The following is a 57,671-nucleotide window of genomic DNA, read 5'->3' on the forward strand; positions in this document are numbered from 1 at the left end:
CCCGAATGACCAGCAACACATTCTGGCCATGCACTTCCGGCATGACGCCAAAACCAAAACACACAAAAGAAAATTCGATCAATTGTCTGCAAATAACGCCGAACACCTCCAACACCCATTCGTCGCCGTTGTTTGAAACGGGCCACTGAGATAACAACTTTTCCATTGCAGGCGTGCGCCCTTCCCCTGTCACCACCGTGAGGGCCGACATGGGAACCAGGCTGACCCGGGGATTTTCGATGAGTTGTTGCGGGTAAGCGCGCACCATGCAGGAAAGATGACCCGGCCGGTCCGCCAGCGGCCCGTCTTCCGGCGTGGAAAGCGACCACCATTTTTCCTCGGAACACAAGTACAGCCTTCCATCCGCGAGAGCCGAACGCGCGATGACCTGCTCCAGCAGTTTCTGTCCCTGCACCCCGTTGTGCAGGTAGCGCGGCGGCAAAATGCGCAAGGCGCCAAGCGAACGAATGCCGATCGGAAGTTTGATGTGGTTCGCTCCCTTATTTGCTGGAGCCAGGCTGCGCACCGATGAAGTGGCTGTGAAGCGGCCGGCATTTCCTGCCAGCGGCACACACACACCACGCTCGAACTCGGAAGCCAGCACTTCAGGCAACACATGTTGCGCATGCCAGGGATGCACCGGCATTACGCAGTATTCATCGAAAGCCAATCCGGCGTGACACAGCATTTCCTTCAGCTTCTCCCGTTCCGCCCCGGTGAGAATCGAATCCCACGGATCGCTTCCTGTTGCAGCGGGACTGGACTCAATGAAGCCGCGTTGAACCGCAACCCATGCGAGTAAAAAGTCGTTTCCATACTCGGCGCTGTAGTGGCGATAATCCTCCGCAGTCCAACCGCTTTTCGCCCGTGCGGTGGGGTGAAAAGGGCGATCCTCCAACGCGGCGAACCGTTCCCAGGCCACGAGGCCGGGAGAGACGGAGGACGCAAGCGCGGATTCAACGGCACCTGCTTTCGCAATCGACAATGAACTTTGTTCGATGGACAAATCCAGGTCTTCCAGGAAGGCAGGCAGATTCGGCCAGGAGGACTCCACCTCACCGGGGGTCTCCGTCGCGGCCAGGGCCAGAACCAACTTCTCAGGAGTCTGCTCCTGCCACACCGTCTCACCGTCACCGGGCGAGAGGTGCAGGACCGGCGGGCGGCTCAACCGGAAGGGTTGCAAAAAGGCATGACGCCGGGCGCGAAATACAATCCGGCCCTCTGCCCCGGGAAGTGGAAGGCTGATATAGGATTCATCCTCGTCCAGCTGGAAACCGGGAACCCTGCCTGCTGCCGTGCTGGAACCCGACAGTTCCATGCGATCCATCACGCCAAACAGGTTTTCCTGCAACAACGCATCGACCAGCCCATGCAGGACGGAGTCGGGCTTCATCAGAAAGGACAACCGAATCATCAGTACAGTTTCAGCCAGGTGCCGGTTCCGGTTGAAAGCGCCTGTTGATACAGCGCGTGCGCGCAGGCCAGGTCGTCGATAGCCATGCCCATGGGATTGAGCAGGATGATTTCATTGTCGGTTTCGCGGCCCGGTCGCCGGCCGTCCACAATCTCGCCCAGCTCGGCGTGCAACTGTTCGCGGGAGAACCGGCCTTCCAGCACCAGCTGGTTGATGACCTTCTTTTCGCGATTGCACTGGTCCCAGTCATCGACCACGACCTTGTCGACCTGCAAAAAGACTTCCTTGTGCACATCCATGATCGAGACATTGCTGACAAAAGACCCGCGGGCCAGCCACTCAAACGGGATGTAAGGTTTATCGGTGACGGTACACGGCGCCACCACCTCCCCGTTGCGCACAGCCGCCTCGGCGGAATCCGCTGCGTGGAATTGAACATGGCTGTATCCCGCCCCGACCTGGTCGATGAGCGCGTGCACCGCGTCCACGTTGAGATCAAACAAATGCACCTCGGTGATCGACGGGAACTGCTCGAGCAAGGTCGTCAACTGCATGCGGCCGATGGGTCCGCAACCGATGATGGCGACGCGGGCAAATCCTTTCCGCGCCAGATAACGCGCCGCCACCGCCGTCACCGCCGCTGTGCGCATGCCGCTGATCAGGCCGCCTTCCATCACCGCCATCGGGTAATTGGTGTCCGGATGGTTGAGGATGGTGAGGGCGCTGGCGCGTTCCAGGCGGTGGCGTCCCGGGTTCTGCTGGCGGCTGCCCACCCACTTGATTCCCGCAACCGGCTCGCCGCCGCCCAGGTAACCGGGCATGGCAATGATCCGGTCCGCAATATGTCCGGCGCCGGGCCAGCGGAGATAGGGCTTCAACGGCTGGACAAACTCCTTTCTCGCGTGAAGGAGCAATCCCTGGGTCAACGCCCGCATATAAATTTCAGAATGGCCGCCACCCAGCGTCATCAGGTCGGAACGGCTCAGGTAAAGAACTTTTGGTGTGGCGTTTTCAACCACGGCTTCATTGACTGCTTGTTGTGTTTGGGTCATGGCACATTTACCTTTAGTGATTGGTTGAGGCCGACAACGTCTCTGGCCGGAAGGGAGTAAGCGAGGTCCGCCACCTCCCGCCCTAAACCCGATACCCAGGATTCGTCATACACCATGTCGAGGTAACGGTCACCGCGATCGGGAAACAGAGTCAAGACGCGGTAGGGACGGGGAAAGGTCGGAAGTAGTTTTTGAATGGCGGCGACCACCGACCCGGAGGAACCGCCGGCAAAGATGCCTTCTTTTGCCAACAGGGCGTGGCACCCCTGGACGGACTCCCAGTCGCTGACATGAATGACTTCGTCGATCTCTTCCGGTTTGAGCAACTCCGGAATGCGACTGGCGCCGATGCCCGGCAGCTGGCGGGGTCGGGGTTCGGTTCCGAAAATGACCGAACCGAACGCATCCACCGCCACCACGCGCAGATTGGGGAACCTGTCTCGAAGGCGCCGGGCCAGCCCCAGGATCGTGCCGCTGGTGCTGACCCCGACTACGAGGCAGTCGATGGGCCCATCCAGTTGCCGGATGATCTCCTCCCCCTCCCCCTGGTAATGGGACTGGAGGTTGTTCTCATTGGCGTACTGGTTGACCCAGATGCTGTTGGGGATTTCCTGCAAAAGGGCTTTGACCCGCTTGATCCGGCTTTTCAGGTAGCCACCCTGGTCGTCCTTTTCCTCGACCATGTCGATGCGCGCTCCCAGCAGTTTGATGATGCGCAGATTGGTCTCGGATATCTTCGGATCGACCACGCAGGTGAAAGCCAGGCCATGGATCTTTGCGTTCATGGCCAGGGCAATGCCGAGATTTCCAGAGGTACTTTCAATCAGGTGGGTGCCCGGACGGATACTCCCGTCACGCAGGCCCTGCTCCACAATAAAACGGGCGGGGCGGTCTTTCACGCTCCCGCCCGGATTGAGCAGCTCCAGCTTGGCGATCACATCCAGTCCCGGATGCGAAAAGAGCCGGGACAGACGAACCAGTGGCGTGTTGCCCACACAACTGACAACGGATTCATGAACCATTCAACATGGCCTCCTTGACCTTAAGAAAAATGCCAACTGCTTATTTACTTCGGTTCCTTTTCTCAAGCGCCGGAGGCCATGTGCTCACCAGGTCACCACTTGATCGAATAAGTGGCGCTGATGGTGCGGCCCATACCGGCTGAATAGCGGTTGTTGAAGTTGTACATCTGGGAAATGGTCGGAAAGTACAGCTCATCCAACAGGTTCCGGATGCCCACCTTCAACGTGCCTACCTTGAACTTGTAAACGCTGAGCAAATCCACCACATAAAAGTCACCCACTGTCCCTTTGCCAAACCCGGTCTGCCCATTGAAACGGTCGCGGTTGCCGGAATACAGCACCTGCAAACGGTTTCGCCAGTTGGGGCGGGTCTGGTTTTCGACATAACCGGTCACCTTGAGCGGGGGAATGCGGTTGCCCAGCATGTAGGAATCAAAATTCCCGTTGTTATCGGAATCCAGTTCGCCTTCCATCAAGGTCAGCGTGCCCCCCATCTCCCACCGGTCAACCGGCTGCGTGTCGAAAGAAGCCTCCACGCCGTAAACGCGCTCGGGGATACGCAAAACCAGAATGGGGTCGCTCGGCAAAGCCGGGCTGGTGAGAGAGGTGCCCAGATCCGATTCGCTGTAGAACAGGCTGATTTCTCCCTGTACCCGGGACCAGTTGCCGCGCACACCCACTTCGTAATTGTCCACGACCTGCGCCTTGGGACGAATGTTCTCCACGGAAGTACCGGCAGGAGCGTTTCGCAGGACCCGGCCGATTTCGGGCACCGTGAAACCCTGGGAGAAGGAAGCGAACACGCTGAGGGTCTGGTCAAAGGCATACGTCACCCCCGCATTGAACACCGCGCGTTCGTAATCCAGGTCGCCGCCCTGAACATTGTTTCCGTAGACGGTGGTGTAATCGCCCACTTCAAACAGGATCTGTTCGAACCGGGCGCCGCCATGCAGCGTCAGAGCTTCATTCACGACCACTTCGGTCTGCAGGAACGGACCGATGGTGATCTGGTCCATTTGGGGAACGAAGAATCGCCCGTCTTCCATGGGTTGCGCCGTTTCTTCATACAGCAAGTCCAATCCCCAAAGCACGCGGCCCATGGAAAAGGGCGTCTCCACATCCAACCGTCCGCCGATTCGTTGAGAGTCCAAAGAGTTCTGGCCGCCGGAACCGAAGGTGGGCGCTGGGAAAAATCCAAAACGGGTGAAGTAATCCCGGTAATAGAGCTGGCCCTTGACCAGGCTTCCCATCACATCCTTGTTCAGGTAGTTGAGGTTGACCTGCAGGTTTTCCGTGCCCATGTCTTTTCCCGGAGTTGAGCCTTCGACGGCCGTGGTCTTTTTCACACCCGTAACCCCGTCTACCAGAATAAAATCCGTATCCTGCTTGATCTTGAACAGGCTCAGGGAGAATTCGAACCGCTGGTTCTCGTCCACATCAAAACCCATTTTGCCGAACAGGTTGTAGGAGTCGGAATCGGCGAGCCCACCCTGGCCGTTGGGATCGGGAGGAATGCGGTCCCCGTCACCATCGTAAAAGCTGCCTGTCTGCTCCGCCGTCACGCTGAAAATGTAATCGAATTTTTTTTCACTGCCCTGCACGCTCTGCATCAGGCGTTTGCGGAGGCTCTGCCCCACACTGACTGGTGCGAAGCCCAGCGTCAGATCCGTGGTGAACTGAGGCTTGCCCTTACCCGGTTTCTTGGTGATGATATTGATGAGACCGCCGGTGCCTCCCAGACCGTAAACACTGGTGGAACCGCGCAGCACTTCAATGCGCTCGATGGCCGACGGATCGATGGTCCTCAGGTTTCTCTGACCGTTGCGGAGAGGAATGGTCTGCGGGACCCCATCGATCAGGACATACATATTCTGCCCGCGAAGGGTCTGACCGACATCGGTCAACCCCTCGGTGCTGGTACCGAGGCCCGGCACCGTCTTGCCAAGCATGTCACCCAGGTCACTGGAGAAAACCAGCTGCTTTTCCACCTCCTCACGGTCGACGATGGTCACTCCCTGGGGCGAATCCATGAGTTCGCCGATACCCCGGGTGGCGGAGACCTCCACTTTTCCCAGAGTGGTCACCCTGGTCACGGTCACCGTACGGCTGTTGGCAAACCGGTAGTCGAGACCCGTGCCCTCCAGCAGGATTTCCATCGCCTCTTTCGGCGAATAGGCGCCCTGCACTCCCCTGGTTTTCAGACCGGTTGCGATTTCCGAGTCATATATGAGCTGGAGATCGGAGGTTTCACCGAAACGGGTCAGGGCAGACCCCAGATCCTGCGGGGGAATATTGAATTGCACCTTCCCGCTTCCTGCAGGTGACACTACTTCCGGGTTGGATCCGGGAGCATTCTGCGAATGGGCCGACGGCGCCATGACCAGCATCGACGCCGCGAGAAAAAGTGAGGACATGAGTTTAATCCAGAATGGCGCGCAATCCAGGGATCGCACCGTGAAACCAGGTTGTTCTTTCATCGTTCAACTCCAATTCGGCAAAATGGAAAATGATTGGCCTTACGTTATTTAAACGATAAAAGAACCCCTCCCCCTGACATCGGGGCGGCATTATTTTGTATTGCGTGCCCGCTGTTATTGCATCTCGTTTATAGAACGATGGAAAGACCCGGACCCCTGACCACGGAAAAGGCAAAAAATTTCGGGAATGTGAACTTTTCTAACTATATGGCGATTTTTCAGGGGTATAAATGGGTGGGAAGCGGTGCAAACCCTAAGTCTTTTGCGGGATTGGTTCGGAAAGGGGATCAGCCGGTTGGGGGCGGGGTTTCGTTCCGGTCCAGGAGGATCAGGTAGTCGGTCACCCTGTGGATACGAATCGGCAGGGTGTCCTTGAGGGCGTGGAGCACCAGTTCCGGGTCGGTGATATCGAAAATACCGCTGACCCTGGAAGCGCGGAGCTTTGGGTCGAGGATGAGGATGGCGCCTTTGCGGTAGCGATTGACCTCTTCGATCACCTCCGCCAGCGTCTGGTTGTTGAACACCAGTTTGCCGCGCCGCCACGAGGCGATCTTCCCGCGGTCCACCATATCAATATCGGAAAGGCCCGCATTCGAATCATAGTGAACCTGCTGTCCGGAGACCAGGTTCGTCTTCGAAGAGTCGCGTACAACCTGCACCCTGCTTTCGAGCACGGTCACCACCACGCGGCCGGACCTCCTGCGCACCTCGAATGCCGTGCCCAAAGCCCTGACCGTACCGCCGTCGGCAACCACCTCGAAAGGCCGCTCCATGTCTTTCGCAACGACAAACAGGGCGCAACCGCGGTCGAGCACGAGCCGCCTGGCTTGAGGGGAAAATTCCACCGACAGGGCGGAGTCGGTATCGAGATAAACCGTCGACCCATCGGCCAGAGCCAGTGTCCTCCGCTCCCCGGTATTCGTGTAGTGGTCGCTCGTGATCCGCACCCAGGCATCCGGCAACCAGAGACTGCCACCCAGCAGGATCACCAGCAGGATGACCAGGGAAGTGCCCCCGCGGAACCCGGCCCGCCTGCCCGTCCGGACGGGAAAAGGCATCGAGGCGGGAACAGGGGATTCTTTTCCAGCCAATTTGGAATCGATACCGGGCTTCAGTCCGTCCAGGTCATTCCAGATGGAGCTGATACGGTCATACTCCACTGCGTGAAGGGGACTGCTCGCGCGCCAGGTTTCAAATTGACGGAGGGTCTCTTCGGTGACATCGCCAGACTGGAGGCGGGTGAACCAGGCGATGGCTTCATCGGACACGGAATGGGGTTCGTCACGCGGATCGCGGGTCATGCAGGTCGCCTCTACGGTTCAGGTCAAAAGTGGTGAGGCCTGTCCTTGCAACCGGGCGGACGACCCGGCTTCGGATGAACCCCTACTACCTAAGACGCAGTGGACCCCATTATACCTTACCCTCGATTATTGAATAGCCTGCTGGAGACGGTCCCGGCAGTGGGCCAGCCCCCGGATAATGTGTTTTTCCACCATGTTGCGGGAGATATCCAGACGTTCCGCAATTTCGGCGTGGGTGCAATCCTCAAACTTGTGCAGCAGAAACACTTCCCGGCAACGCGGGGGCAACTCATCGACCGCCCGGCGCAACACCGCGAGCCGCTGTTGATAATCGATCACCCGGTCGGGCAACGGCATGCCATTGCCAATTTCCTCCGGGACCGATTCCACACAAATATGCCGCTTGCGGGATTTTTCTGAGCGCAGGTGATCGATGGCCAGGTTGGCCGCCATTTTAAACAGGTAAGCCCGTGGATGGGCGACCGAGCGGGGCTCGGCGAGCTGGTTCACCTTCAACCAGGTTTCCTGCACCACATCTTCGGCCAGAAGCCGGCACCCGAACTTGTGGATCAGATATGCTTTCAGGTCCTCATAATTGGAAACAAGGACGGCGTGCAAATTGGAATCATAATATGAGTAGGACATGATATCGGAGAAACCTCCCCGTTAGCGCACTTGGACTGTTGAACTGCATTTGGTTCCTCCAGGTATCTCAAGAAAGCAATGACCCGTTTCCGGAAGACGGCGATGGAGCAAAGCAGTTGAACCATTCACCCCTCCGGTCCAGTTCCGGCTTTCACCTGCCAGACTTGTTTCAAGACCCTGGACCGCCTTGCACGATTTGTGGAGAACGGCAAACACCGCCCCGCCTGTGTGGGGAACGTTCTCAGGGCCGGAAATCCCGGGGGTGCCCCGGAACCTGGGGGCCTCGCTCCAGCCGATCCCGCCCCCGGTGGGGGCGACATCCCTTTATTGAAAGTGGTTATCATAATCATTATTAGTATACAGTCAAGTTTTTTCTCTCACCATCCCCCCTGATTCCCCGGCAGACGAGTCCAACCCGCCGCGGATTTTCACGGAAAAACAACGACAAAAGCCAATCTCTCTTACGCGGATTGATTTCAGAGGGAAAGGAAGATGAAAGAAGGCGAGCGGGCGCGACGGCTCCGATGGGGTGGGGGAGCCGGAAAATGTTTCTGACTTAAGGGAAGGCTGTCAAGGTTTCCACCCGCTCACCACCCCGCGCTGGGCGGTGAGGGGAAGGATGCTGTTGAGATCGTCGGCGATGGTTTGCATGAATTCTTCCGCCTTCTCCTGGTCGTCAAAACATTCGTACACGTCATCCAGGAACCCGCCTCGCAGTAACGGGTGGCCGAGAAATTCCTTGCCCGGTCCGGTCTCGATCTCCAGCGGCCATTCCGCAGTCTCGATTTTTTCCATACCCAGTTCGCACAACCAGGCGCGGGCGTCGTCGGTGGACGGCCGTTCATCGAGGTATTCCTGAAAGCGCTCGAGTTCCACGGTCAGGTTTCTCGACCGCATTTCCCGCTCCACTCTCTGCCACAGGGAATCGAACGTGCCCCTGGTAGGCCAGGTGAGAACGATCTGCCCGCCGGGCTTTAAAAACTGAAGGATGTCTTTGAGTGCGGCGGGCCGGTCCGGCCGGAAAAACATGAAAGCGATGTTGCCGCTGATGCGGTCGAATTTCGGCAGGTTGGGCGGCAGCTGGCGCATGTCGCCCACTTCAAACTGAAGCCAGGGCATGCGCGTGCCCTGCATGCCCCGCGCCCTCAAAACCTGGTTGTGGTGGATGTCCACCGCCAGTACATACCCCTGCGGACCCACCTGGTCCGCGATGTAAAACGCGGGGATGCCCCCGCCCGCGGCGACGTCCAGCACCCGTGCGCCGGGAAACAGGTCCAGATGATGCAACAACGCCTGAGCGAACGGCGTCGACCAGGGATTGCCTTCCGGCAAGGCCCAATGCGATTCCATATATTTTCCCCCCCTTAAATTTTTCAGGACTTGGCAGCGGCCGCACCCCCCTCAGAATGCGTCTGCCCGTTGTATCCCTTTTTTCTCCTGCTTACTTCATGCCTGCCGCATTTGTGCCCGTTGGACTAATTGTCCAGCAGGTACTGCGCGCCCGCGGCGGCGACTTCGTGATCCTTCTCCACCACATCGCCGGACACGCCGATGGCGCCGACCACGTCTCCGTCTTTCGTTTTCAGCGGCACGCCGCCGGGAAAGGTGATGAGTCCGTCGTTGCAGTGTTCGATCTGGTAAAACGGCCCGCCCGGTTGGCTGAGATTGCCGATCTCGCCCGTGGGCAAATTGAAATAGCGCGAGGTTTTGGCCTTGCGGATGGCGATGTCGATGCTTCCCATCCAGGCTTCGTCCATGCGGAAGAAGGCTTTCAGGTGACCGTCCGCGCCGACGACAGCGATGTTCATGTTCGACCCGATTTCGCGGGCCTTGGTCGTGGCGGTGCGCAGGATGTGCCGCGTCGCTTCATCGTCGAGGTCCTTGTACGTCTTGAGTTCTGCCATGAGTGTCCTTTCCTGACAATCCATTTTTCGGGGGGGGAGTGAATTGCCGAATTTCAATCAAGTTCCGTGTAAATTGTATCGGCCCGGAAAGAAACTTCAAGGTTTTTTAAGGCTGATTTAAAGAGATATTCCCGCTGAGAGAATGTAGGAAATAGAACGAATGAAAATAGAGGGGTTTTTACAGCACGACCCGCCGCGTCAGGCTTCCTGCTCGCGAGTGGCCTGTTCCCGTTTTTGCTGGCGGCGTTCGTTGAGAAGCGCAACACGCAATCCATAAATGAGGCCGATCAGAACGATGGCGAAGGGCAGACCGGTGGTGATGGCGGCGGTCTGCAATGCGTTCAACCCGCCTGCAATCAGCAGCACGATGGCGATGACGCCTTCGGTGACCGCCCAGAACAGGCGTTGCAGTTTCGGTGGGTCGGGGTCGCCGCCGGCGGTGATCATGTCGATCACGAAACTGCCGGAGTCGGACGAAGTGACGAAGAAGGTGATGATGACGACGGTGGCGATGGTGGCGGTGATGGCGTCCAGCGGTAGCGATTCCAGCATGAAGAACAGCGCGGTGCTCACGTTCTTGTCCACCGCCTCGGCGATCGCGCCGCCTTCGACCAGGTCGAGGTGGATCGCTGTGCCGCCGAACACGCTGAGCCATGCGAACGTCGCCAGGCACGGCGCGAGAAGGCAACCGAGTATGAACTCCCGGATGGTGCGGCCGCGTGACACGCGGGCGATGAACATGCCGACGAACGGCGACCAGGCAATCCACCACGCCCAGTAAAACGTCGTCCAGCTGGAACGCCATTCCACGTCGTACATGGTTTCGCTGGCGACGCTGAGCACGAGAAAGTTCTGCGCGTAGTTGGCGAGTGTCGTGCCGAACGTGGTCAGTATATAAAGTGTCGGCCCGGCAAGAAACACGAACAAAAGAAAAATCCCCGCCACCCACAAATTGAAATGGCTGAGGCGGCTGATGCCTTTATGCAATCCCAGCATCACCGAAAACGTGGCGATCAGCGTGATGAACGAGATGAGCGCCACCTGCACCCACACCGACTGCGGCACACCGGCGATGAAATGCAGGCCGGAGTTCACCTGCATCGCACCCAGTCCGAGAGACGTTGCCACGCCGAACATCGTGCTGACCACGGAAAAGATGTCGATCACGTGACCGAACGGGCCGTAAATCCGGTCGCCCAGTAAGGGATAAAATGCGGAACGGATGGTCAGCGGCAGTCCCTTGCGAAACGCAAAGTACGCCAGCGCCATGCCGACGACGCAGTAGATCGCCCACGCATGCAGGCCCCAGTGGAAGAACGTCAGCTGCATGGCCTGTTCGGCGGCGCGTTCGGTTTCCGGCACGCTGATCGGCGGGTTCTTGTAATGGCTGATGGGTTCCGCCACGCTCCAGTAAATGAGACCGATGCCCATACCGGCGCTGAACAGCATGGCGAACCACGTGGCAAAGCTGAATTCGGGACGGTCGCTGTCCTTGCCCAGCCGGATTTTCCCGTATGGGCTGAACAGCAGGAACAGCGCGAAGAACAGAAGCAGGCAGGTGGTGATGGTGAACACCCAGCTGAAATGGCCGGTGACGAACGTCTGCACCGCCGTAAAAACATCCTGCGCCGTTTTGGTGAACAGGGTTCCGTACAGGATGAAGAGAAACATGATGGCCGCGGCGGTCACGAACACCGGCGGATTGGTGCGCGTAAAAAACCACAGCGGCCGGGTTGGGATTTCATGTTTCATGACGGGGCCTCACAACCTGCCCCCGGACCACCGGCGCGGGGATGCCGGTTTTTCGGGATGTCCGGGGCCCTTGGAATACAGGAAGGTATTTGAATGAAACCGAACGCTCACGAAGCCGCGGGTTTCTCGAACATAGTGATGCCCCAGGCCAGGCGTCCGCTTTTGCCTGCGTCCACCCAGTGCCCAAGTCCGGTCAGCATGCGGTCAATGTATTCCTGCCCGCACAACTTCACCACCTCATCGTAATGCTTCAGGGTCTCGTCGCGAACGCGGCTGTAATGCATGGTGAGCTGATTCGAGTGGTCCTCCATCCGTTTCAGCCGGAATCCCTGCCTGCTGGCTTCATCGTAATAAAACCGGAACGACCCCAGTGTGGACAAATGAATGCGCGCGAGAATGGGACCGAGCGCGTCTTCCGGGCAATCGTCCTTTTTCATGATGTCGGTGAAGATGAACAGACCGCCCGGTTTCAGCACGCGGTACGCTTCCGAAACCACGCGCGCGCGGTCGGCGCTGTGCAGAAACGAATCCTGAGACCAGATCACGTCGAACGACTTGTCCTCGAACGGAATCTCCTCGAAGCTCCCGTGAGCGACGTCGACCAGCCGGTCGAGCCCGCGTTCCTTGTTGAATTCCCGGTTGCGGTTGTTCTGCGTTTCGCTGAGGTTGAGGCAGGTCACATGACACCCGCGCTGCGTGGCGAGGTAGCGCGCGCCGCCGCCGTAACCTGCGCCGAGATCCAGAACCCGCTTGAATATATTCAGATCCAGGAGGCTCATCATGTGGTTCACGATGCGCTTGCTCGCAATGCCGATCGGCTCTTCTTCGTAATTGTACTGGCCGATGTGGATGTGCTCGCCGCCCCAGATTTTGAAATAAAATTCGTCCGCGTTGGAACTGTCGTAATACTCCTCCGCTTTTTCAACCGCGGTGGACGTATCGTTTTTGGTCAAACTGCTCATATTGGATCCCCCAGATAAATGAACGCTCACACACTATTTCGATTGGGTCGTGTGAAAATCACGATTCACAAAGACATGATGGAGAAGTGTGTGGGACAAAGAATTGTGAAAGAATTTCAATTATATGCATTTGGGAGTGCCTTTTCAAGGCGGCCGGGGTGCCCGCACAGGCGGACCCCGTACCAACCGCTTGGAAAAACGCCGTTAACCCAACCCGTTTTTTCTCCAATCAGGCAAAAACCGGGGCCGTCGCCAACGGGATCGAAAGATTTCGACCCTTTTTTAATCAATTCAAGGATGGAATGGCCCTGCACTTGCACCTATTGTAGAACGTTCGCCGAATTTCGGCAAAGACCCGCTCCCCTCGAAACGGCCCGGCACCGATCGGAGAAAACCATCCAGCCCGCACCAACGCGTTGCAATGGAAAAGGTGGATACGTTCCGCCGAATCCCGACCATCGGCAGGAGCAATCCCTTCAACCTCTTCGAGGTAACTGTTTTTTTGGCGTCTCCGGCGCGTTGTCTGGTAACATTGGACTTCCAAAAGATCCTGCATTGGACCACTTTCAGTCATTTTGAAGGGAAACGCCCCGGTTTTGCCCCGTTTACCGGGACTCAAGGCATTTCAAGGATTCATGTGCTTCCTTTGATAACGGCTGGCAATTTCTGACCGCGGGCACCGGGAAATCCCCGGCCTCGCGACACGGGACCCAGACCATGAAACTGAGCAAATACAACATCAACCTGGAAACCTCGCATTGGTGGATTCCCATCGCCAATATTTTTCTGGGGATTGCCATGCTTGCCATGATGGGCTTCAGCTTCTGGAAGGGACTCGAGATGAATACCGTTTACGCCCCCCTCATCAACGCCGACACGGAAGTCAAACTGAAGGTTGTGGCCGCGCACATGTGGGTGGAGGAAATCCTTGGCGGCGACCAGACCAAGGACACGGAAGGCGTGTGGAGATTCCTGGACCAGGCGGACTGGTACGCCAACGCCATGCTGGAAGGCGGACAGAATGAGGAAGGCACCATCATGCCGCTCAACGATCCGGAAATCCGCGAAGTCATCCGGGAGGTGCGCAACAACATCGCCGAGTTCCGAAAGATCGCCCACACGCGCCTGTCCAACCGTGCCACGTCGGGGACCGGGTCGCCCATGGACAAGTACTACGACGAAGTGTACCTGAGCTTCAACCGCAAGGCCGACCGCATCAAACACCGTTTGCAGGAATTGATGGCCACCGACCTGCAGTACTTCAAAGTCACGCAGATCACGCTGATGGGCGTCATGTTTCTTCTGTCGATGTCGATGGCCCTGGTCGTGTTCCGCTTTGAGCGGTTTCGCGACAAGTGGATTCATGCGCTGCACGAAGCCAACGTGAACCTGGAAAAAGAAGTCGAGGAACGCAAACAGGCGGAGGTCAAGCTCACGGAGTACGGCAACCAGCTACGCCGGCTGACCAACCAGCTTCAATCGATCCGCGAAGAGGAAAAGACCCGCATCGCGCGTGAAGTCCACGACGAACTGGGGCAGACGCTCACCGCGCTCAAAATGGAACTCGCCTGCCTGGTCAACGACGTCAAGCAGGGTTCCGACGGCGTACCCCAGCGCACCCGGTCGATGAGCCAGTTGATCGACAGCACCATTCAATCGGTGCAACGCATCGCGACAGAACTCCGGCCGCAGATCCTCGACGTACTGGGCTTGTCCGAAGCCATCCGCTGGGAAACGGCGGAGTTCGAGAAGCGGACGGGGATGCAATGCCACGTCAAATTCATCCCGGAGAAAGTCATTCTCGAACGCAACCTGTCCACCACCCTGTTTCGCATCTACCAGGAGGCGATGACCAACGTGGCGCGCCATTCCGGAGCGAAAAACGTGACCATCTGCGTGGAAGAAAAGGAAAACGAAGTGATTCTGGAAATCTGCGATGACGGACGCGGAATTCAGAAGCATCTGTTGTACAACTCGCAGTCCCTCGGTCTGCTTGGCATCCAGGAACGCGCCCGCGCGCTGGATGGCGAAACCACGATCGAGGGCCAACCCACATCCGGCACCACCGTTCGCGCCGTAATTCCAGTGAAACAGAAACTATATGAAAACATCCAGTAGCAAGATTCGTATTTTCGTGGTGGACGATCACGCGGTCGTTCGCCAGGGCATCAAGCACATCATCGTCCAGAACGCCGACATGGAAGTGGTGGGCGAAGCCTCCCACGGCAACGAGGTGCTGGATAAAATCAAGGACCTGGAAATCGATGTCATGCTGATGGACATCGAGATGCCGGAGAAAAGCGGGTGGGAGGTGATGTCGCAGTTGAAGTACAGCCACCCCAACCTCGGCGTCATCATTCTCAGTATTTTTCCGGAAGATCATTACGGCGTGCGCCTGATCAAGGCCGGCGCCTCCGGGTACCTCACCAAATCCAGCGCACCGGAACAACTGGTTCAGGCCATCCGCACGGTTTCCGACGGCGGCAAGTTCATCAGCCCGTCCCTCGGGGAAAAACTGATCCAGGAACTAGACAAGAAGGAGGGACAGCCTTTGCACGCGGTTCTTTCCGAACGGGAGTTCCAGGTGTTCTGCATGATCTCTTCGGGCAAGAAGACCAAGGAAATCGCGGACGAGCTGTCGCTCAGCATCACCACCATCAGCACCCACCGTTCAAACATCCTGGAAAAAATGGGGATGAAAAACAACGCCGAGCTCATCCACTACGCGCTCAAGAACGGGCTGGTCCGCTAAAGCGTTTTCCTAACGGCAATACATGCGGCGCCGGAAACACACCTTCTGCGTGCTGACAATTTCAGGAATGAAAGTGGATCGGGAAGGAATCCGGCCGGATCAGCTGGGCGAGGACCACCGCAGCCATTCGGCCCGGCCCTGTTGCGGCCGTTCCTTGGCCTCGGTGTCCGCCACGGAAACGGAAGGCTCCGTCTCTGTCGCTGACGGGGGTGCGTCCTTGGGCACCCGTGCGCGGCGGAACGTGCGGTCCTTCATCTTCACATCTTTCGGAGCCGCTTCCGAGCGTCCGCGTTTCAGGAGCGCGAACACGGCGTTGCCGACGAACGGCGGCAGCATGGAGAACAGCAGGTTGGTGCCCAAGATGAACGCCATGCCGGTGAGCGACGCCACCTCGCGCGGTTTGAAAAACCAGTTCGGCGGCAGGGAAACCCAGCCCACGCCCTTGTCGCGGAGCATGATGGACTTGATGATCTTCCACTGGAAGTAGTACTGCAGGTTGCGCCGGATGATGTCGCGCTTCAGTTCGAACTCCGTCACGCCCTTCGGCACGTAAGCCAGCGGCATGGTGTCGAAGATGCTGCGGGTGATGGACAGGGTGCTGTTGAAGTTGCGCCAGCCTTCCATGATGTGCAGGCGGCCTTCACTCTGCGCCACATCGTAAATCGGGGTGCCCGGGTACGGGATCAGGTTGTTGAACTTGACGAACCCGACGTTCGCCCCGTTGACCACCCGCCACGACTCGTCCCGGTCTTCCTTGCTCTCGCCCGGGAAACCGTAAATCATGAACAGCGACACCTTGAAGCCGTATTTCTTGCACAGCCTCACCGCTTCCATGTGCTGGGCCACCGTCTGGTCCTTGTTGGCTTCCTTGGCAATGCGCTCGACGCCGGTTTCCATGCCCATGCCGATGGTCTGGAAATTGGCGCGTTTCATCGCCGGAAGGATCTCTTCATAAATGTTGTCGGCGCGGGTCTGGACCGCAAAGGCGCACTTCTCATGCAGGCCGGCTTCCACGATGCCGTCGCACAACTCGATGACCCGCCGCTTGTTGACGCTGAAGATGTCGTCGTAAAACGTGATGTTCTCGATCTTGTATTTGTTGACCAGGATCTTGACGTTCTCGATGATGCGTTCCATCGAATGCCAGCGGTAGGTCAGGCCGGTGAGAATCCGTTGACTGCAATAGCTGCATTTGTACGGGCAGCCGCGCGCACCCGTGAGGAATCCCATGTCGTACTTGGGATGTTCAAACAGCTCGTAGGGAAAAATCGGCACGTCGTCGAGGTTGTCGATCAGGTCGTTGTCCTCGTTGGCGACCAGCTCGCCGTCCTCGTCGAGGAAGGTGATGCCGCGGATTTTTTTCCAGGCGTCGCCGCCTTCGCGAAGGGCGTGATAGAGCTGGCGCATGGTCTCTTCCCCTTCGCCGCGCACCACGATATCGGCCGAGCCGTTGCGAAGCGGTTCCTCAGGTAAAGCGGTGACGTGAACCCCGCCCATGACGATCGTGCAGTCCGGATACGCTTCCTTGTACATGCGGCCGATGGTGTAGGCCCGCCCCGCCTGCGCTGTCAGCACGGTGATGCCGATGATCAGCGGCTGCTCGAGTCCCTCGGTAAACTGACGGAAGTTGTCCTCGGTGATGGTCTCGATTTCCTCGTCCACCACGCGAATGTCCTTCACCCCGTATTTGCGAAGATACGCCGAGATGACGCCAATCGATACGGGAATGCCCACCGGGATGTACCGAGAAAGCATTCCGCCGAATTTTTCGTATGCCGGATTGATGAACAACATGGGTTCGAAACCTTTCGTATAGGGGGCTCGAACTTACGCGAATGCCTGAGTTGCGGGACCGCCCTCCTGGCCCCAAAAGGTGTGTTCTATAATGATAAAGGAAGGCGGAATAATTTCAATCAAATTCGCTGCTTTTTCCAAGAACAATGCGTTTGGTCACCACAATGGCCTGGGCTATCCAGAGCATGACCGGCTTGCCGATAAAATACCGCCCGTCCCGTTCCACGATCTGGCCGGTGCCGAGCAGCCGTTTCAACCGGATTTCAACCATTTGCGAGGCGTTGTAGCGTCCCAGCAACTCGTCGAGGGCCAGCGTCCCTCCCGCCTCGTGGAGTTCGCGCAGCAGGCGGATGCGCCGGGCGGTTTCGCCCAGGTTGATGAAGTGGAAATAGCAGTAGCCCAGCATGCCGTAAGTGACCGCATTCACAAACAAAAGCGCTACGGCCTCGTTCAATGCCAAACCCGAACCCTGGGCGATCACCCATTCCCCGGCCAGCAGGGCTCCCATGCCCGCCGCAAAGCCGAGGTACACGGATTTGAGGAGACCCCACCGGCCCCACCGGGCCACGGCAATCTGGATCAATACATTGATCGCCAGGCACAAAACGGGGTTCAGAACATGGGCGATTTCGCGCGCCGTCACCATGGTCTCAGCCTCCCTTTCCGGCCTTGAACAGCGACCGGTACACCACGAACAGGCGCGCCATCAGGCGGCCTTTCGGCGTCAGGCGGTAGCGCCCGTCCTCCAGCACCGCCATCTTGTCGGTCAGAAGATCACGCAGGCGCGGCTTCACCAGCACGTCGTCGTTCATGCGCTCAAAAAACGTTTCCACAGGCAGGCCCGGTTCGCCCGCCTCGGCTACGGCCTGCACCATGACGAGCGACGGGCTGTCCGCTTCCAGACCGGAGTAAGTGATCATGTACGCCAGCGTGAACGCGGTGAACAGCAGAGCGATGTGCAGGAACTGCGTCCATCGGGTGGGCGCGGTCACACCGAACAGAGAGGCTTCCGGGTTCGTCCACAACACGGCGGAACCCACCACCAGCGTGCCGAAGAAAATCTGCAACAGCACCTTGGTCTGGCGCTTGGGCAGGCGGATCTTCCAGACGATGAGGTGCAGGACCAATGCCAGAATCAGCAGGGCCAGGCCCCAGACAAGAACTTGCATTAGAGACGGATACAGGTTGAAAGAAAAGGATTACGCCGAACACCCCAAAGGTGGGTGGCGGCGCCACGGGGGTTCCACCCGTTTTATTTTTTTACTTTATACAAGGTGTTTTCGGTGGCGTAGCGACGCGAGGTGGAACTGCCCGCGACAAATTCGTCATTTGCCACCTTGCTTTTCTTGCTGAAATAGAAATCCCGCACCAGGCGGAGGTAACCCCGCGCCACTCGCAGGAGCGACGGGTACGACACCGCCTTGGATTTCCCTTCCAGCCGCAGGCCCAGGCGGTACGGCACTTCCGCAAACAGGTATCCCTTTTTCACTGCGCGGATCAGGATGTCGGTCTGGAAGAAAAAGCTGGCGCTCCGGTATTCGAGTTCTTTCAGGATGCACTTGCGGTAGAGCACCGTGCCGTTGGTGTAATTGAAATTGACCATGAAGGTGGAGTTGATGACACTGCGGTATACAAACGAAAGGATGTTGCGGAAGGCGCTGCGCACGCCGCGGTTGTACACAAACGGGATGACGATGTCCACGTGCTCCAGCAGGCGGATGTACTGCATGATTTCCCAGGGATCGTTTTCATTGTCGCCGGGAAGCATGATGACGATTTCGTTGGCCGCGTCGTCGACCCCTTCCCAGAAAGACGCGCCGATGCCGCGCGGGTTTTCGTGATGGATCACCCGCACGCGCGGGTCGCGGCCCATGAACTCCTCAATGATTTGCGGCGTGCGGTCGCGGCTGCCGTCGTTGACGGCAATGATCTCGCCCGGGATGGAAAAATGGTCCAGCGCATCCAGCGTGTTCTGCAGGGCGAGCGCGACGTGCGCTTCTTCGTTCAACGCCGGCATGATGACGCTGAGTGTTGGATGGTCCCCCATAAGCTTGTCGGTATCCGGCATCCCCTGCCCCCCCAGGTTGGTGCCCCCAGGCGACGGCTACGCGCCGGCCTGCTGGTTCATGATCATGGTATCGAGTATGCAGTGACAGATGGCGTGGTGCAGCACCTCAACCGGCCCGTACCCCGGAAACGGCACGTAGAAATTGAGGTCGCCTTTGGCCCGCAACGGGTTTTCCTCCTTGAACCCGGAAAACGTCACCACATGACACCCGCGTTCGCGCGCCGCCTTGACCCCATTGTGAATGTTTTCCGAATTGCCGGAACTGCTGATGGCGAACAGGATGTCGCCGGGATCGGCCAGGAACTCGATCGGTTTCTGAAATACGTACTCGTAGCCGAAATCGTTGCCGATGCAGGTCAGGAGGGCACCGTCATTGAACGCGGTGGCGCGCTTGCCGCCGGCCTTGGTGAAATCCGTCGCCATGTGGCTGGCGATGGAGGCGCTCGCCCCGTTGCCGATGAACATCAGGCGTTTTCCCGCCTGCGACTGCTTGTTGATCAGCTCCACCGCCGCCACCACGCCGTCGGGAAAACTGTAGGTCTCCCCGTTCTGGCCGGTCACCATGATGCCGTCCATCGCCTTTTTCAAATTGCCGAAATACTCCTCAACCATACGTTGCATATAACAACCCCTGTTATTTGGCCAGTGAATGAATCAGTTCCAGAACTTCGTTTTTCTCAACCGAGCGCTTGTTGCCCATGATCTGCACCGCGAGCGCCCCGACCGCATTGCCGACGAAGGTCACCATGTCCATCGGCATCGACTGCGCCACGCACGGCGCGGTGTAGGCGAAGTAGGCGTCGCCCGCGCCGATGGTGTCGACCACGTTGGTCGAGAAGATGGGCGTGCGGAACACCTGCTGTTTGCCGTTGACTCCCAGCGAGCCGCGCTTGCCCAGGGTCACCACCAGGTGGTTGGCCTGGATCTGCTCCTTGATGGTGAGCGCGATCTCGTCGATGGCGCCGTGCTTGTCCTGCGCCGCCAGCCGCACTTCGGGCTCGTCCAGGCAGACATAATGCGGCCTGGCGTATTTGGTGATGAGATTGTAACCGGAATTCGCGGCATTGGTCTGCGTGTTGACCGCCAGCACCTTCGCATTGTCCACCAGCGCCTTATAGATGGTCTCCGACACGAACCCGTGCCCGAAATCCGAAAGAAGGACCAGGTCGTATCCCTGCACCTGCTTCTTCAGGTAATCCGCGACTTCCTGGTCGAGAGACGGCGGCAGTTTCGTGTCGTTGATGTAATTGACCTCGAACAGTTTCTGGTTCAGGTACTGGTGCACGAAACGGGTCTTGGTGATGGTCGGGCCGTCTTCGCGGTAAAAGAACCGCGTGGTGACGTTCGGCTTCAAATTGTCGCGGATGAACTCGGCGCGCGGATTGTCCAGCCCCAGAAGCGTCACCAGGTGCACCTCCTTGCACAGTCCCGCCACATGGTTGGCGATGGCGAACGCGCCACCCGCAAACACTTCGTGGCTGAGGAACCGGTTGACCACCAGGTTCGCCTTGCCCGCCTTGCCCATCGGTTCGCAGTAATGGTATTCGTCGATGATGCCGTCGCCGATCAGGCACACCCGCAGGTTCTCCATGCCGTGCAGGTAGTCGGCGATTTCCTTGAACGTGTAACGCTTGAAAAAGTTCTTCAGGAAGAGCTTGGTGTCTTCCGGGTAGAGGTCGAAGAAATTGCGCAGGATGTGCGACGAGCGCATGGAGAACCCGTCGGTCTCGCGGATCTGGATTTCGCCCCAGAACAGGTCGCGCTCCTCCTCGAAGATTTTCCGGTTCACTTCCTGGTCGCGTTCCTGGTGCGCCTGCCCCTTGGCGAACACATCGGGGTTGAGGATGCGCACGCATTCGAACGGCCGGTCGTCGTCCACCAGGCAGACGTAGTCGATCTGCCCGAGCGACGCCACATTGTTGAGCCGCAGGGCCTCCGGGAACACCGGCCGCCCGGGACCGCGCCTCACGTCCTTGTCCTTGATGACCGTCACGATCATCACATCGCCCATACTGCAGGCCGTGTTGAGATGCTGGATGATACCGGGATGAATGAGATCGAACACACCGTGCGACAACACCACTTTCCTGCCTTCGGCCTTGAGCTCGCGCACTTTGGCGGCGAGGTCTTCAAAGGTAAGGATTTTTTCCTGCGGATCGACAGCCATAGCCCCTGCCTGGTTATTTGATGTATTTGTTGATGAGTTCCGTGGAGGAGAACACGATTTCGTGGGTGAATCGCATTTCCGCGCCGATCTCCTCCAGCACCTTGAACTCCTTCTGGATCTTGCCGGTCTTGTCTTCCAGCTTTTCGAACTCCTGCCCCTTCACGTAGATGTCCGGCCGAAGCAGGCGCAGGGTTTCCTCCGCCGTCGGCCACTCGTTGACACCGGCGTAATCGACACATTCGAGCGCGGCCAGCGACTCGGCGCGCAGCCGCTCCCCGAATACCGGGCGGCCCGGACCTTTATCCACGTAGCGGTCGGGACTGACGGTGACCACCAGCACGTCGCCCATTTTCTTCGCCGCCTGCAGATACTTGATGTGGCCGGGGTGCATGAGGTCGAAACAACCGTGGCACAGGACCACCTTGCGCCCGCGGGCCTTTTCCTCTTTCAGTTTTTCCGCCAGCGCGGCCAGCTCGAAGACCTTGGTGTCCGACATTCCGGAGTTCCTAAAAAAACAGCTTAACGGGTTTTGCCCGATTTGTGTTCCAAATTTTGGATGGCCTGCCACAACGCGGGGATGGTGTCCGCATGGGAGCCTTTCACGTAGTGGCTTTCACCTCCGTCGGCGACGGTGCGCACCAGCATCGTTTTCCAGGGGCGGTAATAATAACCGGCGCTCGACCGTGGCGCTTCCTTGCGGAAGTTCGAGGGCAGGTCGTGCAGATCGCAGACCAGCGTGGTGAAGCGCCGCACCTCGCCGCCTTCCTGATGCGCCAGGTTGCGCGCCATGCTGAGTGCCTTGAGGTACACTTCCGGGGCCATGACGGCACTGCCGAAATTCATCACCACCCCGCCTTCCAGCCGCTTGACGCAGGCGGCGAACCTGAGAAAATCCGTGTACGAAAGAGCCCCTGTCGCCGCGCCGTCGAAATTCGGGTGCTGGTGGATGATGTCCTGTCCGATGCAGACGTGCACCGTGGCCGGAATTCCCAGCCGCTCGGCGTGCGCGAACAGACTGATGTCCTTGTGCGGGAAATCGCTGTTTCCTATGGCCCTTCCCACCGCCTGCCCCAACCCGGTGTGCGGGTCTTTTTTGTACGCGGCGTTGACGATGTCGTTGAGCTCCGCCGTCTCTTTCCAGAAACCGAACTCCCCGGTCTGGATGTACCGCGCCACGCTTTCCGTGGTGGCGCCGATACGTGCGAACTCGTAATCGTGAATGATCCCCGCACCGTTGAACGCCAGACAATCGAGGTAACCGCGCTCCATCAGGTCGATGAGGTAGCGCTGGACCCCGGACCGGATGACGTGCGCCCCCATCATCAGAATGCGGGCACGGCCGGATTCCTTCGCCTGCATCAGACATTCCGCCACCGGCCGCAGCACCTCCACCATGAGCGGAGACGCACCGCGTTGCAGGTCGCGGATGCAATCCACTTGCAGATCGTGCTGTCTTTCGGCCAACGGTTTGATTTTCAGGGAGGTCAGGTTGAATGACGGTGTTTGCATCGGTCAGCCCGTGGCCGGTCAAAGAAAGTGGAGAGCCGGGACCCTCCGCCTGCCGGGGGCCCCTAAGTCTGTGAATTGTATAATTAAAGGGAGCGTCTGGCAAATTGGAAATCGTTTCCCCCTTTCCGGGTGTGTCCCGGCAACCGTTCCCGCAGGCCCTGATAAAACCGGCAAACAATTAAGGACGCGGTTCTTCAATGAAAAACGCCTCTTAACTCTTTGCCGTTTCAGGAGTTCCTATCCGGTTTTGATTGATTTCACAAGCGGTCCTTGGCATAATATCTGAACGGCCAGACAGCCTGAACAGGCACGCATCCGAAAAAACCCGACCCCGCTAGGGTTTTCAGTTTTCCGGCCTAAACCCGATTGCATCAACCCTATGTCCATAAAGGCACGCTAATGAGCGAATCTGATTCGAATAAAAACCGTTTTGGTCTCGACGCAAACACCCACATCCCCAAGGATGTTCCGCTTGCCAAAACACCGGGACACAAACTGCGTACGTCCAACACCATCGTCGACCGCAAGGCCCTGCACGAAACGCAGATCAAGCTGAAAGACCAGGCGGTCGACTCCAAAAAAATCGACAAAATGGACGACCAGGAAGTGGAGTACGTCCAGTTCGAGGACCAAGTCGGCATCATCCGCAAAAGCGCAGGAGAGGAAGAGGAAGCTCAGGAACCGGTTCCGAACATGTTCACCGGGCCGAGCTACCGCAACCAGAAAGAACGGTTCCGTTTCGACGGCCACAAGATGATGCACCATCTGGACCGGGTGATGTCCTGGATGCAGGGTGGCCGTTTCGCGCCGATTCACATCGACATGGGCCTCACCAAATTCTGCAACACCGCCTGCCTGTACTGCTATGCGGTGGTGCAGAACATGACCAAGGGCACCATGATCCAGCGCGACGCCCTGCTCCGCTACATCGAGGACTGCGGCAAGCTTGGCGTGCGTTCCATCGGCTTCATCGGCGACGGCGAACCGACGCTGAACCCGGCCATGTACGACGCCACCGTGCTCGCCAAGCAGATGGGCGTGGACACCTCCATGGCCACCAACGGGCTGATCATCGACATGGACCGCGCGCACGAACTGCTGCGCGACATGACCTTCATCCGCATCAACCTGTCCGCGGGCACGCCGGAAGGCTTCCGCCGCGTGCACCAGTCCACCGAGGAAAACTTCCACCTGCTGGTGGAAAACATCCGCGAGCTGGTGCGCATCAAGAAGGAAAACAATTACCAGTGCACGATCGGCCTGCAGATGGTGCTCATCCCGGAATGCTTCGATGAAGTCATCCCGGAAGCCAAGCTGGGCGCGGAGCTGGACGTCGATTACTTCGTCATCAAGCACTGCTCCGACTCCGAGTACAAGGAGATCGGCATCAATTACGAAAATTACCTGTCTCTCGAGGAGATGCTCCACGAAGCCGAAGGCTACAGCAACGACAACTACGTCGTGCAGGTGAAGTGGAACAAGATCATGGCGGCGGGCGAATCCGACCTGTACAAGGACGGCTACCGGAAATACGACGTGTGCTACGGCACGCCGTTCCTGCTGCAGATCTCCGGCAACGGCAAGGTGTATCCCTGCGGCCCGTTCTTCAACAAGGACCGCTTTTACATCGGCGACCTGCACACCGACTCGTTTTACGACATGGTGATGGGCGACCGTTACTGGGAGGTGCACGAGGACGTCGCCAACTCGGTGGACGTGCACAAGGACTGCGCCATCGGCTGCCGGCAGGACTACGTCAACAAGTTCCTGTGGGACCTGAAGAACGCGCCGGAACACGTCAACTTCATCTGATCCACGCCGCACCCCCGGGGAGGGGGACGTGTGACCGATTTCAGCCAGAGCGAATCCCTGCCCGTGTTTGTGGGCGCGATCGTGAGCGACGCCGACGGCCGCATCCTGTGCCAGTTGCGCGACAACAAACCCGGTATCCAGTATCCGGGGTACTGGACCTGCTCGCCGGGCGGCCATGTGGAACCGGGCGAACCGCTTACCGACGCCATCCTGCGCGAACTGCACGAGGAATTTGAAATCGAGGTGGACGCACTGCAGCCACTGACCACCCTGCGTTACACGGCAGCCGACCCGGAACCCCCCGGCGTGTACAACGCATTCACCGCCCGCCTGCGCACTCCGGTGTCCGAAGTGCGGTGCAACGAGGGACAGAAGGTGGACTTTTTCCCGCCGGACGTCATCCGGGAACTCAACGTCCACCCCATCAGCCTGCGGTTTCTCGATTTGTTTTTGACAGGGAAAACCGAGGCGTTATCCTGAACAGGAGCACTCGAAAGGAAGCAATGGGAATCCAGATCAACGAAAAAACCGAAACCGTGAGCGACAAGCACAAAATCGACGGACACAAGCTGAACTACCACGTCGACCGCGTCAACGAATGGCTGTCCGGGTCGCGCACGGTGTACCCCATCTATATGGAAATCGCCCCGACGGGCGCCTGCAACCACCGCTGCACCTTCTGCGCCGTCGATTACATCGGCTACAAGGTCGTCCATTTGGACACGGACCTGCTCAAAAACCGGCTGACGGAGATGGGCCGCCTCGGCGTACGAAGCATCATGTATGCGGGCGAAGGCGAGCCGCTGCTGCACAAGGACCTGCCGGACATCATCCAGCACACGAAAAAGTCGGGCATCGACATCGCCATCACCACCAACGCCGTGCCCATGACCAAAAAGTGGTCGGAGGCGGCGCTGGACGCCATCACCTGGATCAAGACCAGCATCAATGCCGGCACCGCGGAATCCTACGCGCAGGTCCACCAGACGAAAGCCGACGACTTCAACAAGGTGTTGAGCAACCTCGAGACCGCCGCCAACCTGAAAGCAAAGCGCGGCGACACCTGCACGCTCGGCGCGCAGATGGTCCTGCTCCCGGAAAACGAGCACGAAGCGGTTACACTGGGCCAGCGCATGCGCGACGTCGGCATGGACTACCTCGTCATCAAGCCCTACTCCCAGCACAAGAAAAGCATCACGCGCAAATACGAAAACATCGATTACTCCAAGTCCATCCAGTTGAAGGACGACCTGGCCGCGCTCAACACGGATAACTTTTCCGTTGTCTTCCGCGACAACACGCTGACCAAGCTGTTCGATGACAGCCACTACTACCAGAAATGCTACTCGACGCCGAACTTCTGGGCCTACGTCATGGCGGACGGTGCGGTGTACGGTTGCAGTGCGTACCTGCTGGACGACCGTTTCAAGTACGGCAACATCACCGAAAACACCTTCCAGGAAATCTGGGAAGGTGAAAAACGCATGGCCAACCTCGAGTACGTCGAGAACGAACTCAACATCTCCGAGTGCCGCAAGAACTGCCGCATGGACGAGGTGAACCGTTACCTGTGGGACATCAAGCACCCGCCCGCCCACGTCAACTTCATCTGATTCTATGATCCAGAAAGAACACGCACGCGACCTGTACGAAAACCTGATCCGCATCCGCATGACGGAAGAAGCCATCGCGGAAGAATACGCGCAGCAGGAGATGCGCTGTCCGGTGCACCTGTCCATCGGACAGGAAGCGGCGGCGGTCGGCGTCTCCGCCTGCCTGGAAGACACCGACGTCGTCTTCAGCACGCATCGCTGTCACAGCCATTACCTCGGCAAGGGCGGCAACCTGAACGCCATGATCGCGGAACTCTACGGCAAGCAAAGTGGCTGTGCCAAGGGACTCGGCGGCTCCATGCACCTCATCGACCAGAGCGTCGGCATGCTGGGCGCGTCGGCCATCGTCGGTGGCAGCATTCCGCTCGCGGTCGGCGCGGCGTTGTCCTTCAAAATGGACCGCACGAAGCATCTCGCGGTGGCGTACTTCGGCGACGGCGCCTGCGAAGAAGGCGTGCTTCACGAAAGCCTCAACTTCGCTTCGCTTCACAAACTGCCGGTGCTGTTCGTCTGCGAAAACAATTTCGTCGCCACCTCGTCGCACCTTTTGGCGCGGCGTCCGCTCGACAACATCCACGAGCACGGCAACGTGTTCGGCGTGCCCGGCATCCGCACCGACGGCAACGATTTGGGAGAGGTGTACAGCGCCGCGAAGCGCGGCGTGGCCCGTGCCCGCGAAGGACTCGGTCCCACGCTCATCGAAGCGCGCACCTTCCGCATGATGCGCCACGTCGGGCCGCAACAGGACAAAAGCACCGGCATCCGCACGGAAGAATTGTGGGAGGAATGGGAACAGAAATGCCCGGTGCGCCGCTTCGAGGATTTGTGCCTCAAGAACGGCTGGCTCACGCAGGAAGACATGAACGGTATCCGCAAGGGTATCCAGGAAGCAATCCAGGCGGCCTTCGAGTTCGCCAAATCCAGTGAGGACGCGGTATGGGTGTGAACAACGATCAACGGATTCTCAAATACCGCGAAGCGCTGAACGAAGGCCTGACGCAGGCCATGGACGCGGACCCGAGCGTGTTCGTCATGGGCTGCGGGGTGGACGACGAAGGCGGCATCTTCGGCACCACGCGCGCCGCGTTCGAAAAGTTCGGCAAGGAACGCGTGATGGACGTGCCGCTGGCGGAAAACTCGATTGCCGGCATCGGCGTCGGCTCGGCCCTCCTGGGCAAGCGGCCGGTCATCGTGCACGCGCGCAACGACTTCCTGCTTCTCGCCATGGACCAGATCATCAACCACGCCGCCAAATGGGAAATCATGAGCGGCGGCAAGATGCAGTGCCCCATGCTCATCCGCGCCATCATCGGACGCGGCTGGGGCCAGGCGGCGCAACATTCGCAGAGCCTGCAGGCGTTTTTCTCACACGTGCCCGGGCTGAAAGTGATGCTCCCCGCCTCCGCCTACGACGCCAAGGGCCTCCTGATGGCCGCACTGGAAGACACCGGCACCGTGCTCTCCATCGAGCACCGCTTGCTGTATGAGACCGAATCCCACGTGCCCGCAGAAAAGTACACCGTTCCTTTAGGCAAAGCCGCGGTGAAACGTGAAGGTGCGGACGTGACAATCGTAGCGTTTTCGTTTATGGTGAAGGACGCTCTGGACGCCGCAGGTCCTCTCAGTGAAGAGGGCATCGATGTGGAAGTCCTGGATCCGCGTTGCTCCAGTCCTCTGGATATGGACTGCATTCTCGATTCCGTGCGCAAGACGGGACGCTTGATTGTTGCCGACACCGGTTGGACCAGTTTCGGTATTACCGCGGAGATCGCGGCGCGGGTTCAGGAGCAGTTGTTCGATTCGCTCAAAGCCCCCATCCTGCGCGTGGCGCTTCCCGACCGCAACACGCCGTGCAGCGGTCCCCTCGAAAAAGATTTTTATCCCGGCGTGGAGGATATCTGCCAGGCCGCGCGCCGCGTCACCGGCGCCACCGGCGAAATGAAAGCCGGCGACCGCACCGCCCCCCTCGAACACTCCACCTTCCAGGGCCCGTTTTAAGGTTTTTCGTCGCACCTGTCTTTATTTTCGTTTTTCCTCGTTACCTGACCGTTTCCGCTTTTTATCCCAAAACATAGATTCTTCGCTTCGCTCAGAATGACAACGCCTGAGCCGGGGGCCAAGGGAGACCCTACCCCGTGGACGAACGATGAGGTTCCAAAAAAGGAAAAGCCATTGGTAACCTCCCCTGTATCCCCTCCTTGAAAAGGAGGGGAGGAACACTGTGGAGTGCGCCCACGGACCATCGAACGGGAAGGAGAGAATTAGCCATCTGCCTCCGGGTAAGCACCCGGAGGCAATAAAAAAAAATTCTTTGTGCGCTGGACGGCCATCGCAGAGACTGCCAGACATCAGCCCTCCGCCTTGGACGCAGCCCGCGCCCTCAGACCATCGTTCGCCCGCAAAGCAATAGCCCTCTGCCCCGGCCGTAGGGCCGCGCCTGCACAACTGCTTGAAATTGCAACACTGCCTCATTTTGTGACTTTGTTTTAGGCAGGCCCTGATGGCCAAAATCCGCCCCGGTACCTGTCCACAGCCCCGGAACACGCTCCAATCTGCTTGCCACCCCTCCCGTATCGCCCGATTTTAAAGGCCTTTCCGCGCCTCCCGCTTTATTTTGCAAAAATTTTCCGCGCACAGCCCGTTCCGGCACCGTTGTTGCGATAGTCCATGGCTTTAATCACCCGCATGGGAAAGGACCATCTGCAAGCATGAACAAGATCGAGGAATTGAAACTGGAAAAGGACGGGCTGGATATCAAAGCCGACATCGCGCGCTTCGCCAAAGAGGGTTGGGACTGCATCTCCGAGGACGACATCACGCGGCTGAAGTGGTACGGCCTGTTCCTGCGCAAACCGACTCCTGGTTTTTTCATGCTGCGCGTGCGCATTCCCAACGGCTACCTGCCTTCGTACCAGCTGAAGGCGCTGGCGCACATCGCCGGACGTTTCGGCAACGGGCAGATCGACATCACCACCCGCCAGCAGGTGCAGTTGCGTCACCTGAAAATCGACGACGTGCCGGCGGTGTTCGACCTGATGGACTCGGTCGGCCTGACGTCCATCCAGACGGGCATGGACAACGTGCGCAACATCATGGGTTGCCCGGTGGGCGGCCTGCACCCGAAAGAGGTCCTGAACGCCTCGCCCGTCATCGAGGCGATGAACGAATATTTTCTGGAGAACCGCGAGTTCAGCAACCTGCCGCGCAAGTTCAACATCGCCGTCACCGGCTGTCCGGACTCCTGCATCCACACGGAGACGCAGGACCTTGCGCTGGTCCCGGCCTCGCGCGAGGAGGACGGCGAGACGGTTTACGGATTCAACCTGCTTGTGGGCGGAAAAATCGGTTCCGGGGGTTACCGCATCGCTTCCCCCCTCGACGTGTTTGTGAAACCCGACGAGGCGGTCGATGTATCGGCCGGGGTGGTGACCCTCTACCGTGATTACGGCTACCGGGACGTGCGTACCCGCAATCGACTGGCATTTCTGATCGAGGACTGGGGGGAGAAGAAATTCCGCGAGATGCTGGTACGCACCCTGGACCGTGATCTGCCCCCGGCAGGCGAAGACCTGAGGAACGATCACGAGAACACGCACATCGGAATCTACCGGCAGAAGCAGCCGACGATGAATTACGTCGGCATGAAGGTGCCGGTGGGCCGCATGGACCACACGCGCATGGAAAAGCTCGCGGTGCTGGCGGAGAAATACGGCAACGGCGAGGTGCGCCTGTCTCCGGCGAACTCGGTGATCGTGCCCAACATCTCCGACAAGAAGCTGGGCGACTTTCTGGAAGAGCCCCTGCTCAAGGAATTCGATTACAACCCGAACGCGCTCATCAAGGGCCTTGTCAGTTGCGTCGGCAAGGACTACTGCGGCATGGCGACCATCGAGACCAAGGGCACGGCGATGGAGGTGGCGAAGAAGCTGGAGAAGAAGCTGGACGGCATCCGCCCCATCACCATGAACTGGTCGGGCTGCCCCGCCGGGTGCGGCAACCACCTGGTGGCGGACGTCGGGTTGATCGGCAAACGCGCGCGGGTGGATGGCAAGACGGTGGACGCGGTGGACGTGTTCGTCGGCGGTCGCAGCGGCAAGTACCCCGCGCCCGCGCTCAAGATCCTGGAGGACATTCCGTGTGACAAACTGCCGGACGTGCTGGCGCAGATCCTGCCCTACCACGCCCGCGAAAAGATGCACCCGGTGAAAAACTACAAAAAGAAAAAAAAACCGAACGCCGAGTCCCGGCCGAACCGGTCTTCAAGCGCTCCCGTGAATAAAGCGAACGCAGACGCACCATCTCGACTGCACGCGACGGACTCGGTCTACCAATCTTAGGGAGGCCCTATGTTTGATACGGACATTGACAATCTTTCCAATCAGGCGGAAAAGAAAATCGCATATTTGAAGCGCTCGCCGGGCGGCTACTTTCTGTTGTCGGCACTGGCGGGCATTTACCTCGGCTTCGGCATCGTGCTGATCTTTTCGATCGGCGGACCCATCGCAGCCGGCGGCGGCGGAGCGTACCTGAAACTCATCATGGGGGCGAGCTTTGGCATCGCCCTGAGCCTCGTCATCTTCGCGGGCTCGGAGCTGTTCACCGGCAACAACATGGTCTTCGCCGTGGGCCGTCTCTCCAAACGCATCGGCATCCGGCCCATCCTGTACCTGTTCGGCCTGTGTTTCATCGGCAACCTGTGCGGCTCGGTGTTTCTCGCCTGGCTGGTGACGGAAGGCGGCAGCCTTCCCGCTTCGTCGCAGGAATTGATCGTGAAAGTCGCGGGCATGAAGATGAACCTCAGCGCGAAAGAGGCGTTCCTGCGCGGCATCCTGTGCAACTGGCTGGTGTGCCTCGCCGTGTGGATCGCCCTGCGCACGAAAAACGAGTCGGCGCGGCTCATCATGATTTTCTGGTGCCTGTTCGCCTTCATCGCCAGCGCGTATGAACACAGCATCGCCAATCAGACCCTCCTGAGTCTGGCCATGTTCCTGCCGCACGGCGCGGAAGTGAGCCTGGGTGGGTTCATCCACAACCAGATCTGGGTGACGCTCGGCAACATGGTCGGCGGTGGCCTGCTGGTGGGCATGGTGTACTGGCTGGCGAATTCGCAACCGGAAACGCTGACGGAGCCCGAACCGGCCCTGATCCAGGAAACGCTGCAGGAAGAGAGCGCCTGAACCCGCATAGCCAATGCTGTCCTGTCTCCCGTTCGAAAGAAGGGGGTCGTCGGGAGACAGGATGGCGGCTTATCTTTTACTGAAAGTCCCCCGGACGGTCCCACCCTGATTTTTCTTTTACGGGGCTCCACCGTACCGCATACTGGTAGCATGACCCTCGTGCCGGAGACCCCCGACTCCCCGTTCAACCCGCTTGAATTTCTGGTGAGCTTTCTTTGGGGCCTGGCTGCGTTCGCCCTCCTGGCTTTCCTGTTCATCACCGCGGTGTTTCTCTACATTTACCTTGTATTTGACGTGCTCCCCTTCATCGGCCGCGAGTGCAAAAATTTTTCATGCCTGCCCTGATCTGAAGAACGCCCCGGGGTTTCCCAATGCGAGGAAATTTCAACACTTCTCCCACTCCAGTGTCCGCTCCCTCCCGCAATGAACCCATTTTTTTGCGCCCGGAACCGCATTTTTTTCTCACGGTATGCCGATGATGCCCGCATAATGTTTTCATGACCTGGCCGCAAGACACACCACCCCCGTCTGCAAAACCCCGGTTCCATGCCCGGGATTTTTTCAACAGCTACCTGTACGGCCTGTTCACGTTTCTGGGCATCGCCGCCATCATCGGGGGCATCATCGCGGTGTTTCTGTTCTACGTAATGGGAAAGATGTCCTGACCGGGAGCGACGCGTGAAACTGTTTCCACCCTTCATTTTTCAGACCCGCTGGAACGTTGCCGGTTTCGTGCTGGGATTCATCACCCTGCCCCTTCTGTGGTGGGTCCTCTCCAGCCTGGACAGCGAGGAGGCCATGATGCAGCGTTTTTACAAGTCGGAAGCGGAGTCGGTGCTGGGCGGCATTTACTGGACCTGCAAGATGCACTGGGACGACCACGATCCAAAAGACGAATGCACGCTCGAGATCATCACCAGCGACGATTATCCGTTCGAGCCGGCGGACATGGTTGAGTTCGAACTCAAGGGCAACGCCACCACCTTTCGCGCCACGGCCCGGCACACCGGCGATCCGCTCCGCATCGTTTACTCCATCGATGCCGACGGCAATATTCATGACGGCGCGCCCGGGCCGGGTTGATTTTCATTCCGTTCCTTCCAAGGTACAATGGCCGACGGTTTGAAGGCCTTGTTTCCAACCCGGGGTAGCATTTCATGGAACAAAAATCGGTATTCCGCCAGCTTCTTTCCGCAGGCCTGTGGGTCTCCGGAGGCGTCCTGCTGGGCCGCATGGCTGGGTTCGTGCGTGAGATCGCCATCGCCTCGCAATTCGGTGTCTCGGAGGACGCGGACGTGGTGTTGTTCGCTCTCACCCTGCCGGATTTCCTGATCAGCATCCTTCTGGGAGGCGCGCTGGCGGCCGCGCTCATACCCCAGTACCAGAGCCACACGCAAAAAGAGAAAAACGCCCTGCTCCTGCAGTCGGGTGCGGTGGTCGGGCTCATGTTCGTGGTGCTGGCGCTGGGACTGATCGGCGCCGCCGAATTCGTGGTCGCCGTGTTCGCACCGGGGTTCGAAGCCGAGGCGGCACGCAAGGGAGAGTCCCTGCTGTCCATCGTGCTGTGGCTGTTGCCGCTCACCGCACTGGCCGGGGTGACCACGGGGTTCCTGCAGGCACAGGGGCATTTCGCCGTGCCGGCACTGGGCACACTGATCTTCAACCTCACCCTGATCGGAGCGTTGTGGGGATTCCTGGACGGACCCAACGGCCTTGTTCTGTTCGCCGGGGCGATGATCGTGGGTGGACTCCTCCGCCTGCTGTCGCAGGTGCTGTGCCTGCCGAAGTACGGCGTGATGCAGGGCACGGCGCCGGGGTGGTGGATCGATAAAGATCTCCTGCTCCGCTACGTGCAGGCGTTGGGTGCGGGAAGCCTGTTGTTCCTGCTGCCGGTGATCGCCCGTGCGCTGGCGTCGCTGGAAGGACCCGGCGGGTTCGCATCGCTCAACTACGCAACCAAGCTGATCGACCTGCCGATGGGCGTCGGCCTCGGCGTGTTCTCCGTAGTATTGCTGCCAAAGATGTCCGAGTGCTTCGCCCAGGGACGCGATGAAGAGGGCGTGTCGCTGGCTCGCAACGGCGTGCTCGGCATCTTCGCCATCTCGTACACATTGATCCTGATTTTCGCGTGGTGGGGCGACGCATTGACGGAAATCGTTTACGGCTGGGGCGCGATGTCGGAACAGGATACGAAGGAGATCGCCTTCCTCGCCGCACTGGGCATGACGCTGCTTCCGGCACAGGGTGCGGCCACGCTTCTGGCCGCCACGGCGAATGCCAGAAAAGACACGGCGCTGGCCTTCCGTTCCAGCGTGGGGGGTCTGGTGGTGTTTCTGCCGGTGGCCTGGTTCGGCGCCAGCGCCTTCGGCCTGACGGGCATCGTTGGAGCCCTCATCCTCACCTACTGGGTGGTCATGGTGTATCAATCGATTCTGTTGAACCGGCGCCATGGCATTCGCCTGCTGGACGGCCCGCTGGCCCTGGACCTGCTGCGCATCGTCCTCGTCGGCCCGCTGACCCTGGCCCCGTTCGCATTGGCCACCACCGCTCTGGAATCCGGCCTGCCCGGTATTTTGCTGTTTGCGTCGCTGGCCGGAGTGACCCTGCTGTTTGCCAGCGGTGCGGCGATCCCGCGCTACCGCGAGTATTTGATCAACCGATTGCGTCCGCGTCCGGACGCCTGACCCGGAGTGCTATGAAACGCCTGTTCGACCTGACCGCCAGCCTGTTTGCCCTGACTTTTCTATGGCCGGTTTTTCTTGCGGTGGCCGTGGCCATCCGGCTGGATTCGGCGGGCGGCATTTTCTATTGCCAGGAACGGGTGGGGCTGGGAGGACGCTCCTTTCTCATGTACAAGTTCCGCACCATGGTGGCGGACGCGGACCAGGTGGGGTCGCACCAGACCGCCTTCGGCGACCCGCGCATCACATCGGTCGGGGTTTTTCTGCGCAAGACCAGCCTCGATGAGTTGCCGCAGCTGCTGAACGTGGTGACCGGCGACATGAGCCTGGTAGGCCCGCGACCGGACGTGCCCGCCCAACGCAGCGATTACACGGAGGAACAATGGACGAAGCGGACTTCCGTGCTTCCCGGCATCACCGGCCTGGCGCAGGCAACGAAGCGGTCGCTTGCCACACCACAGGAACGGTTGGCGCTGGATCTCGAATACGTCGACCACCAATCTTTTTGGTTTGATATGAAGATCATTCTCCTTACAATCAAGCAGGTTCTGAAAATCAAAAGCGCCAGCTGAACCAACCGAATGCGCCATGCCCGACCCCCGGCATGAAACAGACTCAAAATCCGGGTTATTTCTAACCTGCTTTCACCACCGGTCCGGACTGACTTGACCTCTTCACCTGCCACATCTCAACCCTGGAAAGAGTATGCAGGCCTCACCGGCGTCGCCCTGCTCGCGCACGGGCTGGTGCTGGTCAACGATGGCAACTACGCCGATGGCTGGCTGTTCAACTTCTTCGCCGAGCAGGGCGACTGGGACCGGATGAAAGCCATGTGGTACGAGATCGGGAGGCCGCTGGCCTACTGGTGGGTGTCCCTGCCGTTTGAAAATTTTTTCAACATTTACCTGTTCAAGTTTCTATCCTTACTCCCCCTTGTGCTGGTGAGCTTCATCCAGTTCCATTTCCTGCACCGGTTCACACCCTTGTCCCGAAAAACCGCATGGTTCGTCGCCGCCTTCACGTTGTGCTGGCCGTTTTACCACATGATCGTGTGGGGCGCGTTTTCCGATCACATCCCGCCGGTGCTGTTCTTCGGCGGCTGGCTGTTGTACTTCCTTCATCTCGAGAAAAACGGGAACCTGTTTTTGAAAGGAGCTTCGATCGCGCTCCTTTTCGTTTCGTATTTCTATCAGGCGTTTCTGGTGTTTCATTGCGTGATCGTCCTCGTCCTGTTTGCGTACACGATGGGCTACCCGCCGCGTCCGGCATGGCCGGAGATCCGGCGGCACTTTCCCGGTTTCCTGAAAACGCACTGGGCGATTGTGCTCGTGCCCTTCGTTTTCTTTTTTGCCAAGCCGTACCTGTTTCCCGTGGTCGGCCGGTACGCTGGGTATTACAGCATCGACTTCCTGTCGCTCAAGACGCTGGCGTTTTTTGCGGGAAGCATGGCCAACGCGCTGTTCGCTCCCATCATCGGGCTGGGGGCGTATTATGCCTCGGTTCCCCTGCTGTTGATCGTCCTTGCCGTCGCGTACCGCCTCTATAAAAAAAAGAACACCGGGTTTGGAATGGTGCCCTCCGCACGCCTTGGATGGTATCTGGCGGTGGGGTTGGTGTTGATCGCCTCCCTCGCTTACGCGCACGCGGCCAATCACAAGATGGGCATGCTGCTGTCGTACCAGGCCCGGCACAACCGGCAAATGGGGCTCGGTGCGGCGTTTCTGACCCTGGCGATGATCGGCTACATCGGCAACCGGTACGCGCATCTCCGCTGGCCGCTTGCACGCTTTCTGGGTTTTTCCGCATTGGGGGTCCTGGTATTCATAAATATCAGCATCTATCTCACCCAGCAGGCGCACTGGGCCAAGAACCAGGCGGTGATTCACCAGTTGAAACAACACGAACCGCTTCCCGGTATCGGCATGTATTTCATGACCAACCACCTGCCGATGGGCATGGGCGTGGATTACCATTACACCGAGGTGTCGCTGACGCTCAACGCCGCCTGGAGAGGGGAGCGCTTCATCGGTGTACCGCCTTACCTGCAGAAACGGCGTTACGACCGCGAATGGGTGGGCATCGTGCTGAACGAACTCAAGCAGGGAAACAATCCCCTGCCCGCCTCCGACGCGTATCTGAACGAACCCATCGCCCGCACCGCCATCGCCCGGCGCATGGAAGCGGAGTGGGAAAAGGGGTTGGGGTTTCGTGCCGGGTCAAAGAATTACCGGCCGGGTGGGTGCCTGGGTGAAGTCATCGTTCACCCCAGGGAAGACATGGCGGAACCGCTCGTCGCGCTTCGTTACTTGTGGAAACGCATGACGGCACCGGAACGCCTGCCCGCACTGTACGATCGCCTCGCCGCAGTCGATTTAAAACCATTGGGCATCGACGCCACCGGCCAGTTGTGCCCGTTAGAGGGAACGTGACTTATGTTCTATTCCGGTTCCATGAACAGGAAACAACCGTGAACGTTTCCGGCTCAACCGAAACCACGCACTGCCGCTACCTGTGGAGCCTCGCCGCGCTGGGCGCCGTCGCCCACGGTCTGCTCCTGGTGAACGACGGCATCTTCCTCGACGACTGGTTTCTGTGGCTCCAGATTTTTGAAAACGACTGGGCGGGCTTCGAGAAATTCTGGCGCGACCTCGGGCACCGTCACCTCATCCCCTTTTACGACCTGATGTACAGCAGTTCCGCCGCGCTGTTGCTGCAGGGATTCCTCCAGGCCGCGTCGCTGATCCTCATGGCGCTCAGCCTGTTCGTCATCTACACGCGCACCCTGCACCTGCCGCCCATGGCCGCGTGGTTCGCCGCGGCGTTTGCGCTCACCTATCCGTTTTTCTGGATCTCGGTGCACCACCTGACCATGCACTACACGGTGAGCATGGGCCTGTTCTGCCTCGGCTGGGCGCTGGTTTTCAACTGGCAGACACACCGCATTGTGAAAGTGCCCGTTGTCGTTCTTCTGCTCGGTTTGTCCATGTACACCTACAACTCGCTGCTCGCGTTTTATTTCGGGTTCGTGGCGCTGGCGTGGTACGGAACGCAGGTGCGGGAAGGCCGCCTGCAGGCACCCTTCATCTCCACCCTGCTTCCCTTTGCGCGCCGGTGGTGGCCCATGTTCTTATTTCCCTTTGTCGTGTACGTGTTGAAGCGGAAGCTGTCGCCGCCCGGCGGCTTCAACCAGAACTACAACGAGCTCATCTTTTTCACCAAACCGTTCGGCGAAGCGGTCGGGACCTTCTTTTACATCATGCAGAGGAACCTGGTCGGAGCGGTGCGGGAGACCATCCGCATCTTCCGCCAGTTTCCGGGGTGGTACTGGCTGGTGTTCGCGCTGGTGGTGTGGGGCGTGGTGACGCTCTGGAAACGGCGCGGCGCCGAGGCGAATCGCGCGACACTCCCAACCGGCTGGTTGAACGCGCGGCTCGTCATCGTGGTGGCGGTGCTGCTGACGCTCAGCATCGCGCCCTACGCCATGGTCGGCAAAGGGGTCTATTCCGAGTGGGGTTATCGCCACACGTTCCTGATGTCGATTCCGCTGGGGCTGTGCTGGGTGCTGATCCTCGCCGCCCTGCCGCGCTTTTTTCCGAAACTGCCGCCGCAGTTTACGGGCGTCGCACTGAGCGTGTTCCTCATCCTTTTCACCTGCGGCCTCGTCTACAAGTACAACAAGATGCTGGTGCGCAGCGCCGTCGATCATGCCACCATTGAAAGCTTGAAGTCACAGTCGCCGCCCGCCGCCGGGACTTTGTTGTTCTTCGAGACGCCGCTGTACACCAAACGCGACGTGTACCGCCGGTATGAGTTGTCGGGACTGCTCTACCGCGCTTACGGCGGGTTGAAATGGTACGCCGTGCATGACCGGAACGCGCGCACCGAAGCTCACATCGAACAATTCATCCAGCAGGGACGGGAATTCGATGACAGGCTGTTGTGGCAGGTGTGGGGCAAGACGCCCGATGTGCGGCCCAATGGTTGTGCCGCAGTGATGAGGGTGGTGCCGGGAAAGGAAGGCGTCTCCCCTCTTCTGGGACTGCGCTACGTATTCACCCGCTGGTTCGCGGAGGACCGCATGCAGGAGTTCCTTCAACCCGTTCTGCAGGTCGAATTCGAATCCCTCCCGCACCCAGGGTGCACCAGGTAGTGACGAAGAACATCAGGCAAAGCTCTTTGCTTTGAAACGGGATTCCTTGATGGGAATCTGGAATTCGCCCAGTTCCACCTTGGATTCCTTGAGTGGAATCATCTCGATGCTGGACTCCTTCGCGCCAATGCCGTCGGAATACTTTGCGATGTCAATGAAGTCGGTGGGGTTGACGAACCATTTCCAAAGCAACCGCATTAGCGGAATCTCCCAGTCCATCCAGTACAACCGACGTTTCCAGCGGAACTGGATGAACTTGCTGTACAGGCGGAACACAAACTTGGGGATGGGGAGTTTCTGCCCGTAGCGTTCCGCCGTCTGCACGAACAGGCTGGTGAAATACAGGAACCGGATGACCCGCACCCTCTTGGCGTCCAGCCACGGCCGTTCCTGCTTGCCGCGCGTGATGTTGATCCAGCCCTCCAGCGTTTCCGGCTCCTTGAAATCGTAATCGCGGATGACCTGATAAAGCATTTCCGTTCCGGGCAGAGGGGTGACGGGAGAGAAGCTGTTGATCACCGCCTTGGGATTGGTGTTCATGATATGGAGCGCGAGGTCGATGGTCTCGCCGAGTTCATCCAGTGTTTCATCCGGGAAACCCACCATGAAATTCACCTGGCAGTGGATTTTGGTTTCGCTCAACCGGCGGGACACTTCCTTGACCTCGTCCACCGTCTGGTTTTTTCTAATCCGCTCCAGAATGCGGGGCGCGCCGGATTCGATGCCCGGCATGGCGTAGATCATGCCGCACTGTTCCATCTTCTTCAAATCGACGCGCAACAGATCGTTGACGCGGCCCTGCACGCCCCAGGTGAACTTGCCGTTGATGCCTTCGGCGATGTCCGTCGCCCACTTGGCATTGACCAGGAACTCGTCGTCGAAAAGCAGGATGTGATCGAGATTGAACTGGTCCACCGTCCAATGCAGATCGTCCAGCACCCGTTTGGGCGACATCATCCGGTACTTCGAGGTCAGGATGGGTTGCGAGCAATAGGTGCAGGGGAACGGGCACCCCCGGCTGGCGATGAAGGACAGCAGGCGCGACACCCCCGGATAGAGATACGAGGAAGGCGTGGTGTATTCTTCCACATCCACCAGGTGCCAGGGCATCCGTGGCAGGCTGTCCAGCTCCAGCGGCGTGCCCGCCGGTGTGGAATAAATCCGGCCGTCTTTCTTGAACGTCAGCGCCGGAACTTTTTCCAGATCGGGCGACGGGCCGGTGATTTCATCCACCAGCATTTTGAAGGCGACTTCGCCCTCGCCGCGGATGACGTAATCGATGTAGGGCTTGGCGACGGTTTGGGCGGGATACAGGGTAGCGTGGAGACCGCCCCACACCACGGGCACGCTCAGGCGCGCCTTCACAAATTTACTTATCTCAATACCATGATAAATTTGGGTGCCGGTCAGGCTGGTGATACCAACGACGCGGGGTTGTGTTTTGAGAGCGGATTCGAGGTCGCCCCAGAAATCGTCCGTCGCACGCTGGTCGATGATCTGGACCGAGTAGTCCTCCAAAAGAGGCCCGGCGATCGCCAGCAAAGACAACGGCGCGGTGATGGTGACCCCGCGGATGTCATTTCCGGATGTTGGAAACACCAGCAAAACGTCAGCCATATCCCCCCTCCAAGTCGCCCATGTTTTAAAGAAAAAAAGCCCAAACAAAGCTAAAATATTTGCTTATCCGAATCAATAAAAATAACAAAAAAATATGAAAATAATTGAAGGATTTCTAAATTTTTTACTACTTTTTAATTGGTTTTTATTTTTTTATTCAGTATCCGATTTGGAATATCATCGGAATTCATATTATTTTTGACTATAAAAAGTGGAGCCTGTTTTCACCTAAGTTATTTGGAAATTTACATCCTCATTACGGACACCTAAAATTGAACAATTCAATTTCTATTGGAAACCTTTACTCAACTCCCTGTTTATTCCAGCAAGGATCGAGCAAAATTCTTTTCATCAATTTTGCAAAGTTTTTCCAATCTGGAATAAAATTCATTCGATTTGTTTAAATCGAATTTAAAACAAAGTCTGGAGAAATAAATATGGATCAGAAAACAAAAACCTGGGAAGGGGAGGAGATACCGTATTCTCCAATCCTGATTAAAAAAAACGGAAAGTTTTATTTTCTTTTAAGGGAGTTGAGCCTGATATCAAGCGGTGATTCAGTGGAGTCCGCCTACCAGAATCTTCTTAAAGACCAAGAGGTCAAACTGAAAACGTTTCGGGAAATCGACGGCATGGATCACTTGCCCACCCCACTCAATTACAAGCAAAATGAAATGAACAAGCCGTTAATGGATAATTATAAAATTCGCGTGATTACGGATCTTATTAAGTTTTCTGTTGTTGCCCTCCTTTTTGCTTTTGTTCTTCAATTTGGAATGAAAGGTGTGATTTTAGATGTAAACAAAATCATGAATTCTGAAATTGGAGCCGCAAAGAAAAAGTTAAAGGCCCACATTTTGGACCCGGTCAAAGTAGACCGGAATAATGAAACCTTGATCAATGGGATTAAAAACTATAAGCCCGCCATCCAGGAGTTTCTTTCACTCTTACCCATTCAACAACTGGAATCGCAAAAAAAACTTACCGATGATAAAAGGCCATAAAGATGTCGGGCCTTTTAAGCCAAACTGTAAAACAAATAAACCCTATAACTCCAATCAAAAAATGGCCGTAAAGAAGAAGATGATATGAAGAAACGTACTTGAAATAAACCTCATGGTGACCTTTCGGAAGTGGAATTGCCTGGAAATTTGGGTCCACTCTATGGATCGCCGTTTCGTTTCCATTTACCCATGCCTTCCAATCCTCATCAAAATTTTCCAGTCTCCATAGAGTCCCTTCCTTTTCCATATTCACATGTACTTTCAACTCACTGACATTACCTGTGGGGATTGCAGTAACTTCCCCTAGATATTCCCGCCTATTTGAGTCATCAATGATTTTCCAAGTATTTTCCTTGGGCAAAACCTTCAGTATGCCTCCCCTTCGATTAATTAAATTATCCTTATTTACAACATAGCCTTTGGACAAGTCTGAAACATTTACCGGAAACAGGTTTTCTCCTACTAAAAATTTCGCAAAGTCTTTCTGGATATAAAATGCATAAGCAGGGTGGTGAACGCTCCATGCGGCTGTTTTGTTTAAAAATGGATACAAATTGAAAGGCATGGGCGACAATTTTGAGGGATATATGTTCCAGGAAGTGGGGTAAATAAAGTTTTCCAATTTTTGGGGTTGGATTTGTTCCCGCTCGGTCACCATACCCGCATTAACAGAGAAGCCTATTAACTGGACACTTGCGACAAGGATCAACCAAAATCCACACAAATGACGTATCCCGGCTTCCTGAAAACTTATAAGATAGCTAATCAAAGTAAGAAGGAGAATTGACAAAACAAGGTAAATCGTTAAGCCCATACCAGTTAAATAAGATAAAATCAGTGAGGAGCCCGCAATCGCCATCAATTTTTTTCCGAATGAGATCCTTTTATCTAATAAAGCAGAAAGCCCCAGCAGCCCTCCCATCAAAACGCAAAACGTCGCCAGCCGCCCGAACGGAAACGCGTTTCTCAACATATCCAAAACCGGCACGTTCTGAACCATCCATTGCCAAAGCGGCGTCCCCTCCCCCAGACTCAAAAGTGCAAGAAACACGGCCATCATCGTGAACAGGTGATTGCGTATCAGAAAGAAAGAGGCCAAAAACCCCAACCCGGGAAGAATGCCCAGGTAAAACGTATTGTGGGTGGCGGTGTAAACGTCCTCCGGACGGTCCTCGAAAAAATCCACGATCTTTTTATAATGCTCAGGAAGAACGGATACGCTGGGGATGTAACTCCTCTCCCCCAGCTTCCCCCCCTGAGTGAAACCGCGCGTCGGTGAAACATAATCCCGGGTCTCGGCATAAGAGTAAAAAGCAGATCCCGCCGCCAAGGCGAACAACGCCACTCCCAGGGCGATGGCTTTGGGCTGCCCCAGAAACGCACGCGTTGCGATTAGAAATTGTTTTCTATAATCAGGCCAAATTCCAAACAGACAGGCCAGTGACGCCAGTATCAGAAAGGTGCCGATGGCGATGGAATGATACAGTGGGATGTAATATGCTGCGGACATCCCCAGCAATACGAAAAAAAACACCACGTTTTCCACGCGCCGGGTTTTATAGAAGTGGATCAGGAAAAACAGCAGGTAGGGCAGAAACGTGAGATACATCAAACCTAATGGGCACCCGAGTTCGGATTGAAACATCCCGCCAAACACCATGGAGCCGAACCCCAGAAGGCAGATATAAAAATTGGGATTCAAAAGCCGGATCAAAAGCAGGGAACCGGTGCAGACATTCAAAAAGGTGAAGACAAAAACCAGGTTGAAAAATTCCCGGCTGGAAAGGTCCAGTCCGAACAACCCAAACAGGTAATGGCAGAAAAAGGTAGGAAAAACATTGAGGAGATTGTTGAATACGGCAATCGGCTGGCCGCCGCCGATATAGGGATTCCAGCCAAATTCGTTCCCCGATTCCAGCCATTGCCGGAGTATGGTCGCAAACAGCTCCGTGGACCAGAAGGAGTCGTGATAGACCCCGGCCTCTCCCAGAACAAAATCATGGTGGATGAAAAGAAAGAGAAGGTAACAGCCCAGGGCCGGCAGGACGAAGGGGCGGGTCAACGGCCAAGCATAAATAGGCAGGAGCGCCACAACCAGAATCAAGGAAACCGCAATAATAATGGAAAGCATCCTACCGATTCACAAGAGGTGGAGAGGTTCCAATGGAAATCCAGCTTGGGAAATTCTATCTCATAAATTTGACTCCCTGAAAAAAATATTTCCCTTGCCCGAATCAAGGAAACTTCCCGTTCCCCGGTTTAAGGTATTCCCGCACCCAAAATAATGCATGTTCTGCATGGTATTGCACCCGCCCCGTCATTCTGAAATAATTGCCGGGCCTGAAGATTCGCGGTATAACAGAGACCGTATACGAATTTGTTTCCTTATTATTAGCGTCTCCCATTCTCACCGTTTCTTATGACCGATTCCAACGTGGTGTATATCGTCCACGCCATCGACACCGAAGGGCCGCTTTACGAACCGCTCTCCGCCACCTTCGAGCGCCTGCGCGACACCTTCGGCATCGGCCTCGACCCCACCCACGCCAACCTGGAGAAGCTGAAGAGCAAACAGGTGCCGCTGGACGGGCGCGAGGACGTGGTCGCGGATTTCCTCAACCCCTTCCGCATGAAATACCACGAGACGTGGGCCAGCCTCGAGGCCATGCTGGCGAACATCATGGGCGACAAGTTCCGCCGCGAGCTTCCGGATTCGTTCGGCGGCGGCTGGGTTTACAACTGGCACTGCGTCGACCACGTGGGCTACACCTCCAACCCGCGCCACAAGGACCTCGGATTCCACAACATCTCCGACCGCTACGAGGAGTTCCTCGACAAATACAACAGCCGCGACCGGGACGCCATCGAGTGGCACTTCCACCCCATGTCCACGTACCGGGAGGCCCACCGCTGTGCGACCTCCTACGAAAACTCGCCGCATCTGCACGAGGGACTGTGCCGCAAGATCATCGAACGCCATTTTTTCCCGGTGGTGTTCCGCGCCGGGTTCCACACCGAGCGGCCGGACAGCCACTGGTTCCTTGAGCAGTGGATTCCCTACGACTGCTCCAACATCGCCACCGACAACGCCGAACAGCGCGAAGCGCAGAACGATCTTCGGAACGGACGCTTCGGCGACTGGCGCCGCGCCCCGGCGGACTGGTCCATTTACAATCCCGATTTTTACGATTACCAGAAACCCGGCTCGTGCCGCCGTTACATCGCGCGCTTCCTGAACATCGACAGCCGCGTCGCCCGCATCACACAGGAGGAAGTGGACAAGGCTTTCCGCCGCGCCGCCGGGGGCGAGCCCACGCTGATGGGCGTGCTCAGCCACGACTACCGCGACATCGCCGTCGAGGTGAACCGGGTGCGCGAGTTGATCGCCGACGCGGCGAAAACGCATCCGCAGGTAAAATTCCAGTACTCCACCGCGCGCGAGGCATTCAAACAGGTGGTGCACAAGGGCCGGCACGAAAAACTTCAGCTCGACGTGAAGCTCGATAAAACCGGAAGCAACTTCCACCTGGAAGTGAGAACGAAGGAAAGCCGGGTGTTCGGTCCGCAGCCGTACCTGGCCATCAAGACCCGGAGCGGCCGCTTCATCCACGACAACTTCGATTTCGGTCTCGATGGCCAAAGCTGGCATTATGTGTTCGATGCCGACAGCGTGCTGAGTTCCGACCTCGATGTCGTGGCCGTCGCCGCCAACAACCGTTTCGGCGACACCTTCCTCGAAACCATTCCGGTCGCACCGTGAGCGCCGACATGGACCGCAGGGAGTACTGGAACCGCAGTTATCTGGAGTACTGGAAACAACGGGTGGAAGAGGCCGACGACCGCGCCGCCGAAAGCAAGGTGATACCCAAAGATCCGGTAACAGGGAGCGACCGGGTGATCCGGGACCTGTTGACGCGTCATCCGTTTCGCAAAGGCAACGTGCTCGAGGTCGGGTGTGCCTGGGGACGCTGGTTCGCTTTCTACCGGGAACACGGACTGGAGGTGCACGGCGTGGACATCTCGACCGCCATGGTCGAGGCGGCGCAAAAGGACTGGCAGGGCAAGGAAGGAATCGGTTCCATAAAAGAAGCCGAGGCCGAGGCGCTGCCGTTCGACGACAATGCGTTCGACAATGTCACCTGTCTCGCCGTGTTCGACGCGACTTACCAGCACCGGGCGCTGGCTGAAATGTTCCGCGTCGCCCGGCCCGGCGCGCTCCTCGTGGTGACGGGCAAAGGCGACCGTTATTTTGAAGACGACACCGCAGCCCTGGATGCGGAAGCGGGAGCGCGGCGCAAACAGCATCCGAATTTTTTTACCGACGTCCCGGCGATGCTGGAACAGGTGACCGCACAATCGCACAGGCTGCTGTCCGCCTATTACTTTCCGCGGCGCGGGGATTTCGGGCAGAGCCGTTTCGTCACCGAAACCGAAGACCCGTTTTACGAGTACATGCTGTTTTTTGAAAAAGGGGAGCACCGTTTTTCATTCACGCCGTTCTCCGCGGACCGCTCCCAAACTTTCAGTGCCGTGCGCGGCACCGGCTGAGTCTCCTCGCGCCGGTTCAAGCACCGGCCCATCACTTCGGGAACCCGTCATGGACCTGTCCTTAACCCGTCCGGAACTGCTTCAGTTCACCGTCGACCAGCTGAACCATTTCTTTCCCGATCCCCGCCCGGCCCTGCCGGACGAAATGCAGAAGGCCTTCGACCAGTCCCTCGAGCGGCTGGAGCACTGCTTCGCTCATGTACGCAATCCTTATTTCCATAAAGACGGCGCGCCCCGGTTTCATCACCTGAACTCCGACCAATACGCCATGTACCTGTACACCCTCTCGCGCGTCCAGCACGAAAACGGCGGCGACCCGTCGCTTTGCGAAAAGATTTTCTACCTGAACAAAACCCTGCACGGTCTCGACTGTTTTTTCTCGGTACAACTTCCCGACGTGTTCCTGTTCATGCATCCGCTGGGAACGGTGCTTGGCAGGGCGGAATACGGGAACTACTTTTTCGTCTCGCAGAACTGCACGGTGGGCGACAATTTTGACGGTGAGTACCCGCGGCTGGGGGAAGGTGTGGCGCTGTATGCCGGGGCGTCGGTGATCGGCGCCTGCGACATCGGCGACAACTGCGAGATTGGAGCCGATGCCACCCTCTACAAAAAGAAAGTGGAAAGCGGCAGCAGGGTGTTCGGGAAACATCCCCACAACGCCACCCGCCCCGTTTCCACCGATGTCAAAACCAAACACTTCCGCTGACCCCCGCCATGGCCGCTAAGAAGAAAATCCTCTGCATCGCCTACGGCGGCGGCCACGTGAACATGATCGTTCCCGTCGCCCGCGCCCTCCGTTCCCGGCCGGAATATGACGTCACCGTGCTGGGACTCACCACCGCCGGCGCCGTTCTCGAACGGGAGGGCATTCCCCATATCGGCTTCCGCGATCTCGTCTGCGACGGCGACGCCCCGGCTCTGGACATAGGCGAACGGCTGGCGGAAGGCCTCTCCAATCCCGCCGTGCCCCACGCCGAGACCGTGGCCTACCTCGGCCTTTCTTACTGGGACCTGGTCCGCAAGCACGGCGAAACCGAAGCGGCGCGGTTGTATGAAGAAAAAAACCGCCGTGCGTTTTTGCCCACGACGGTGTTCGAACGGTGGTATGGGGAAGCGCAACCCGACCTGGTCGTTGCCACCAACTCACCGCGTGCGGAACGGGCGGCCTTGACGACGGCTTCCGAAATGGGCATCCCTTCGGTGTGCATCGTCGATTCCTTCGCCCTCATCGAATACGAATGGATCCGCGAAAACGACTACGCCACCAAAGTCTGCGTGTGGCTCGATTCCATCAAGGACTTCCTGGTGGAAAAAGGCAGGAACGCGGAGGACATTTTGATCACCGGCAACCCGGCTTACGATTTTCTTGCAGGGGAGAATCTCGCACCGCAGGCCGAGGAACTTCGGAAACGGAAAGGCTGGAATGGACGCAAGGTCATTTTATGGGCCTCCCAGTTCCTTCCTGCGGTGCATCCGCGTACAGGAAAACAAGGCGACCCCGATCTGCCACGCAAGGTGGATGCCGCGCTGTTCGATATGCTGGAACGCCACCCTGACTGGCAGCTGGTCTTGCGCCTGCATCCCAGCGAAACGCGCCCGCTTGCATCCCTACCGGACCGCGCGGAGTTCAGTCCATTGACCGACGACCTCAATGTGCTGTTGAAAGCTACCGATGCGGTGGTCTCGTTCACCTCGACCGTCGGGGTCAAGGGCATGCTGCTGGGCGTCCCGTTCATCACGCTCGATTTTTCCGTGTATGCCGACGACGCGCCGTTTTCTCAACTGGGCCTCGCCCGCGGGGTGAACAAGCTTGATGACCTGGAACCGGTATTGGCGGAAGTGCTGGAAGAACTCTGGAAGCCCTCCGTGTCTCTTCCCCATTTCGGACGCGCCACGGAAAATATCATGGATGTCATTGCATCCCTTCTTGCCGGAAAAAAGGGTTGATACCCTGATGCGTTCGCATGCCCTCTTCCCCTTCCCCATTGCCTTTCCGTCATTTCGCGTTATTCTAAACATTCATGTTTTTCTGCAGGAAACCACGAACCACGAAAAGTAACAGGAGACCATGCGCGCCCTGATCATCGGCACCGGGTCGATCGGTACCCGGCATGTGGAGAACATCCGCGAACTGTTTCCGGAAACGGAGTTTGTATTTCTGCGGCGGGAAGCGGTGCGCGATGCCCTGGCGGATGCCTGCCAGGCGGAAGTCGTCGCCAATTTTTACGAAACCCTGAAGCCGCGTCCGGATTTCGCCGTGGTCGCCACCCCCTCCGGCCTGCACATGGACGCCATCACCCCACTGATCGAGGCGGCGATTCCGTTCTACCTGGAAAAGCCCGCCGTCACCAGGCAGTCGGACGTCGATGCCCTGCGCCGCCTGCTGAAGGAAAACAAGTTCAGCGGACCCACGTTTGTCGGTTGCAACCTGCGGTTCCTGGAATCCATCGTGCGCATCCGCGATATATTGAAAGAAGGTTCGCTGGGTACCGTGGTGCGGGCGCAGTTGACGGTCGGCCAATGGCTCCCGGACTGGCGCAAGGCCCAGGACTACCGGCAGAGTTACAGCGCGCGGAGCGACCTGGGAGGCGGGGTGATATTCGACCTCATTCACGAATTCGACCTGGCGCGCTATTGGTTCGGTGAATTCGAACACGTCACCGGCCATTCCGGGAAATTCAGCATGCTCGATATCGATGCGGAAGACACCGCCACAATTCTGCTCAAAAAGAAAGAAGGTCCGCCGCTGGTGACGATCAACATGGATTACGTGTCCCGCCAGCCCGTGCGGCGGTACGAACTGGTGGGCGACCGCGCGACCCTGGCTTGGGATCTGGGAGAACGGACCCTGAAAAAAATCGGTGCGCGTGAAACCGAGATCATCGATTGCGGCGATTCCGGTTTTGACATGGTTGATTCCTACAGAACGGCGATGCGGCATTTCATCCAGTGCGTCGAGACCCTGCAACCGACCTGCCTGGACGTTGCCGACGGATTGAAAACCACCGAACTGGCCCTCAAAGCCAGGCTGGGAGTGGGCTTGTGACCACCATCGCCACCATCTGCGCCCGCGGCGGTTCCAAAGGGGTGCCCGGAAAAAACATCCGGCCCGTCCTCGGCCGGCCGCTGATCGAATACACCATCGAGCAGGCGAAAGCGTGCACGTTGATCGACCGGGTCTACGTGTCCACGGAAGACGAAGAGATCGCCGAAGTGGCGCGCCGGGCGGGAGCAGAAGTACCGTTTCTGCGTCCGGCGGAACTCGCCACCGACAATGCGGCCAAGATTCCCGTCATCCAGCACCTGGTGGACGGCGTTTCCAGAATGGGCGTGGACGTTCGCACCATTGTCGATCTCGATCCCACCTCCCCCCTGCGCGAGGTGGCAGACATCGAAGCCTGCATCGCCCTGCTGGATGATGAAACCGATGTGGTCATCACCGGGTACGAGGCGGAAAAAAATCCCTACTTCAATATGGTCGAGCAGCAGGCGGACGGTTATTATAAACTGGTAAAGACCCCCGACGGAGCGCTGGCAACCCGGCAGACCGCACCGAAAGTGTTTGCCATGAACGCTTCGATTTACGTCTGGCACCGAAACACCTTGTCCAAAGGGTTGTGGGAAGGCCGCGCCCGGCTGCATGCCATGCCGCGCGAAAGATCGATCGACATCGATGCGCCCATCGACCTCAAGCTCGTTGAACTTTTGATGCAGGAAAAACGTGAAACATCCTGATCCCAATTTTTCCCTGGATGGCAAAACGATTCTTCTTACCGGAGGCGCGGGCATACTGGGAAGCCGGTTTTCGCTGGCCCTGGCCGGGAGGGGAGCCCGCGTGGCGGTGGTGGACCGCAATGCGGAAAAAGCGGACGAGGTGACCGCCGCAGTGAATGCCGTCCATCCGGATGCGGCGCGTGCGTATCCCGCCGACATCACCAACAAGGACGCGCTGGTGTCGCTCAACCACAAGATCGAAGCGGAGTTCGGTCTGGTTGACGTGCTCATCAACAACGCCGCCTTCAAGAGCCCCAACTTCTTCGAGCCCTTCGAGACGTTTCCGCTGGAAGACTGGAACCAGGTGATGGAAGTCAACACCACCGGCGTCATGCTGGGGTGCCAGGTGTTCGGGTCCGCCATGGCCGAACGCGGGAGCGGCAGCATCATCAACACGCTTTCCATATACGGCATCACCGCACCGGACCAGCGCATTTACGAAGGCTCGGAATACGAAGGCCGCGCCATCAACACCCCGGCGGTGTACAGCACCAGCAAGGCAGCGGTGTGGGGCCTCACTAAATACCTCGCCGCCTACTGGGGCGGCAAGGGCGTGCGGGTGAACGCCGTCACCCCCGGCGGCGTATTCAGCGGGCAAAACGATACGTTCGTTCAGCGCTACAGCCAGAAGGTCCCGATGGAGCGCATGGCCGAGCCGGACGAGATGTGCGGGGCGGTGCTGTTTCTCGCATCGGATGCCTCGTCCTACATGACGGGACAGAACCTGGTGGTCGATGGCGGGTGGACGGTATGGTAAAAAACAAGCGTTGCTTCATCATCGCCGAAGCGGGAGTCAATCACAATGGAGAGGAACGGCTCGCCTTCCAGCTCATCGATGCCGCCGCCGATGCCGGGGCCGATGCTGTCAAATTCCAGACCTTCCGCGCCGACAAGCTGGCCACCCCTTCCGCCAAAACCACCGGCTACCAGAAGCACCTGACCGGCCAGGACAGCCAGTACGAGATGCTCAAGAAACTCGAGCTCTCCACGCAAATGCACCAGCAGCTCAAGGCCTACAGCGAAAAACGGAAACTCGAGTTCATGTCCACGCCGTTCGATCATGAATCGGTGGATTTCCTGATGAAGCTCGGCATGAAACGGTTCAAGGTGCCTTCGGGTGAAATCACCAACCTGCCGTTTCTGGAGCACATCGCGTCGAAGGGCCTGCCCGTCATCCTGTCCACAGGCATGGCGACACTGGAAGAGGTGCATGACGCGGTGGAAACCATTCGCAGCACCCGCGCCCGTTCGGGATTCCCGGAACCGCTGGCGGAGATGCTCACCATCCTGCACTGCACGTCCAATTACCCCGCCGCGTTCTCCGACGTCCACCTGAACGCGATGGTGACGCTGAACGCGGAACTCAGCCTGCCCGTCGGGTATTCCGACCACACCGTGGGCACCCTGCTCGCTCCGGTGGCGGTGAGCATGGGAGCGACCATAATCGAAAAGCATTTTACACTGGACCGCCATCTGCCCGGACCCGATCACGCCGCGTCGCTGGAGCCGGACGAATTGAAGGAACTCGTACACCACATCCGCTCCATCGAAGAAGCGCTGGGCTCCAAACTCAAACAACCGACTGAATCCGAATTGCCTGTACGCGACGTGGTGCGGAAGAGCGTCACCCTGTCGCGTGCGCTCAGGGCGGGGACCGTCCTCACCCGGGACGACCTGGTGCTGCTGCGGCCGGGCACCGGGATTCCTCCAAGGGACATGAACAAGGTGATCGGCAAAAAACTTCTGCTGGACTGCCCGGCCTTCCACACTCTGTACTGGCCGGACCTCGAGCCATGAGGAAAATTCTCTACGTCACGGGCACCCGCGCCGATTTCGGCCTTCTTCGCTCCACCCTGGAGAGCGTTCATCGCGATCCGGACCTCGACCTCGCGCTGTGCGTCACCGGCATGCACCTGTCCGAACACTATGGAAACACGGTGACGGAAATCGAGTCCAGCGGCCTGCGCATCGCCGCACGCGTGCCGGTGGACCTGGATGAAACGTCCGGAGCCAGCATGGCCCGTGCCCTGGGATCGGAACTCATCGGCATGGTGGATGCGTTTGAATTCGAGCGGCCGGATGCGGTGCTGGTGCTGGGCGACCGCGGGGAACAGCTGGCCGGCGCACTGGCAGCGGTCCACCTCAATCTTCCCGTTGTCCACCTGCACGGCGGCGAGCGGTCGGGAACGGTGGACGAACCGGTGCGCCATGCGATTTCCAAACTGGCGCATTACCACTTCGCCGCCACGGAAACGTCTTTCGATAGACTGGTGAAAATGGGGGAACGCAGGGACCGTATCTTCATCACCGGGGCACCCGGACTCGACGGCCTGAAAGAACTGGCCCGGCACACCCGCAAAGACTTGTGCACGGCGGAAAACCTGGACCCCGCCCAGCCCGTCGCGCTGGTCCTGTTTCACTCCGTCGTTCAGGAAATCGACAGCATGGCCCGGCAGACGGTTCACCTGATGGAAGCGCTGGTGGAAAACGGTGTTCAGGCGGTGATCCTGCTGCCCAACGCCGATGCGGGAGGCAACCATATTCGCGGTGTCATCGAGCAGTACCGCAACCAAAAGGAGTTCCGCGTGCGGGTGCACATGCCGCGCGAGGAGTTTGTATCGTGGCTGGCGTGCGCCGATACCATGGCGGGCAACTCCAGCAGCGGCATCATCGAGGCGGCGAGTTTTGGACTGCCCGTGGTGAACATCGGCACCCGGCAGTCGGACCGCGAACGCAATGCCAACGTGATCGACGTCCCCGCCGAAAAAGAAGCGATTTCCGACGGACTCCGCCGCGCGCTGGAATCGGATTTCTCCGGCATCGAAAACGTGTACGGGAAAGGCGACGCCGGGAAACGCATTGTCGAACTGCTCAAAACCATTCCCCTCGATCCCGCCATCCTGCAAAAATCCAACACCTATTAACCTGTCCGGATCAGGAAGAAGCGCTCACCCCCGGGGCGGTGTCCTTCATGGCCGCGCGAACCCCAGGCAAACGGATTCCACTCAGCCACCACAGCAGTCCCGCTCCGCCCAACAGACCTGTCACGATGTGCAGGATAACGAGGGTGGGGTACAGGGACCAAAACTCGAATTCCACCGTGTGTTGCCCGGCCGGAACGGGCACCACCTGGAAATTGGGAGACACGCGCGTGATGGGAACCGCGTTGCCGTCCACGGTCGCGGTCCAGCCGGGATGATAATTTTCCATCCGCAGCAGGTAGGCGTCGGAAGGCAGGTCGAGGTCCACCGTGACCCGGTTGGAACCGGGATTGTGACGCTGGATCAGCGTGCCGCCTTTTTCCACCACAGGCTGGCTTGCCTTCACACCGCTCTCCGCCAGTTGCACGCTGGAGAAAAGGGAAATGTGGGCGGCGTCGATCACCAGTTTGAAAAACGGCTGGGTGACCGGTTGCCCCAGCGCGAACGTATAATAGTGATGGGTCTTGTCCGGAACAGCCTCTTCCAGCTTGAGTTCCTGAACAAACTGCCACGAGCGGCCGTTTTCACTTTGCCACACTTCCACGCTCCCGCCTTTCCAGGAACCCAGCCACGGCCAGGATTTGATCTCCAGGCGGTCCGGAGAGAATCCCTCCTCGAGAGAAAATGAAAACCAGACCTGCTGTGTTTTTGCATTCCCCGCTTCCCCGGTCTTCTCCGGCATTCCACTCATGCCGGTGACCTGCATCAACGGCCGGTCCAAATTCAGAATTCTTTTCAAAGCGGGAAGCACCAATGCCTCCGGATCGGCATGGTTTCCGGCGGGAAGCGCGTAGAACAAATTCCCCTCCGCCTGTTTGAGCTCAAGGTTTTTATGATAGAAGGGATTGGCGTAAGCAATCTCTTCATCGAGGAATCGCTGGCGCAACAGGAACCAGGTCAGGTCCTTTTGCAGCCAGAGCATGGTGTCGGGAAACTTGTTCGCCCAGACGGCTTCCTTGTTGTACGTGGATTTCATATATTGCGGGACGGGAATACTCTCTTCCGGCCGGACCTGCCAGGTTGCAGGATACACAATGGGGTCCATCCTGTACTGGCGGGGATAATCGAATTTGCCCCAGAACGGGCTTTGGGGAAGCGGGTGTTTGCGCGTGACGTCGATCAGGTCATACGCGTGAAACGCCAGCAGGACCGCGAGGCATGCGACAGGAGCCCCTGCCTTCGGGATCCACCGGCTGGCGGCAAAAAGAATCAGCACCATGCCCGCCAGCATGAATTTCATCTGAAGGTTCCAGGTCCACTCGTCCCAGAAGAGGCCCGCCCAGAACACCGCTCCCAGCATCACCGCCAGGATTTTCCTGAGCGGCGTGGCCCCGCTGCTCTTAAGAGACAGCAAACCCGCCAGCGAAACCGTCAGCAGGAAAAAAGCCGCGAGGCGCGCAAACATGAAGGTGTGCCTCAGGGTGTCCCCCAGCGGCAGGAAACCCCGCAACCATTCCCACAGGGGCAGACCGAAAATATCCTTCGCGGAAATCACCACCAGAAACAGGGACAGGATCATGAACAGGCGGTTTCCTCCGACAATCAGCGACGCCACCACGGCAATGCAGGGAATCAGGCCGATGTAGTAAGCGCTGTGCAGGTCCGTCATGCTGGTCATGCGTGGATGGATCAACATGCTGTAAGCGTGCCAGGGCACCGACACCCCCTTTTGGTGCGTGTAATCGGTCGTCTTGGCATCGTTGGTGGAATAGCCCCGGGTGGGGGAGGCGTAATCCTGGATCTCGGCGTAATTGAAAAACATCGGGCCGGCCGTCGCGGCCATCAGCAGCAACGCCGGCGGGATCACCCACAGCTGCTTTCGCAGCGTCTGTCCCAAAGAACGCACCTCGGCGCGTACGGACACGTCTTCCCGCAGCCCCGCCGCCAGCCAGGCCGCAAGCAAAAACATCAATAACGTGTACGCCATGTAAGTCGGAATGTAATAGTTGACCGACATCCCCAGGAAAACCGCAAACAGGAGAAGCGGCGGCCACGTGCGTTCCCGGTAATACTTGATGAGAAAGAACAGCATGTAGGGAAGAAAGCTCAGAACGTAAATCACCACGCCCTGTCCGAGTTCCACAAAGAACAAACCGCCGAACAGCAGGGTTGTCATTCCAAGCAGGCAGACCCAGCTGTCCCGGTACAGCAGCCGGAACAGCAAAAGCGCCCCGGTGCAGATGTTGAGGTGCCCGAACGTCCAGATCAGCTTGAAGTTCTGCGTGGAATCGAACGGCAGGCCCAGCGATTTGAACAGCCAGGCGAAAAAGACCGAGGGAAGGGAAGAAAGGACATTGTGGTACAGCGCAAACGGCTGGCCCGCGCCGATAAAAGGGTTCCATCCCAGAGGTTCGCCGCTGTACACCCATTGCTGAATGATGGCCGACCAGCCTTCCAGGTTCCACGCGGTGTCGTGGTAGGTCATCCGGGTTCCGGCCACGATGTCCCAGTGAAGCCACAGGAACAGAATATAAAACGACAGAACGATGGGGGTGAGGCGGCGGGTTTGCGGCCAGGCGAGGACGGGACTCAACACCATGAACAGGATCACGCCCAGGGCCAGGAAAATTTCAAAATCGGGGGAACTCAAACGGTCTCCTCTTGATTGAAATCCGTATGCGCACCGTTTCTATTAATGTAATGGGGGAATGACAAAATGAAAAGAACTAAGAGGAACGGACTTTTGCAAAGCTGGAACTATGAACTGGATTCCCCGCGGTATTGATCGATGCGGTCGCACACGTGCTCGGCGAAAGGAAAGGCGCAGGTGAATCCGGGAGAGACGGCGTTGAGGATGTGAAGCGAGCGGGCGTCGCCCTCCAGCAGGAAATCCATCACCAGAGAGGGTCCCCGCAGGTCCACCAGTTGCGCCCGGATGCCGGGTGCGCCCCAGTTTTTGTACTGTCCCGGCCGCACACCGCGCGCCATGCGCGCCGCCTGGCGAACCATGTACGGGGCGTACTGTTTTTTCATTTCCTCCAGCGCCAGCCGGCGAAAATCGAAATCCGAGTGCAGGGCCAGGCTCAACTGGCGCAGGCAGATGTCCGCCATTTCCCGCAATTTGAAATTTTTGAATCCACCGTAATGTTCCCGCCAGAATGCGGGGATGGCCGTCGGCCCGATCTTGGCGCGTCCGTCCACCGTCACCGTGAAATGAACTCCGAGGAACGGTTGCTTCAAATCCGGCACCGGATAGATGTGAGTTTGAAGCGCGCCTGCCGGTTCGCTGGAATAAAGGTACAATCCCTTGAAAGGCAGGATGCGGTAATGCTGCGAGAACCCGAACTGCTGGGCCACGGAATCCGCTTGCAACCCGGCGCTGTTGACGACGTAACCGCACTCGATGGATTCCTTCTCCGTGATCACCACCCCGTTTCGCCATTCGGCGAAGCCTTCGCCCAGGCGCAATTCGATGCCGGCGTCGATCACTTCCCGCTCCAGCGCGTCGATCACTTCCGAAGGGTCGACCGTGGACGTAGTCGGTGAAAACAGGGCGCGTCCGCAGGTTCGCACGCGCGGCTCGATTTTTTTCGCCGCGTCTTCCGTCACCGGCTCCAGTTGAACGCCATTCACCCTGGCGCGGCGCAACAATTCCTCCAGACCTTCCAGTTCGGATTCGTTTTTGGCAACGACCAGCTTGCCGCATTTGCGGATGGCAAGCCCGTGCTCCTCGCAGAATTCGGTCAGGCGGCGGTTGCCATCGCGGGTGAAGCGGGCCTTCAGGCTGTCGGCGGTGTAATAAAAACCCGCGTGCAGCACCCCGCTGTTGCGGGTGCTCGCGTGTGCCCCGCACCGCGTTTCCTTTTCCAGCACGACAACCCGCGCCGCGGGAAACCGCCGCTTCAGTTCGCGCGCCACCGACAGGCCTATGACGCCGCCTCCAATCACCACGTAATCCGCAGTCATGAGTTCCCCGCGAAAAAATGAGAGGGGACCGGTTCGCTTCCAATACCACTCGGCGAAACGGGCGCACCATCGTATCCAAAACAATCCATGCTGGCAAAGGAATTCCCCCGCACCCGTTTCAATTCCAATTGATCCCCTATGGCAATTGCGTTATTTTTGTCAGGGATCATCCCGCTCGTTTCATAAAGCAGCGAGCCGCCAACCCCGGCCCGGGTCCGCAAGGCGCCCTCATCCCTTTCCCCCGACTCCATGGCCCGATCGACAGACATTCTGGACCGGATCCACATCGCGGGCTTTTTTCTCTTTCTCCTCTTCTCACCGTTTTCCATATCGCTGACCACCATCGCATTGTTCATCGGTTTCCCGGCCTGGGTTTTGCGCCATGCCCTTTCTCAGAGCTGGAATGAAATGCGGTTTCCCCTGGCGGTGCCGTTCCTTCTGTTCATCGCCGCATCCACGATTGCCATTTTCACCGCGCATGCTCCGGCGGTGAGCGCGGTGCAGGCGAAAAAGTTCGGCGAGCCCCTGATCGTTTTCTGGACGCTGAACACCCTGCTTTCCACCGCACCGCAAAGAGTACTTGCCGACCTCGCATCCTGGTTGCGCAGGCGCAATACCGAAAGCCGTCTGGCGACCCGCGTATCGAAATGGGCATCGCTGGATTCTCCCACACTGTGCGTCATTGTGCTGGGTCTGGCGGCGGCGGTGTCCGGCCTGGTCGGGTATTACCAGCACTTTGTTGCTGTGGATGTGTACGGCCCGCGCGCACGGGGTCCGTTCGGCTCCGTCAACACCTACGCCCAGATGATGATGTTGAGCGGGCTCCTCCTCGCTTCGCGGGAATTGTTCCTGAAGGACCGGCGCGTCGCGGCAGAGGTCGCTTTGGTTTGCGTCGTCGGGGGCCTGGTGTGGACGCTCTCGCGCGGGGCGTGGATGGGATTTCTAATCGGGTTCTGTTTTCTGTTGTTTATCCGCAACCGCCGCATCTTTTTTGGCCTGGTCGGTGCCACGGTGGTGATCGTGGCTCTCCTGCCCGGACCGATGCAACGCAGTCTCTTGAATTACGAACTGGATGCCGAACGCAACCTGTTCCTGTTCGACCAGAGCATGCAGGATCGCGTTGACATCTGGCGCGCGTCGGTCGAAATCTTCCAGGATCACCCGCTGACCGGTTGCGGATTCCGTTGCAGTGTGGAGATAACGGAACACTACCCGCACCACCCCATACTGAAACGTTTTCGTGCCGCACACAGCAACGTGCTTCAACTGATGGTGGAAACCGGTGCGATCGGCCTCATTGCGTGGCTGGCTATCTGGTTTTTTTATTTCAAGTATGCGTTTCAGGGGTTCGGCCAGGTGTGGCGAAACCCGGCGCCGGCCTGGCCGCGGCTGGGAGGGATTGCGGCGGTGCTGGCTTTTCACACCTACGGGCTTGTAGAATCCAATTTCTTTGACTCGGAAGTCGCCATGCTGACCTATTTCATGATGGGTCTCAGCCTCGCCGCTCCCGCGGCCAGCAGAGATCCTGGAAAAACCGGATGATCAGCGACTGAATTCCATCTTCATTTTCCGGCTCATTTCACGTG

50 protein-coding genes (2 of these 50 cut by a window edge) are annotated in these 57,671 nt (G+C 58.2%); 27 read left to right on the plus strand and 23 right to left on the minus strand.

The window, feature by feature from the left end:
- The 10 genes from ACTRW9_RS10440 to ACTRW9_RS10485 form a co-directional block, all read right to left on the minus strand.
- Nucleotides 1–1,414, minus strand: the 5' portion of a protein-coding gene (locus ACTRW9_RS10440) for an IucA/IucC family protein (RefSeq protein WP_442429281.1). It extends 482 nt beyond the left edge of the window; only the first 1,414 of its 1,896 coding nucleotides appear in the window; its start codon is at nt 1,412–1,414; its stop codon lies beyond the left edge, outside the window.
- Nucleotides 1,414–2,466 (minus strand): 2,3-diaminopropionate biosynthesis protein SbnB, encoded by a 1,053-nt coding sequence (gene sbnB, locus ACTRW9_RS10445; protein ID WP_442429282.1) that lies wholly within the window; start codon nt 2,464–2,466, stop codon nt 1,414–1,416. Before sbnB ends, ACTRW9_RS10440 begins: the two co-directional genes overlap by 1 nt.
- The gene (gene sbnA / locus ACTRW9_RS10450; protein ID WP_442429283.1) at nt 2,463–3,488 is read right to left on the minus strand and encodes a 2,3-diaminopropionate biosynthesis protein SbnA; all 1,026 of its coding nucleotides are present in this window, start codon (nt 3,486–3,488) and stop codon (nt 2,463–2,465) included. The genes sbnB and sbnA overlap by 4 nt, the downstream gene beginning before the upstream one ends.
- 92 nt (nt 3,489–3,580) lie before the next feature.
- Nucleotides 3,581–5,902, minus strand: coding sequence for a TonB-dependent receptor domain-containing protein (locus tag ACTRW9_RS10455; protein WP_442429284.1), 2,322 nt, complete (start codon nt 5,900–5,902; stop codon nt 3,581–3,583).
- Nucleotides 5,903–6,252: 350 nt separating this feature from the next.
- On the minus strand, nt 6,253–7,266 hold the full coding sequence (locus ACTRW9_RS10460; protein ID WP_442429285.1) for a FecR family protein: 1,014 nt from the start codon (nt 7,264–7,266) through the stop codon (nt 6,253–6,255).
- A gap of 126 nt (nt 7,267–7,392) precedes the next feature.
- Nucleotides 7,393–7,911 (minus strand): RNA polymerase sigma factor, encoded by a 519-nt coding sequence (locus ACTRW9_RS10465; protein ID WP_442429286.1) that lies wholly within the window; start codon nt 7,909–7,911, stop codon nt 7,393–7,395.
- Between the two features lie 570 nt (nt 7,912–8,481).
- Nucleotides 8,482–9,261: a class I SAM-dependent methyltransferase gene (locus ACTRW9_RS10470; protein WP_442429287.1), complete on the minus strand. Its 780-nt coding sequence runs from the start codon at nt 9,259–9,261 to the stop codon at nt 8,482–8,484.
- A 125-nt stretch (nt 9,262–9,386) separates the two neighbouring features.
- A complete protein-coding gene (locus ACTRW9_RS10475) occupies nt 9,387–9,815 on the minus strand; it encodes a GlcG/HbpS family heme-binding protein (protein WP_442426183.1) in 429 nt (142 codons plus the stop codon).
- Between the two features lie 198 nt (nt 9,816–10,013).
- Nucleotides 10,014–11,567 (minus strand): BCCT family transporter, encoded by a 1,554-nt coding sequence (locus ACTRW9_RS10480; RefSeq protein ID WP_442429288.1) that lies wholly within the window; start codon nt 11,565–11,567, stop codon nt 10,014–10,016.
- A gap of 107 nt (nt 11,568–11,674) precedes the next feature.
- Complete coding sequence (locus tag ACTRW9_RS10485; RefSeq protein WP_442426185.1) at nt 11,675–12,529, minus strand: SAM-dependent methyltransferase; 855 nt, start codon at nt 12,527–12,529, stop codon at nt 11,675–11,677.
- A 717-nt stretch (nt 12,530–13,246) separates the two neighbouring features.
- Between ACTRW9_RS10485 and ACTRW9_RS10490 the strand changes: the two genes are divergently transcribed.
- A complete protein-coding gene (locus ACTRW9_RS10490) occupies nt 13,247–14,647 on the plus strand; it encodes a sensor histidine kinase (protein WP_442426186.1) in 1,401 nt (466 codons plus the stop codon).
- Nucleotides 14,631–15,281 (plus strand): response regulator, encoded by a 651-nt coding sequence (locus ACTRW9_RS10495; protein ID WP_442426187.1) that lies wholly within the window; start codon nt 14,631–14,633, stop codon nt 15,279–15,281. Before ACTRW9_RS10490 ends, ACTRW9_RS10495 begins: the two co-directional genes overlap by 17 nt.
- 99 nt (nt 15,282–15,380) lie before the next feature.
- Here ACTRW9_RS10495 and ACTRW9_RS10500 read toward each other — a convergent pair whose 3' ends face one another.
- The 8 genes from ACTRW9_RS10500 to ACTRW9_RS10535 form a co-directional block, all read right to left on the minus strand.
- Nucleotides 15,381–17,075, minus strand: coding sequence for a B12-binding domain-containing radical SAM protein (locus ACTRW9_RS10500; RefSeq protein ID WP_442429289.1), 1,695 nt, complete (start codon nt 17,073–17,075; stop codon nt 15,381–15,383).
- Nucleotides 17,076–17,190: 115 nt separating this feature from the next.
- Complete coding sequence (locus tag ACTRW9_RS10505) at nt 17,191–17,721, minus strand: hypothetical protein (RefSeq protein ID WP_442429290.1); 531 nt, start codon at nt 17,719–17,721, stop codon at nt 17,191–17,193.
- 4 nt (nt 17,722–17,725) lie between these two features.
- Entirely contained in the window at nt 17,726–18,244 is a 519-nt protein-coding gene (locus ACTRW9_RS10510) for a hypothetical protein (protein WP_442429291.1), read from the minus strand.
- A gap of 83 nt (nt 18,245–18,327) precedes the next feature.
- Nucleotides 18,328–19,143, minus strand: coding sequence for a glycosyltransferase family 2 protein (locus ACTRW9_RS10515; protein WP_442429292.1), 816 nt, complete (start codon nt 19,141–19,143; stop codon nt 18,328–18,330).
- Between the two features lie 36 nt (nt 19,144–19,179).
- On the minus strand, nt 19,180–19,764 hold the full coding sequence (locus ACTRW9_RS10520; protein ID WP_442429293.1) for a D-sedoheptulose-7-phosphate isomerase: 585 nt from the start codon (nt 19,762–19,764) through the stop codon (nt 19,180–19,182).
- Between the two features lie 13 nt (nt 19,765–19,777).
- Nucleotides 19,778–21,310, minus strand: a complete 1,533-nt coding sequence (locus ACTRW9_RS10525) for a PfkB family carbohydrate kinase (protein ID WP_442429294.1) — start codon at nt 21,308–21,310, stop codon at nt 19,778–19,780.
- 13 nt (nt 21,311–21,323) lie between these two features.
- A complete protein-coding gene (locus ACTRW9_RS10530; protein WP_442426194.1) occupies nt 21,324–21,806 on the minus strand; it encodes an adenylyltransferase/cytidyltransferase family protein in 483 nt (160 codons plus the stop codon).
- Nucleotides 21,807–21,829: 23 nt separating this feature from the next.
- Entirely contained in the window at nt 21,830–22,819 is a 990-nt protein-coding gene (locus tag ACTRW9_RS10535) for a hypothetical protein (RefSeq protein WP_442429295.1), read from the minus strand.
- A gap of 399 nt (nt 22,820–23,218) precedes the next feature.
- Between ACTRW9_RS10535 and ACTRW9_RS10540 the strand changes: the two genes are divergently transcribed.
- The 14 genes from ACTRW9_RS10540 (at nt 23,219) to ACTRW9_RS10605 (ending at nt 38,252) form a co-directional block, all read left to right on the plus strand.
- Entirely contained in the window at nt 23,219–24,631 is a 1,413-nt protein-coding gene (locus ACTRW9_RS10540; protein WP_442429296.1) for a radical SAM protein, read from the plus strand.
- A 30-nt stretch (nt 24,632–24,661) separates the two neighbouring features.
- The gene (locus tag ACTRW9_RS10545) at nt 24,662–25,111 is read left to right on the plus strand and encodes an NUDIX domain-containing protein (protein WP_442429297.1); all 450 of its coding nucleotides are present in this window, start codon (nt 24,662–24,664) and stop codon (nt 25,109–25,111) included.
- 23 nt (nt 25,112–25,134) lie between these two features.
- On the plus strand, nt 25,135–26,244 hold the full coding sequence (locus ACTRW9_RS10550) for a radical SAM protein (RefSeq protein WP_442426198.1): 1,110 nt from the start codon (nt 25,135–25,137) through the stop codon (nt 26,242–26,244).
- A 4-nt stretch (nt 26,245–26,248) separates the two neighbouring features.
- On the plus strand, nt 26,249–27,190 hold the full coding sequence (locus ACTRW9_RS10555) for a thiamine pyrophosphate-dependent dehydrogenase E1 component subunit alpha (protein ID WP_442429298.1): 942 nt from the start codon (nt 26,249–26,251) through the stop codon (nt 27,188–27,190).
- Entirely contained in the window at nt 27,181–28,242 is a 1,062-nt protein-coding gene (locus ACTRW9_RS10560; protein WP_442429299.1) for an alpha-ketoacid dehydrogenase subunit beta, read from the plus strand. Before ACTRW9_RS10555 ends, ACTRW9_RS10560 begins: the two co-directional genes overlap by 10 nt.
- Nucleotides 28,243–28,952: 710 nt before the next feature.
- The gene (locus ACTRW9_RS10565) at nt 28,953–30,581 is read left to right on the plus strand and encodes a ferredoxin--nitrite reductase (protein ID WP_442429300.1); all 1,629 of its coding nucleotides are present in this window, start codon (nt 28,953–28,955) and stop codon (nt 30,579–30,581) included.
- 9 nt (nt 30,582–30,590) lie between these two features.
- On the plus strand, nt 30,591–31,421 hold the full coding sequence (locus tag ACTRW9_RS10570) for a formate/nitrite transporter family protein (protein ID WP_442429301.1): 831 nt from the start codon (nt 30,591–30,593) through the stop codon (nt 31,419–31,421).
- Nucleotides 31,422–31,571: 150 nt separating this feature from the next.
- The gene (locus tag ACTRW9_RS10575) at nt 31,572–31,766 is read left to right on the plus strand and encodes a hypothetical protein (RefSeq protein ID WP_442429302.1); all 195 of its coding nucleotides are present in this window, start codon (nt 31,572–31,574) and stop codon (nt 31,764–31,766) included.
- Nucleotides 31,767–31,918: 152 nt separating this feature from the next.
- Nucleotides 31,919–32,086, plus strand: a complete 168-nt coding sequence (locus tag ACTRW9_RS10580) for a hypothetical protein (protein ID WP_442429303.1) — start codon at nt 31,919–31,921, stop codon at nt 32,084–32,086.
- A gap of 13 nt (nt 32,087–32,099) precedes the next feature.
- Complete coding sequence (locus tag ACTRW9_RS10585; RefSeq protein ID WP_442429304.1) at nt 32,100–32,504, plus strand: hypothetical protein; 405 nt, start codon at nt 32,100–32,102, stop codon at nt 32,502–32,504.
- A gap of 74 nt (nt 32,505–32,578) precedes the next feature.
- A complete protein-coding gene (gene murJ, locus ACTRW9_RS10590) occupies nt 32,579–34,105 on the plus strand; it encodes a murein biosynthesis integral membrane protein MurJ (RefSeq protein WP_442429305.1) in 1,527 nt (508 codons plus the stop codon).
- An 11-nt stretch (nt 34,106–34,116) separates the two neighbouring features.
- Nucleotides 34,117–34,674 carry a sugar transferase gene (locus ACTRW9_RS10595; RefSeq protein ID WP_442429306.1) on the plus strand — a complete coding sequence of 186 codons (558 nt, stop codon included), beginning with the start codon at nt 34,117–34,119 and terminating at the stop codon, nt 34,672–34,674.
- Between the two features lie 93 nt (nt 34,675–34,767).
- Entirely contained in the window at nt 34,768–36,531 is a 1,764-nt protein-coding gene (locus ACTRW9_RS10600; protein ID WP_442429307.1) for a hypothetical protein, read from the plus strand.
- Nucleotides 36,532–36,569: 38 nt separating this feature from the next.
- Nucleotides 36,570–38,252: a hypothetical protein gene (locus tag ACTRW9_RS10605; protein WP_442429308.1), complete on the plus strand. Its 1,683-nt coding sequence runs from the start codon at nt 36,570–36,572 to the stop codon at nt 38,250–38,252.
- A 12-nt stretch (nt 38,253–38,264) separates the two neighbouring features.
- Here the strand turns inward: ACTRW9_RS10605 and ACTRW9_RS10610 are convergent, their stop codons facing one another.
- Nucleotides 38,265–39,869, minus strand: a complete 1,605-nt coding sequence (locus ACTRW9_RS10610; RefSeq protein ID WP_442429309.1) for a B12-binding domain-containing radical SAM protein — start codon at nt 39,867–39,869, stop codon at nt 38,265–38,267.
- Between the two features lie 437 nt (nt 39,870–40,306).
- On the opposite strand from ACTRW9_RS10610, the gene ACTRW9_RS10615 reads away from it, so the two are divergent.
- On the plus strand, nt 40,307–40,873 hold the full coding sequence (locus ACTRW9_RS10615) for a hypothetical protein (protein WP_442429310.1): 567 nt from the start codon (nt 40,307–40,309) through the stop codon (nt 40,871–40,873).
- On the opposite strand, the gene ACTRW9_RS10620 is transcribed toward ACTRW9_RS10615, so the two are convergent.
- Nucleotides 40,851–43,004 (minus strand): hypothetical protein, encoded by a 2,154-nt coding sequence (locus ACTRW9_RS10620; protein ID WP_442429311.1) that lies wholly within the window; start codon nt 43,002–43,004, stop codon nt 40,851–40,853. The genes ACTRW9_RS10615 and ACTRW9_RS10620 overlap by 23 nt on opposite strands.
- A 288-nt stretch (nt 43,005–43,292) precedes the next feature.
- Between ACTRW9_RS10620 and ACTRW9_RS10625 the strand changes: the two genes are divergently transcribed.
- The 9 genes from ACTRW9_RS10625 (at nt 43,293) to neuC (ending at nt 52,122) form a co-directional block, all read left to right on the plus strand.
- Nucleotides 43,293–44,633: a hypothetical protein gene (locus ACTRW9_RS10625; protein WP_442429312.1), complete on the plus strand. Its 1,341-nt coding sequence runs from the start codon at nt 43,293–43,295 to the stop codon at nt 44,631–44,633.
- Nucleotides 44,630–45,421 carry a class I SAM-dependent methyltransferase gene (locus ACTRW9_RS10630; RefSeq protein WP_442429313.1) on the plus strand — a complete coding sequence of 264 codons (792 nt, stop codon included), beginning with the start codon at nt 44,630–44,632 and terminating at the stop codon, nt 45,419–45,421. The genes ACTRW9_RS10625 and ACTRW9_RS10630 overlap by 4 nt, the downstream gene beginning before the upstream one ends.
- A 49-nt stretch (nt 45,422–45,470) precedes the next feature.
- Nucleotides 45,471–46,130, plus strand: coding sequence for a serine acetyltransferase (locus ACTRW9_RS10635; RefSeq protein WP_442429314.1), 660 nt, complete (start codon nt 45,471–45,473; stop codon nt 46,128–46,130).
- 8 nt (nt 46,131–46,138) lie between these two features.
- Nucleotides 46,139–47,371 (plus strand): UDP-glycosyltransferase, encoded by a 1,233-nt coding sequence (locus ACTRW9_RS10640; protein ID WP_442429315.1) that lies wholly within the window; start codon nt 46,139–46,141, stop codon nt 47,369–47,371.
- A gap of 121 nt (nt 47,372–47,492) precedes the next feature.
- A complete protein-coding gene (locus ACTRW9_RS10645; RefSeq protein WP_442429316.1) occupies nt 47,493–48,470 on the plus strand; it encodes a Gfo/Idh/MocA family protein in 978 nt (325 codons plus the stop codon).
- Nucleotides 48,467–49,159, plus strand: coding sequence for an acylneuraminate cytidylyltransferase family protein (locus ACTRW9_RS10650; RefSeq protein WP_442429317.1), 693 nt, complete (start codon nt 48,467–48,469; stop codon nt 49,157–49,159). Before ACTRW9_RS10645 ends, ACTRW9_RS10650 begins: the two co-directional genes overlap by 4 nt.
- Complete coding sequence (locus tag ACTRW9_RS10655) at nt 49,146–49,955, plus strand: SDR family oxidoreductase (protein WP_442429318.1); 810 nt, start codon at nt 49,146–49,148, stop codon at nt 49,953–49,955. Before ACTRW9_RS10650 ends, ACTRW9_RS10655 begins: the two co-directional genes overlap by 14 nt.
- Complete coding sequence (gene neuB, locus ACTRW9_RS10660; RefSeq protein ID WP_442429319.1) at nt 49,949–50,995, plus strand: N-acetylneuraminate synthase; 1,047 nt, start codon at nt 49,949–49,951, stop codon at nt 50,993–50,995. Before ACTRW9_RS10655 ends, neuB begins: the two co-directional genes overlap by 7 nt.
- Nucleotides 50,992–52,122, plus strand: a complete 1,131-nt coding sequence (gene neuC / locus ACTRW9_RS10665; protein ID WP_442429320.1) for a UDP-N-acetylglucosamine 2-epimerase — start codon at nt 50,992–50,994, stop codon at nt 52,120–52,122. The genes neuB and neuC overlap by 4 nt, the downstream gene beginning before the upstream one ends.
- 10 nt (nt 52,123–52,132) lie before the next feature.
- Here neuC and ACTRW9_RS10670 read toward each other — a convergent pair whose 3' ends face one another.
- Both ACTRW9_RS10670 and lhgO read right to left on the minus strand, forming a co-directional pair.
- Complete coding sequence (locus ACTRW9_RS10670; RefSeq protein ID WP_442429321.1) at nt 52,133–54,769, minus strand: YfhO family protein; 2,637 nt, start codon at nt 54,767–54,769, stop codon at nt 52,133–52,135.
- A gap of 107 nt (nt 54,770–54,876) precedes the next feature.
- On the minus strand, nt 54,877–56,085 hold the full coding sequence (gene lhgO / locus ACTRW9_RS10675; RefSeq protein ID WP_442429322.1) for an L-2-hydroxyglutarate oxidase: 1,209 nt from the start codon (nt 56,083–56,085) through the stop codon (nt 54,877–54,879).
- 249 nt (nt 56,086–56,334) lie between these two features.
- On the opposite strand from lhgO, the gene ACTRW9_RS10680 reads away from it, so the two are divergent.
- Complete coding sequence (locus ACTRW9_RS10680; protein WP_442429323.1) at nt 56,335–57,627, plus strand: O-antigen ligase family protein; 1,293 nt, start codon at nt 56,335–56,337, stop codon at nt 57,625–57,627.
- On the opposite strand, the gene ACTRW9_RS10685 is transcribed toward ACTRW9_RS10680, so the two are convergent.
- On the minus strand, nt 57,628–57,671 hold the 3' portion of the coding sequence (locus ACTRW9_RS10685) for a DapH/DapD/GlmU-related protein (protein ID WP_442429324.1). The gene runs 562 nt beyond the window's last position; only the last 44 of its 606 coding nucleotides appear in the window; the start codon falls outside the window, past its right edge; its stop codon occupies nt 57,628–57,630.

The organism is Nitrospina sp. 32_T5 (assembly GCF_052156635.1).
Taxonomy (GTDB): Bacteria; Nitrospinota; Nitrospinia; order Nitrospinales; family Nitrospinaceae; genus Nitrospina.

Coding starts and splice junctions, on each gene's coding strand:
- sbnB (WP_442429282.1), bottom strand. CDS start 2,466: ATGACCCAAACACAACAAGCAGTCAATGAAGCCGTGGTTGAAAACGCC.
- sbnA (WP_442429283.1), bottom strand. CDS start 3,488: ATGGTTCATGAATCCGTTGTCAGTTGTGTGGGCAACACGCCACTGGTT.
- ACTRW9_RS10455 (WP_442429284.1), bottom strand. CDS start 5,902: ATGTCCTCACTTTTTCTCGCGGCGTCGATGCTGGTCATGGCGCCGTCG.
- ACTRW9_RS10460 (WP_442429285.1), bottom strand. CDS start 7,266: ATGACCCGCGATCCGCGTGACGAACCCCATTCCGTGTCCGATGAAGCC.
- ACTRW9_RS10465 (WP_442429286.1), bottom strand. CDS start 7,911: ATGTCCTACTCATATTATGATTCCAATTTGCACGCCGTCCTTGTTTCC.
- ACTRW9_RS10470 (WP_442429287.1), bottom strand. CDS start 9,261: ATGGAATCGCATTGGGCCTTGCCGGAAGGCAATCCCTGGTCGACGCCG.
- ACTRW9_RS10475 (WP_442426183.1), bottom strand. CDS start 9,815: ATGGCAGAACTCAAGACGTACAAGGACCTCGACGATGAAGCGACGCGG.
- ACTRW9_RS10480 (WP_442429288.1), bottom strand. CDS start 11,567: ATGAAACATGAAATCCCAACCCGGCCGCTGTGGTTTTTTACGCGCACC.
- ACTRW9_RS10485 (WP_442426185.1), bottom strand. CDS start 12,529: ATGAGCAGTTTGACCAAAAACGATACGTCCACCGCGGTTGAAAAAGCG.
- ACTRW9_RS10490 (WP_442426186.1), top strand. CDS start 13,247: ATGAAACTGAGCAAATACAACATCAACCTGGAAACCTCGCATTGGTGG.
- ACTRW9_RS10495 (WP_442426187.1), top strand. CDS start 14,631: ATGAAAACATCCAGTAGCAAGATTCGTATTTTCGTGGTGGACGATCAC.
- ACTRW9_RS10500 (WP_442429289.1), bottom strand. CDS start 17,075: ATGTTGTTCATCAATCCGGCATACGAAAAATTCGGCGGAATGCTTTCT.
- ACTRW9_RS10505 (WP_442429290.1), bottom strand. CDS start 17,721: ATGGTGACGGCGCGCGAAATCGCCCATGTTCTGAACCCCGTTTTGTGC.
- ACTRW9_RS10510 (WP_442429291.1), bottom strand. CDS start 18,244: ATGCAAGTTCTTGTCTGGGGCCTGGCCCTGCTGATTCTGGCATTGGTC.
- ACTRW9_RS10515 (WP_442429292.1), bottom strand. CDS start 19,143: ATGCCGGATACCGACAAGCTTATGGGGGACCATCCAACACTCAGCGTC.
- ACTRW9_RS10520 (WP_442429293.1), bottom strand. CDS start 19,764: ATGCAACGTATGGTTGAGGAGTATTTCGGCAATTTGAAAAAGGCGATG.
- ACTRW9_RS10525 (WP_442429294.1), bottom strand. CDS start 21,310: ATGGCTGTCGATCCGCAGGAAAAAATCCTTACCTTTGAAGACCTCGCC.
- ACTRW9_RS10530 (WP_442426194.1), bottom strand. CDS start 21,806: ATGTCGGACACCAAGGTCTTCGAGCTGGCCGCGCTGGCGGAAAAACTG.
- ACTRW9_RS10535 (WP_442429295.1), bottom strand. CDS start 22,819: ATGCAAACACCGTCATTCAACCTGACCTCCCTGAAAATCAAACCGTTG.
- ACTRW9_RS10540 (WP_442429296.1), top strand. CDS start 23,219: ATGAGCGAATCTGATTCGAATAAAAACCGTTTTGGTCTCGACGCAAAC.
- ACTRW9_RS10550 (WP_442426198.1), top strand. CDS start 25,135: ATGGGAATCCAGATCAACGAAAAAACCGAAACCGTGAGCGACAAGCAC.
- ACTRW9_RS10555 (WP_442429298.1), top strand. CDS start 26,249: ATGATCCAGAAAGAACACGCACGCGACCTGTACGAAAACCTGATCCGC.
- ACTRW9_RS10560 (WP_442429299.1), top strand. CDS start 27,181: ATGGGTGTGAACAACGATCAACGGATTCTCAAATACCGCGAAGCGCTG.
- ACTRW9_RS10565 (WP_442429300.1), top strand. CDS start 28,953: ATGAACAAGATCGAGGAATTGAAACTGGAAAAGGACGGGCTGGATATC.
- ACTRW9_RS10570 (WP_442429301.1), top strand. CDS start 30,591: ATGTTTGATACGGACATTGACAATCTTTCCAATCAGGCGGAAAAGAAA.
- ACTRW9_RS10575 (WP_442429302.1), top strand. CDS start 31,572: ATGACCCTCGTGCCGGAGACCCCCGACTCCCCGTTCAACCCGCTTGAA.
- ACTRW9_RS10580 (WP_442429303.1), top strand. CDS start 31,919: ATGACCTGGCCGCAAGACACACCACCCCCGTCTGCAAAACCCCGGTTC.
- murJ (WP_442429305.1), top strand. CDS start 32,579: ATGGAACAAAAATCGGTATTCCGCCAGCTTCTTTCCGCAGGCCTGTGG.
- ACTRW9_RS10595 (WP_442429306.1), top strand. CDS start 34,117: ATGAAACGCCTGTTCGACCTGACCGCCAGCCTGTTTGCCCTGACTTTT.
- ACTRW9_RS10610 (WP_442429309.1), bottom strand. CDS start 39,869: ATGGCTGACGTTTTGCTGGTGTTTCCAACATCCGGAAATGACATCCGC.
- ACTRW9_RS10615 (WP_442429310.1), top strand. CDS start 40,307: ATGGATCAGAAAACAAAAACCTGGGAAGGGGAGGAGATACCGTATTCT.
- ACTRW9_RS10620 (WP_442429311.1), bottom strand. CDS start 43,004: ATGCTTTCCATTATTATTGCGGTTTCCTTGATTCTGGTTGTGGCGCTC.
- ACTRW9_RS10625 (WP_442429312.1), top strand. CDS start 43,293: ATGACCGATTCCAACGTGGTGTATATCGTCCACGCCATCGACACCGAA.
- ACTRW9_RS10635 (WP_442429314.1), top strand. CDS start 45,471: ATGGACCTGTCCTTAACCCGTCCGGAACTGCTTCAGTTCACCGTCGAC.
- ACTRW9_RS10640 (WP_442429315.1), top strand. CDS start 46,139: ATGGCCGCTAAGAAGAAAATCCTCTGCATCGCCTACGGCGGCGGCCAC.
- ACTRW9_RS10645 (WP_442429316.1), top strand. CDS start 47,493: ATGCGCGCCCTGATCATCGGCACCGGGTCGATCGGTACCCGGCATGTG.
- neuB (WP_442429319.1), top strand. CDS start 49,949: ATGGTAAAAAACAAGCGTTGCTTCATCATCGCCGAAGCGGGAGTCAAT.
- neuC (WP_442429320.1), top strand. CDS start 50,992: ATGAGGAAAATTCTCTACGTCACGGGCACCCGCGCCGATTTCGGCCTT.
- lhgO (WP_442429322.1), bottom strand. CDS start 56,085: ATGACTGCGGATTACGTGGTGATTGGAGGCGGCGTCATAGGCCTGTCG.
- ACTRW9_RS10680 (WP_442429323.1), top strand. CDS start 56,335: ATGGCCCGATCGACAGACATTCTGGACCGGATCCACATCGCGGGCTTT.